The organism is Thiobacillus sp. 65-1402, from assembly GCF_001897685.1.
Taxonomy (GTDB): domain Bacteria; phylum Pseudomonadota; class Gammaproteobacteria; order Burkholderiales; family Thiobacillaceae; genus Thiobacillus.
Map to the genome: position 1 here is coordinate 1 of NZ_MKUG01000024.1, position 46,613 is coordinate 46,613.

Here is a 46,613-nt window from a genome sequence, read left to right on the forward strand (position 1 = left end):
GGCCCGCTCGCCGGTGCTGCAGCGCCTGGCCGCCGCCGGTGCGCTGCCGTCCGCCGTCACCCACGAAATGCAGCGCTCGGTCGACATGTTCGGCGCGCTGTTCGACACCATGCACGCCGAGAAATCGGTCAGCGAGGGCATGCGTCCGTTCTTCCAGCAACTGGAAACCAGCCTCATCAAGCTGGCGATGTCCGACCCGCAATTCCTGAATTCGCCTGCCCACCCGGCGCACAAGGTATTGAACACGCTCGACCGCATCAGCATGGTGGCCGGCGACGACGGCAAGATCACCGACCAGCGCCTGCTGCGGCTGATGAGCCGCTGGACCGACCGCATCAACGCCGAGGCCGACAAGAATCCCGGCGTGTTCGAGGAGGCGCGCACCCAGCTCGAACGCGTGGTCAAGCCGCTGCTGAACGAGCGTGCCGCGCGCGTGTTCCGCCTGCAGGAAATGTGCGAAGGCCGCCAGCGCGCCGAAGTCGTCAAGCAGCGCATCCTGCGCGAACTGCTGGCGCGGCTGGGCGAACGCCAGATACCCAATGCTGTGATCGAACTCCTCAATGGCGGCTGGCGCAATGTTCTGCTGATGGCCGAGGTACGCCACGGCGCCGATAGCGACGAGGCGCGCGAAGCCTGGCAGGTGCTGCAGCAGCTGTGCGCCTGGCTCGACCCCGAGCTGTCCGACCCGCCGGCTGCGGCGGACATCCAGACCCTGCTGCAGCGCATCGACCAGGCGCTCACCCGGGTGTGCGCCGACAAGTTCGCGCAGGACTGCATCGTCGACCAGCTTGCGGCCGCGCTGTTCGACGAGGACAAGTCGCTGCATCAGCACACCCCGGTCGCCGCCCGCCTCAACGACGCTGCCGGCGAGCCGCTCTCCGAGGTGCAGGACAACCTGGCCGAACGCCTGCGAGTGGGGGACTGGCTGCAGTTCAATTCGCTCGACACCCCGCTCAACCTGATCTGGATCGGCGACCAGCCGCCGGTGTACGTATTCGCCAACTACCGCGGCCTCAAGAAACTCGACCTCAAGCGTCAGGACCTGCTGCAGTCGCTGGAAAACGGAACGGCGCAATGGACCGAGGACCTGGAACTGCCGCTGATGGACCGCTCCTACAGCGCGATGATCCAGAAAATGCAGCGCGACCTCTTGTGGCAATCCTCGCACGACGCCGCCACCGGGTTTGCCAACCGCAAGACCTTCTTCCGCGCCATCCGCCGCAACTGGCTGCGCAGCGAAACGGCGGACGGCGGCTACGTCGTCGGCGTGATCCAGCTCGACATCAGCAAGCCTGCGGGCGAGGCCGCAGGGGTCGAAATCCGCACCCCCGTCCTGCGCGAATTCGCCCGGCTGCTACCCGCAGCCCTGCCGGCCGACGCACTGTTTGCGCGTGCCGGCGAATCCGGCATTGCGTTCTGGGCGGAGGCCGCCGACAGCGCAGCCGCCGTGGCGCAGGCCGCTGCCCTGCTGCAGGCCATTTCCGACCATCCGCAGGAAATCGACGGCACCCGCTGCCGCGTGCAGGCCGCGGCCGGCCTGATGTGGGCACGCGACTGCCTCAGCCCGGAAGCGTATTACGACAATGCCAACGCTGCCTGCGCCCGCGCCCGCGAATCCGGCGCGCCCATCGTGCAGTACGGCAGCGAGGCCGGCGACAGCGGCGTGCTGGCGCTGGCGCAATGGGCCCACGAGCTGACCGCCATTCTCGCGCACAACCGGCTCAGCCTGAATTGCCAGCCTGTCGCCGCCGCTGTCGATCCCGCAGGTACTCCGCTGTACTACGAGGTGCTGCTGCACCCCACGACCCATGCCGAACGCAGCATCGCCACGCGCGATCTGATCGCCGTCGCCGAGCGCCTGCAGCGCATCACCGAGATCGACCGCTGGGTGGTGAAAAGCGTCCTGCAATGGATGCGCGACCATGCTGAACAAGCCGCCCAGCTTGGCGGCCTCTCGATCAACCTGTCCGGCCAGTCGGTCACCAATCCGCTGTTCCTGAAACTGCTGCTGGCCGAACTGGCGCGCGGTGACGTGCCCGGCGACAAGCTCATCTTCGAAATCAGCGAAGCCGACGCCGTCGAAGGCCATGCCCAGACCCAGCTCTTCATGCGCCAGTTGCAGCGCCACGGCTGCCGCTTCATCCTCGACGATTTTGGCGTCGGCACCAGTTCCTACACCCGGCTGAAGGGTATGAAGCTGGATTACCTGAAGATCGACCGCGCCCTGGTGCGCGAGATCGGCACCAGCATGATCGGCGAGGCGCTGGTGCGCTCGATCCTGGAAACGGGCAGCTTCCTCGGGATCAAGACGGTAGCGGGGTTTGTCGAGGATGCGGACACGCTCACCAAGCTGGCGGAGATGGGGGTGGATTGCGTGCAGGGGTATCTGATCGGGGAGCCGAAGCCGCTGGAGAGTCTGGCTTAACGCAGCCTCTCAATACCGTTCGTGCTGAGCTTGTCGAAGCACTGTCGACAGTAGATGGGATATTCGCAGGACCACCGCCCGTTGGCCGGGGGTAGCCCGGCAGCTAGTCACTTTTCTTGTCTCGCCAAGAAAAGTGACCCAAAGAAGGCGACCCCGACATCCCCGAAACCCCGAAAACCGAGCCCGCCGGACGGGCGGTGAAGGACTCGCCCCGCCTTGCTGTTTTTGATTTGGTTTTTTGTGGGCGGGGCTCAAACACCTTCGCCGCTGATCCGCCCGGCAGGCTCGATTTCCGGCGGGGCTGTAAGGGAAGGAAAGTCAAAACCAGGGCGGTAATGACCGAGTGGTTTGCGCACTCGGTCATCGGCGCCTTTCCCGCGCAATACCCTTCGGTTGTTACGCCCAACCCGAGCTCTTTACTCAAGCTTCAATGCTACGCTATGTTTTCTGGATAGCGCTTCGAGCGCGTCCAGTCCTGCCATAACCAGACTCTCATCCTTCCGCACCGCCTCAAGTACGTTTTGAAGTCTGATTTCTGTACGCGTCAAGCGATCCCGGATGGTGAACAACCGTACTCGGTGTTCTGCAATCTCATTCTTAGGTAACGCCAATATCGACTCGACCTCCGCGAGATCTTCCTTGGCCGAAACGTGCAGCGACTTGAGTTCCTGCCCACTTGAACCGATTCGATTCATGGAATCAACAACTTCCCTGTGCAGCGTCTCGACTTCCCTTGTGCGGGGCTGCAGTTCTGAAAGCTTGCTGGCGACCAATCTGAATTCTTCCGAAGTCCTGGCGTATCTCCGATCGATATCCTCGGTATCGACCTTGCCTCCGCCACTGGCATTCAGCAGCCCCGATATCTTATTTAGCCTGGCGCGCTCGCCCTCATAGGCCTTTGCCAGTGCCTGCAAGTCCTTCTGAATGTCCTCGTCAATCACAAGACCATCAGCCAACTCTTCTGGGCTGAATGGCGGATCGACGTACGGACGCGTAGGATTGATCCAACCATCGGGGACCCTAAAGAACAGCGCCTCAAGCACGTTCTGCTCCCTCTTTACGCAACGCCAGGTCTTGGCGCTTATCAAGAAGTCATTGCGGGTCAACTTGGATCTATCAACATCTTGCAGCATCCCGTAGCGGGCCCCGCACGTGGAGACCTTACTCGCCAAGGAGTATGTTGTGTACATACTCGCCCCTTGGTATGCGGCGAAAGCTATTACGCTGTAGATAACGAGCTTCTTTATCATTTCAGCGAGCAACTGGTCTGCTGCACATACTTGGCGAGCCGAATCCGGGTCAAGCCGTCCCGCCCACCGTCAACCCATCGATCCTCAGCGTCGGCTGCCCCACCCCAACCGGCACGCTCTGCCCTTCCTTGCCGCAGGTGCCGACACCGCTGTCCATCTCCATGTCGTTGCCGATCATCGAGACGCGCGTCAGCACTTCGGGGCCGTTGCCGATGAGCGTCGCGCCCTTCACGGGATAGGTGATCTTGCCGTCCTCGATCATGTAGGCCTCGGCGGCGGAGAAGACGAACTTGCCGCTGGTGATGTCGACCTGGCCGCCGCCGAAGTTGACGGCGTAGAGGCCGTTCTTCAACGAGGCGATGATCTCCTGCGGGTTCTTGTCGCCGCCGAGCATGAGGGTGTTGGTCATGCGCGGCATGGTCAGATGCGCAAACGATTCGCGCCGGGCGTTGCCGGTGGGCTGCATGCCCATCAGGCGGGCGTTCATCATGTCCTGCATGTAGCCGGTGAGGATGCCGTCTTCAATCAGGGTGGTGCGCTGGGTGGGGTTGCCTTCGTCGTCGACGTTCAAGGAGCCGCGCCTGAGCGGAATGGTGCCGTCGTCGACCACGGTGACGCCGGGCGCGGCGACGCGCTCGCCGATGCGGCCGGAGAAGGCCGAGCTGCCCTTGCGGTTGAAGTCGCCTTCGAGGCCGTGGCCGATCGCTTCGTGCAGGAGGATGCCGGGCCAGCCGGAGCCGAGCACGACGGTCATGCTGCCGGCCGGCGCGGGGCGCGCGTCGAGGTTGACCATGGCCTGGTGCACGGCCTGGCGCGCATATTTTTCCAGGATCTCGTCGCTGAAGTAGCTGTAGTCGAAGCGGCCGCCGCCGCCGCCGGAACCCTGTTCGCGGCGGCCGTCCTGCTCGGCGATGACCTGCAGCGACAGCCGCACCAGCGGGCGCACGTCGGCAGCGAGATGGCCGTCGGAGCGGGCGACGAAGATGACTTCGTATTCGGAGGCGAGGCTCGCCATCACCTGGATGACGCGCGGATCCATGGCGCGCGCCTTCTTCTCCAGCCGCTCCAAGAGCGCGACCTTGTCAGCATCCTGCAAGCTCACGAGGGGATCGACCGCGTTGTACAGCAGGCGGCCTTCGCCGCGCCGCACCACGCCGAAGCTGCGGTTCTGTCCGGCGCGCGCGATGGCGCGGGTGGCGTCGGCGGCAGCGCCAAGCGCGTCGAGGCTGATGTCGTCGGAATAGGCGAAGGCGGTCTTTTCGCCCGAAATCGCGCGCACGCCGACGCCCTGGTCGATGTTGAAGCTGCCGGACTTGACCTGGCCTTCTTCCAGGCTCCAGCCTTCGGAGCGCGAATACTGGAAATACAGGTCGGCGTAGTCGACGTCGTGCGTCAACAGCCGCCCGAACACCGGCGCCAGCTTGTCGGCGCCCAGTCCATTCGGGGTCAGCAGCGTGGCTTCGGCGGCATGAAACAGCTGTTCGGCAGTTTGGATGGGAACGAAGGCGTCACTTGGGTTCATGGCGATAATATCCTGAATTACTTGGTGGAAGGCTCGCGCTTGGCCGGCACCCGGCGCTCGACCACGTCGACTTCGATCTGCTGGCACTGGATGTGGCGGTGCTTGAGCGCGGGCAGGCTCTTGCGCAAGCTGGCCTGATAGGCCGGGTTGATGTTGGCGATGACCACGCCGGAGCCGCGCGGCAGGCGGTCGAGCACCACGCCCCAGGGATCGACGATCATGCTGTCGCCATGGGTTTCGCGGCCCGACAGATGGTAGCCGCCCTGCGCCGGGGCGATCACATAGGCGAGGTTTTCGATGGCGCGCGCGCGAATCAGGGTTTCGAAATGCGCGCGCCCGGTGGTGGCGGTGAACGCCGCCGGCACCACGATGATGTCGACGTCGGGCATGGCGCGGTACAGCTCGGGGAAGCGCAGGTCGTAGCAGACCGACAGGCCGATGCGGCCGAACGGGCTGTTGAGGACGACCACCTTGTCGCCCGGCTCGATCAGCTTGGCTTCCTGGTAATGCTCGTTGCCGAGATCGAGACCGAACAGGTGAATCTTGTCGTAGCGCGCCACCAGCTTGCCGCGTTCGTCGTACACCAGGCAGCTGTTGCGCACCTTGTTCGCGGTGCTGGCCTCCAGCGGCACCGAGCCGCCTACCAGCCAGACGTGATGCTTCTTCGCCATGCGCGACAGAAAGGACTGGATCGGGCCATGGCCCTCCGCCTCGCGCGCCTTCACCACGTCGGCGTCTTTCATGGCCATGATGCAGAAGAACTCCGGCAGCACGACCAGGCGTGCGCCGCCTTCGACCGCCAGTTCGATGAGCCGCTCGGCTTCAGCCAGGTTGGCCGGCACATTGGGGCCGGACGCCATCTGGATGGCCGCCACGCGCACCGTGCCTGCCTGCGGCGCGGATTTTTTGACTTGCGCACCCTTGGAGGGAGCCACGGTGGTTTTTGCGGTTTTTTTTGTCGTCATGTACGGGTTCCACGATCAGGGTTCGGACACTTGGGGTTCAGCTTTGGCCTTGGGCAGTCGCTTGACATCGGGTGCCTGCCACGCCCCGGTCACCATATATTCCTGGCTGATGACCTCTTCGAACGGGTCGCGCAGCAGTTTCTGCGCGGCCAGCGCACCCACGCCTGCCAGCGGCCCGCCGAGCAGGGCGCCTGCCACGGCCACGCCTTCGGACAGCTTCGGAATCACCTTGACCCTGAGCTGCACGGTCTCCTGGTTGAGGTCGGCCAGCCCCGACATGTTGACCTTGGCGGCCGGCCCGCGCATCTTGAAGTCATCGCTGTAGACCACGCCGCGCGCAATGCGCAGGGTGGCGCCGATGTCGTCGAAGGCATAGCCTTCATTGAAGATATCACGGAAATCGAAGTTCAGCCGGCGCGGCAGCGATTGCAGGCTCAACACGCCGAGCAGCTTGCCGACGCCCGGATCGAGCTTGAGGAACTGCCCGCTTCTGGCCTTGAAATCGAGCTGTCCCGCCAGCGTGCCGAACGCGAAATCGGCGGGCGAGCCTTCCCACGCGGCATTGCCCTGGACCTCGGCGCTGCCGCGTTTGAGCGCATCGGGGTAGCCAAAGCGGGCCAGAAACTTGCCCGCATCGAGCACATTCAGGCTCAGCTCCGCCCGAGTTTCGCCCAGGCCGCTGTCGCGCCACAGGCCGCTCATGCGAAACACGCTGTCGGGATGCGTGAGCTGCAGGGTGTCGATCATCAGGCCCTGCGGCGTGCCGCGCGCCACCGCTTCCAGCCGTCCCAGGGCATGGTCCTGCAGCCGGAAATCCTCCACCGTCAGATCCAGCATCGGAAAATCCGCTGCCTTCATGTTCATTTCATCGGCCGTCCCGCTCGCCGGCATTCTGGCGGGGATGATCAGCTGCCTGAACTGCGCCGACACGCGAGCGGGCTGCTCCCGCAAGGATTCCGGCCCGCCGCGGGCTGAAGCCCCGGTGGAATCGTAGGCGCCGGCCGGACGATAGGTCAGCACGCCGTTCATTTCGCGCCCGCTCACCTGGGTGCGCAACAGGCCGCTGCGGGTACGCCCCAGCAGGCGCACATCCTGATAGCGCCGCCCCATCAGGTCGAATGCATCGAAACTGAGATCGATGGACGACAGCGGCACGGTGGCACCGCCCCCGCCCGCGGGCAACAGCGCCATCCAGCCGGAGACGTCCAGGCCGCGCCCACTTCCGGCCAGACGCAGACCGGGTTCGCCCGGCATGACCGCCTGCCCGCCAAAACGGATTTCGCCGCGGCCGAAGCCGCCTGCCGCGGTGCTGCGCCACAGCGCGCTGAGGGTTCGGCCCAGCCGGACTTCGTTCAGCCGGGCATCGCCCTGCGGCTGGCGGATCACCAGCAGCGGCAGCGGCTGGGCGGCCGCCTTGGCCAGCGGCGCCGGCAGGCTGGAGCCCAGCCCGGCCAGATCGGATTCGATGCGGACCCGCTCCCCTTCGGGCTCAAGATCGACCTGGCCACGCCACATGGCTTGTCCTGACAGATGCTTGCTCCATGCCGCATTGAGCCACGGCGCCATGCCCGCCACGCTAGCCCGTCCCTGCGCCAGAATCTGCACCTGGCCGTTGCGGGTGGCGGTATCGATGCGTACCGGCCCGCCCAGAAACTGCGCAGCGATGCTTTTCGCGCTCAGGCTGTCGCCGGTGAATTCGATGTCGCCGCGCACCTGGTTGAACTGCGGCAAGCCGGCCGGCAGCAGGGTATTGCCCAGGAACGACAGGGTGCCGGCCAGCGTGGTGTTGTGGCTGTAGCGCAGCGGCACCTGCAACTTCAGGGCGAGCCGCATCGGCCCGTTGCCGTCCAGCTCGTCGGTGAAACCGCGCAGGCGCTCGCCCACCGGGCTGAAGTTGGCGAAACGGATGAAGTCCCGGACCGGGCCATTGGCCTGGCCTTCGATGTTCAACTGCTCTTCCTGATGCAACAGATCCGGGATGACGGCTTTCACCGGCGACAGCGCCACACCGTAAATCCGTGCCTGGCTGGAGGTCACTTCCATGATCTTGCCGTGGAACAACAGGCGCGCCTGGATACCCTCGATGCGCGGCCAGCCCGGCACATAGTCGATCACCGCATCCTTGACCTGCGCATCGACGCGGAACACGCCATTGCCCTGGTCGAACGGAAACCCGGCCAGGTCGCCTTTCAAGGTCAGCCGCACATCGTCGGAGTCGCCGGCCACGACACCCTGCTTCACCCAGTCGACGGTGTGATCGCCGATCGTTTTCGGCAGGTAGCGGTACACCGCGGTGCCGTCGGCGCGGCTCAGATGCGCGCTCAGATCGATCACGCCGCGCTGCCCCGGGATCAACTCGTAGTGCCCCTTGGCCGTGCCTGCCATGTCCTTGTTGGAGAAAGCCATGTCGTCCAGCGTCAGGCGCCGGCCGCGCGGCGTTTTTTGCCAGTTGCCGCGCGCGCGCAGGCTGGCGAACTCAAAAACGGGTTCGCGGAACAGGCCGGACAAACCGAGTTCCAGGCGATCCGAGTCGATCTCGAACACGCCTTCGCGTGCATCGCCCTCGATGCGCCCGGAAAGATTGGCCAGTCCGGGCTGATTGCCGGCTGCCGTCACCCCCAGGCCGGTAAAACGGGCGGCAATGCTGAAATTGTCCAGTCCCGGCTGCGCTCCGCTCCAGCGGAAGCGCAAGGTGTCGAAGCGCCCTTGCGGCTGCAGGGTTTGCAGGCGCGCACGCAGTTCGGGATCCATCGGCAGGCTCGGCAACAGCGACTGCCAGCCGCCCAGGCTGAGGGCTTGCGCAGTGATCTCGTGCGAGGTGGCATTCCAGGCCAGTCCGGCGTTGAACGGCGCGCCCAAGGCCGCACCCGGCCGCGCCACGCGCAGATTTTCAAACGTCACCTGCTGGCCGTCACCGCTGCGCTGCCACCTGGCCTGCCCGCGCAGCTGCGCCAGCCGCAGCGCGGGCAGGCCGTCGCCAAGCACGGCATCGATCGCGCGCAGATCCAGTCCGGCGGCCACCCCGGCGAGCGTGCCGTGCGCCACGTCGAGCTGCAGGCTCAGCGCGCCCCAGCCCTGTTGCGGCTGATATGGCAAGGCCAGCCAGGCGGCGAGACGCGGGAACGACACCCCGGCGACCGTAGCGCCGACGATGCCGTTCCAGGTTTTGAGGTCGTTCGCATTGCGTGCACTCAGCTTCGCCTCGACCGTCAACGGCCGCGCCAGGCTGGCCGGCGGGGTGGCGCGCAATTGCAGGCGATGGGTGCGGCGCACGTTGGTCAGCGTGAAGTCGACCGCGGTCAGGATCAGCGGCGGCGCATTGCGCACTTCGTCCAGCCAGGTGAGCGTGGCCTTGCCCACATGCACCCGCCCCTGCCGCAGCAGCCAGTCGGAAAAACCGCTGTCGGGCGCAGCCGGGTTGATCGGAATGCCGCCGACATAAAAGTGCCCGTCGCGCGCACGCCGCACCCCCAGCGCCAATCCCTGCAGCTCGATCCGGCTGAAGCGCGGTTCCAGAAACAGCAGCGAACGCCAGGCAAAGGCGGCCTCGAGCTCGGGCAAATAAAGGACCGGGTGGCCCTGCTGATCGTGCAGGCGCACGCCTTGCAGCCGGAACTCGGGGCGTGCCTGCTGCCACGTCCCGGATACGGCTTCGAGCGTCACGCGCTGTCCCAGCGCGCGCGACATCAGATTCGCCACCGTGTCGCGATGCTCGGCGATATTGGGCAGCACCCAGAAAAACATCAGCGCCGCGGCGGTCGCGAAGCCGAGCGCGGCAAGCGCAGCCAGGGCCGCCAGCCAGCGCGCGGCACGGCGCAGGAACAACGACAAGGCGGGGGAAACGGTCATAACGTGCGGCTCTCGGAACCACCGATTCTATGCGTTTGCCCGCGTATTGCGTGAAAAGGGCGGTGGTAGATTCTTGCGCTTCATTCGCCGGTGAAACGATGGATCTGGCGCCGGTCGCGCTTGGTGGGGCGCCCCTTGATCGCCGCTGCCGGGCTGGCTGCCAGCTTGCGGTCGAGCGCCTGCTGCTGGCGGCGCGCACGACTGTCCGGATCTTCCTCGTACAAGGCCTGCGCCAGCGGCGCCGGGCCGCGCTGCTTCGCCAGCGCACGCACCGTCAGCGTCCAGATGGATTCGCCGGCAAGGATGTCCAGCCGGTCGCCCGGCCTGACTTCGCGCGCAGGCTTGACGCGCTCGCCGGCGAGCTTCACGCGGCCATGCTCAATCGCCTGGGTCGCAAGGCTGCGCGTCTTGAAAAAGCGCGCCGCCCACAGCCACTTATCCAGCCGCATCTTGTCGGACGGCGCTTGCTCAGGCGGCACCGGGCTCTCCTGCAAACCTGTCGGGCGCCCGCCCGGCCTCGCCACCGCGCCAGGCCGGACGCCGGATTTCGCGCGGCTTGCCGTCGATGGCGGCGGAAATGGCCGGGGCGTCCGGGAGCAGGGGCATGTTCGGGTCACGTTGAATGAAGCGGTCCAATTGTGCCGGTTTTGCCCGCGGGAAACCACGCCTATAGTCAGCCCATCGCCTGGATGCAGGCCAACCTGCAGGAGACATCATGCTGACCGTGCGCAAATCATCCGAACGCGGCCACGCCAACCATGGCTGGCTCGACAGCTTCCATACCTTTTCGTTTGCCGGCTACCGCGATCCCGCGTGGATGGGATTCGGCCCGCTGCGCGTCATCAACGAAGACCGCATCGCACCGGGTGCGGGCTTCCCCACCCACCGCCATCAGGATATGGAAATCGTCACCTGGGTGCTCGCCGGCGCGCTGGAACACAAGGACTCGCTCGGCAACAGCGGCGTGATCCGCCCCGGCGAGGTGCAGCGCATGCGCGCCGGACATGGCATCGCCCATAGCGAGTACAACGCATCGGCGACCGAACCGGTGCATCTGCTGCAAATCTGGATCGAGCCGGACGCCTATGGACTGGAACCGGGCTACGAGCAGATCGCTTTCCCAGCCGAGAGCCTGCAGGGCCGGCTGCGGCTGATCGCCTCCAGCGATGGCCGCGAAGGTTCGGTGACGATCCATCAGGATGCGGCGATTCATGCGGGCCGGCTGGCGGCCGGCGAACGCGTCAGTCTGGCGCAGGCACCGGGACGGCGAACCTGGCTGCAGGTGGCGGGCGGACGCATCAAGCTGAAGGGTCTCCCGTTGGAAGCCGGCGATACGGTGGCGATCCGTTTCGAATCCGGCATCGAAATCGAGGCCTTGGAGGCCAGCGAACTGGTCGTGTTCGATCTTCCCTGAAGGCCCGATACAATCGTCCGTTTTTCAAACGCAAGGACACTCATGCCCAAGATTCTCGCTTTTTCCGGCAGCATTCGCCGCGACGCCTGGAACCGCAAGCTCATCCATGCGGCGGTGGGGGCCGCCCGTGCCGCGGGCGGCGACGTCACGCTGATCGACCTGGCAGACTATCCGTTGCCGCTGTACAACGGCGACCTGGAAGACAGGGACGGCCTGCCCGACAACGCGCTGCGCCTGAAAGCGCTGTTCAAGGGTCACGACGCCTTTCTGATCGCCAGTCCGGAATACAACAGCTCGATTCCGCCGCTGCTGAAAAACACGATCGACTGGGTATCGCGCGAATGGCAGGGCGAATCGGGACTGGCGCCATACCAGAACAAGGTCGCCGCCATCATGGCCGCTTCGCCGGGCACGTTTGGCGGAATGCGCATGCTGCCGCACCTGCGGCAGATCCTGAATACCCTGGGCGTGCTGGTGCTGCCCGGCCAGTTCTCGCTGCCCCACGCCGACCAGGCGTTCGACGAGGAGAACGGCGCGCTGAAATCGCCGGCGCGGCTGCATACCCTGGTGGTGGAACTGGTGCGCTCGACAAACCTGTTGGCGGCCGGCAAATGACCGGGCGCATGCAAAAAACAGGTCAACCCGCCCCCGGCCCTTCCCGCACGTCATCCAGCAAAAACGCCGGCTGACCGGCGTTTTTGCTGCAATGGGCGACTGCGATCTCAAGCCGCCTTGCGGCGGCTCTCCCCAACCCGGCGGGCCAGCCCGCGTCCAACCGGAGCAGACTGGCGGGTTCGGGGATACCTACAGGTGTGCCTGGACGGGTGCGGCGGCGACGGGCATTGCGGCCGGCTTGTCCCCCCGAACGCCAGTGGCAGCGTGACTGAGGCCTGCATAGCCGGACAAGGCAGCCACCAGAGCCAGGCACAGAGTAAATCCCGGCGCGCTTCCTGCGCGGTAACAGCAGCGGCTGTCGATTGAGCGGACGGGAAATGGACATTGTTTCGACATCACGCCTCCCAGGGTCAAGAACGTCCTGAATCAGGACACCCGTCACTCACTCAGGCCGACTTGCGGCGACGCGCCAAACCAAAGCCGACCAGACCCGCGCCCATCAGCAGCAGGCTGGCAGGTTCGGGAATGTTTCCGCCGCCACCACCGCCGCCGCCGTCACCCTCATAGTTGCCAAACAGAAAACCGCTGTCGGAACAATTCGTCGAATTGCCGCAATTTCCCGCAGTCGTCAGGGACTGCAAATGTGCGCCCAACTGGCCGGAGCCTGCATCGTTTGACAGTGCGGTAGGCGCATCCAAAAACACTGCCTCAGTAAGCAAACTGGACGCCGTCATCGTAAAGGTGAGGTTTACGGTATTTGTCACATCAGCCGCATTGGGCGGGCCGGCGGGATCCAGCGCTTCAAACATAAAGGCTGCCCCTCCTGCCCCCTGCACAGTCGCGGGCGCACTGATGGCCCAGTCAACGGGGCTGAAGTTGGAGAAAACGTAATCGGAAGCCAACCCAGTCAGGTTGAAGTAAAACTCGTCAAGCTTAGCGTTTGGATGGAGCGGTGAGTTGATGTCGACGGTCCAAAGAGCCACGTTTGATGTGGTATCTCCCGTGATGGTGACATTGATAAACAGATTGTCGGGACTATCCGGACGAATATCACCGCTCAATTGGGAGGTAATGGTAAACGGGATCGCATGCGCGCCTTGCGACATTAAAGCCAGGGCAAGCGCGGAGGCGGAAAAAAATGCTGATGTGGAAATGCGGCCGGTTTTCAAGGTCTTCTCCTTCACGAGATATCGATACGTACTTATTCAGCAAGCATTTTTTGTTCCAAAAAAACAACGATATCCCAACACATTGAATGAAAAGACTTTTATTGGATTTTAAAAACTTTATTTCCGGTCCGCCTTATTTTCCGTAAAAAAATCCGACAAAAAAAGCGCCTCGACGGGCGCTTTCTTCACTGCAGGCTGGCCTACTTGTAAACCGTCACCGTCCTACTCGTCGGGTTGCCCGAGTTGTCGGTAGCGCGCACGGTGACACTATGCGCGCCTTTGGCCAGCTTGCGGGTGTTCCAGCTGTAGCTGAGCGCGCCGCCGTAGGCGAGAGCCACTTCCTTGCCGTCGATGACCAGCGAGATTTTGGCAATGCCCTGATTGTCGGTAGCGCTCGCACTGACCGTCTGCTTGCTGGGCGAAATCGTCATGCCGTCGGTCAGGTTGAAGCTGGCGATGGTGGGCGCGATGCTGTCGTTGCCGACCGTAACCGCAACCGACGGTGAGGTGCCGCGATTGCCCGCCGCGTCATAGGCCTGCACGCTGAGGGTGTAACTGCCGTCCGCCTTGCCGGCGGTGTCCCAGGCGAAAGCAAAAGGCGCCAGGCTGTCGCTGGCAGCCAGCTGGCCGTTGACGTAGAAATCGGCCCGGGTTACGCCGACGTTGTCGGAATAATTGACATCGACCGGCACCACACCGGATACGCGCCCGCCGGTGGGCGAGGCAATGCTGACCGAGGGCGCCTGGGTATCGGCGGCGATGGTCTGGTTGGCGCTCTGCACCGCCGCCGCGGCATCGACCCGGCCGGAGCCATAGTACTGGTCATAGCCGGCCGCGCCGAGATCGAGCGAAGTCGTTTTCAGGATGCGGTCGACGTCGGCCGGGGTCAGCTTGCCGTTGGCGGACAGCATCAGCGCCGCGGTGGCGGCAACCACGGGGCTGGAAAACGAGGTGCCAGAGGCGTTGGAATAGCCGCCGCCGACGGTGGTGGTGTACACGCTCACCCCCGGCGCCGCCAGGTCGACATAGGCGCCATAGCTCGAGAAGCTGGCGCGCGCGTCGTTCTGGTCGGTGGCGGCGACGCTCAGTAGAGCGTCGCTGGCCGCAATGCTCTCGAGCCCGCCGCTGTTGCCGGCGGCCACCACCACCACGCCGCCCTTGCTGCGCAGGTATTGCGCTGCCGACTGCACGGTGGCGCTCCCGGACACGCCGTTGTAGCTGACGTTCACCACCTTGGCGCCATGGTCGGCTGCCCAGTAGATCCCCTGCGCAACCGTGCTCCAGTAGGCATAGGCGTTGGCGTCGGCAATGCGTACCGGCATGATCTTCGCGCCCCAGGCCACCCCTGCGCTGCCCTTGGCGTTGTTCGCCGCCATCGCCGCCACGCCGGCCACCCAGGTGCCGTGGCCGTTGACATCGGCGGTATTCGAGTTGTTGTCGTAGACGTTCCAGCCCGGCACCAAGTTGGGCGCGAGATCGGGATGGGCGCTGTCGATGCCGGTATCCAGAATGGCGATGGTCACGCCGCTGCCGTTGGCGTTGTCCCAGGCGGCGGGAGCCTGGATCTTGGGCAGCGCCCAGCTGTTGCCATAGGCGGGATCGGACACGGTGGCGGCAGGTGCGACCGCCATATCGAGCTCGACGTATTTCAGCTTGCGGTTCTTGCGCAACTCGCGCATCGCCGCGGCTTCATCGGCCCCCACGGACAATTCGACCACGTGCGTATTCAACTGCCGGATATAGCCCTTCGAGCGTCCGTTCACGGATTTCAGCGCCTGCTCGAACTGGCCCGCGGACAAGCCGGCACGCGGCGCAACCAGCAGCCGCCCACGCGCCCAGCCGACATACGGCGCGGCTTTTTCGACCACCGCCGGGGGCTTGTTGCCCTGCGCCGATGCCGACGCCGGAGCTGCTTCGGCGAAGCCGGCATACCCTGCCAACAGGGCAAGCAGCAACAGGCTCAACGAAAAACCCGATGCACTGCCGCTGCGGTAGCAACGGCGATGGTCGGAAAGCTGGACAGGGAACGGGCTATGGTGCGGCATGGTGGGTCCTCGATCGAAAAAACTGCCTGAATCAGGGCGCACAACGCAGCGGCCGCCAAACGGCCTCACACCACGGCGGCCCCGCTGCCTTTCTCACAGGCCGGAAGCTTTGCGTCCCCGCTTCGCAACGGGTTTGCCCTTGTACAGGTTATCAACAATAACGACGATTTTTCGCCACACTTGAGCGCTTGGAAAAAAAATGATCCCCATATTTATCAATGGGTTACAAAAATTCCCGCCGCCTCCGCGCAAAAAACCAAAGCCCCCATTCGGGGGCTTTGGTTTTCCATTCCCGCTGCGTAATGAACGCAAGGCTTCATCGCCGGGGTTCAAGCAATGGTCGCGGGAATGGATGGGTTTGATCGGTCCCGGGGACCGGCGGGGGCCGGCGATCAGGGGCGATCAGGATTGCCATGGCGCCGTCCGGCGCTCCACGGTTTCGCGCCAGGACGGCCGCTCTTCGGGCGGCCGGCTGCCACGCCTATCTCACCGCTTCCTTCAGCTGCTCCAGGATGGCCGGGTTTTCCAGGGTGGAAATGTCCTGGGTGATTTCCTCCCCCTTGGCGATCGCGCGCAGCAGGCGGCGCATGATCTTGCCGGAGCGGGTCTTCGGCAGGTTGTCGCCGAAGCGGATTTCGTCGGGCTTGGCGATCGGACCGATTTCCTTGCCCACCCATTCGCGCAGTTCGAGTGCGATCTTGCGGGCTTCCTCGCCTACGGGGCGCGCGCCCTTGAGCACCACATAGGCCACCACCGCCTCGCCCTTGATGTCGTGCGGACGGCCCACCACGGCAGCCTCGGCCACACGCAGGTTGGACACCAGCGCGGATTCGATTTCCATGGTGCCGAGGCGGTGGCCGGACACGTTCAGCACGTCGTCGATGCGCCCCATGATCCAGAAATAGCCATCGCTGTCGCGGTGCGCCGAATCGCCGGCGAGATAGGTCTTGCCGCCGAGCTCTTCGGGGAAATAGGTCTTCCTGAAGCGGTCGGGGTCGTTCCACAGGGTGCGCAGCTGCGAGGGGAACGGCCGCTTGATCACCAGGTAGCCGCCGTGGCCCTTTTCGACCGGCTGGCCGTGCTCGTCGGTGATCGCCGCCATGATGCCGGGCAGCGGCAGGGTGCAGGATCCCGGCTTGGTCGGCACCGCGCCGGGCAGCGGCGAGATCATGTTGGAACCGGTCTCGGTCTGCCACCAGGTGTCGACGATGGGACAGCGGCCGCTGCCGATGACCTGGTGATACCACATCCAGGCTTCCGGGTTGATCGGCTCGCCCACCGTCCCCAGCAGGCGCAGCGACGACAGGTCGTGCTGCGCCGGCAGATCGGAACCGAGCTTGATCAGGCTGCGGATCGCGGTCGGCGCGGTGTAGAAGGTGGTGACCTTGTGCTTGGCGACGGTTTCCCAGAAGCGCCCGGCATGCGGATAGGTGGGGACGCCCTCGAAGATGATCTCGGTCATGCCGAGCGCCAGCGGGCCGTAGGCGACGTAGGTGTGGCCGGTGATCCAGCCGACGTCGGCGGTGCACCAGTAGACGTCGGAATCGGGCTTGGCGTCGAACACCCACTGCATGGACAGGATGGCACCGAGCAGATAGCCGCCGCTGGAATGCTGCACGCCCTTGGGCTTGCCGGTCGAGCCCGAGGTGTAGAGGATGAACAGCGGATGCTCGGCGGAAACCCACACCGGCTCGCAGGCCTCGGCCTGGGTCTGCGTGAGTTCGTGCCACCACAGGTCGCGCGAAGTCCAGTCGGTCGCGCCGCCGGTGCGGCGATACACCACCACGCGCTCGACGCACGAGGTGTCGCCCATCGCCAGCGCCTCGTCCACCGCACGCTTCAGCGGCACCGCCTTGCCGCCGCGCAGCGATTCGTCGGCGGTGACGACCACCTTGGCCTGCGCGTCCTCGATGCGCTCGAACAGGCTCTTGGCGGAGAAGCCGCCGAACACGACCGAATGGATGGCGCCGATGCGCGCGCACGCCTGCATCGCCACCACCGCCTCGATGCTCATCGGCATGTAGACGACGACGCGGTCGCCTTTCGCCACGCCGAGCGACTTCAGGCCATTGGCGAACTGGCAGACGCGGGCGTGCAGCTCCTTGTAGGTGACTTTCGTCACCGCGCCGTCGTCGGCCTCGAAAATCAGCGCGGTCTTGTCGCCCTTGGTCGCCAGGTGGCGGTCCAGGCAGTTGTACGAAACATTGAGTTCGCCGTCGTCGAACCACTTGTAGAACGGCGCGTTCGATTCGTCGAGGGTGCGGGTGAACGGCGTTTTCCAGTCCATCGTCCGGCGCGCGAGATTGGCCCAGAAGCCCTCGTAATCGGTTGCGGCCTGATTGCACAGCACCTGGTACGCGTCCATGCCGGACACATTGGCCTGCTTGACGAAGGCGTCCGCAGGCGGGAATACACGGGTTTCGGTCAGAATCGACTCGATGGATGCCATATGCTCTCCCCACTGATAGAGTGTTTGATAACCGTCTGATTCTAATTCAAAGCGCCTGATTCAAAGCGCCCCGATCCAAGCCATGAGCAACCCCGCACTCGACCGTGTCGCCCGCTGTTCCCGCTACGGCCGCCGCCTGCAGGCGGCGCAGCCGCAGCTGGCCGATGCTGTGGCCGGGCAACTCGGCCATCCCTTCACCCGCGCGGCGATGCAGGCATTTCTTGCCGAGCCGCCGTGCGCCGACGAAGCCGCGCTGCATCAACGTTTAAGGCAGCTGCGCCAGCGGGTGTGGCTGGCCGTCACTGCGCGCGACCTCGCCGGCAGCGCCGACCTCGCTGAAGTCGTCGCCGCCTGGAGTACGCTGGCCGAGGTGTGCATCGCCGCCGCAGTGGATTTCCACCACGCCATGCTCGCTGCGCGCCACGGCGAGCCGCGCGACGAGCACGGCCGCCCGCAGCGGATGGTCGTCGTTGCCATGGGCAAGCTCGGCGGCGGCGAACTCAACGTATCGTCCGACATCGACCTCGTCTACCTCTACCCCGAGGAGGGCGATACCGCGGCCGACGATCCCGCCGCCGCGACGATGTCCCGCAGGGATGGTATCCAGACGGGCAAATCGATCAGCAGCCACGAATTCTTCGTCCGCCTCGGCCGCAAGCTGACCGCCGCACTGGGGGAGAACACCGCCGACGGCTACGTGTTCCGCGTCGACCTGCGGCTGCGCCCGTGGGGCGACTCGGGCCCGTTCGCGATGGGCTTCGCCATGCTGGAGGACTATCTGGTGGCGCAGGGACGGCCGTGGGAACGCTACGCCTGGATCAAGGCGCGGCCGCTCACCGGCGCCCGCCACGACGAACTGGCCAGCATCGTGCGGCCCTTCGTGTTCCGCAAATATCTCGACTTCGGCGCCTTCGCGGCGATCCGCGACCTGCACGTGCAGATCCGCCGCGAGGTCGCGCGCCGCGAGATGGCACACGATATCAAGCTGGGGCCGGGCGGCATCCGCGAAATCGAGTTCACCGCGCAGGTGTTCCAGCTCATCCGCGGCGGCCAGATCGCCGCCCTGCAGCAGCGGCCGACGCTGACGGTGCTCGCCGAACTGGTGAAGAACGGACTGATGACGGCGGACGCGCAGCAGGAACTCGCCGCCGCCTACGACTTCCTGCGCCGGCTGGAGCACCGCATCCAGTACCTCGACGACGCGCAGACCCAGCTGCTGCCGGACGACGCCGAATCGCAGGCGATGCTCGCCGAGGCGATGGGCTTCCCCGACCATGCGGCGCTGGTTGCCGCGCTCGACCGCCACCGCAACAAGGTCACGCGCCATTTCGAGCAGGTGTTCGCCGCGCCGCAGACCGACCAGAACAGCCATCCGCTCACCGTCGTCTGCAGCGGCACGGCGGACGCCGCCGCCACCCACGCGCTGCTGGAAAATGCCGGCTACGGCGATCCATCGCAGGTGCTGGCGATACTCGACGCGCTGCGCCAGCACAGCGCGCGGCTGGCCGAGTCGACGCAGCTAAGGCTCAACGCGCTGCTGCCGCCTGCGCTCGAAATCATCGGCCGCCAGCCCGACCCGGCGGCCACGCTGGAGCGCTTTGCCGCGCTGGTGCAGGCGATTGCGCGGCGCTCCACCTATCTGGCGCTGCTGACCGAATACCCGGCGGCGCTGCGCCAGCTAGTGCGCCTCTTGGCGGCGAGCCCGTGGGCGGCGCAGATGATCACGCAGCAGCCGCAGCTGCTCGACGAACTGATCGCCCCGCAATCCCTGCTGAGCGTGCCCGACTGGGCACAGCTGGCCGAGCAGCTGCGTGCGGAACTCGACGCCCACCCCGGCGACACCGAAGCGCAGATGGACGCGATGCGCCGCTTCAAGCAGGTGCAGACGCTGCGCCTGCTGGCGCAGGACGTGGCGGGCCGGCTGACGCTGGAGTCGCTGTCGGATCACCTGTCGTATCTGGCCGACACGCTGCTCGCCGAAACCCTGGCGCGCTGCTGGGCCGGGCTGAAGACGCGCCACCGCGACACCCCGCGATTCGCCGTCATCGGTTACGGCAAGCTCGGCGGCAAGGAATTGGGCTATGCCTCCGACCTCGATCTGGTATTCCTCTACGACGACGCCGACGAACGCGCCCAGCAAATCTACGTGCGCCTCGCCCAGCGCATCAACACCTGGCTCGGCACCCCCACTCCGGCCGGCATCCTCTACGAGACCGACCTGCGCCTGCGGCCGGACGGCGCATCGGGCCTGCTGGTCAGTTCGACCGCAGCCTTCCGCGACTACCAGCTGCACCACGCCTGGGTATGGGAACACCAGGCGCTGACGCGTGCGCGCTTCGTCTGCGGCGACCTCGCTATTGGCGCATTTTTCGAGGCGCTGCGCCGCGATGTGCTGGGGCTGCCGCGCGACGCCGGAACGCTGCGCGAAGCGGTGCTGGCGATGCGCGAAAAAATGCACGCCGGCCACGTCAACCACAGCGATCTATTCGACCTCAAGCATGACAGCGGCGGCATCGTCGACGTCGAATTCTGCGTGCAGTACCTGGTGCTGAGGCATTGCCATGCGCATCCCGAACTGGCCGACAACTTCGGCAACATCGCGCTGCTCGGGCGCGCAGGCGCGGCCGGGCTGATCCCCGCCGACATCGCGCAAGCCGCTGCCGACGCTTACCGTGAGCTGCGCCGCCAGCAGCACGCGATCAAGCTCTCCGGCGCGGACTATGCCCGGGTGCCGCCGGCCGCCGTGGAAAGCGTGCGCGACGCGGTCGGAGCCCTGTGGACGCGGGTCTTCGACGCGCGCAGCTAGACGCTGCGGTAGATCATGCCGCGCCGCACCAGCGCCTTCTCCAGTTCCACGCCGATGAACACCACCGAGGACAGCGCCAGGCACGCGGCCAGTTCGCCCAGGCTGAGCGGCGCGGTGCGGAAGACGGGGTTGAGCCAAGGCACGTAGAGCACCACCATCTGCAGCGCGAAGGTCAGCAGCAGCGCGCCGATCAGCAGCCGGTTCGACAAGACGCCCTGGCTGAACAGCGATTCGCGTTCGGAGCGGATCGCCAGCACGTGGCCGAGCTGCGACAGCGTGAGCACGGTGAACACCATGCTCTGCCAGTGCGCCGAGCCGCTGTGGATGGCCCATGCCTGCGTCAGCAGCGACACCCCGCCCATCAGCAGCCCGACCCACAGGATGTGCTGCCACATGCCGCGGGCGAAGATGCTTTCCGTGGGCGGCCGCGGCGGCCTCTGCATGACGTTGCGCTCGGCGCGCTCGCCGGCGAGCGCGAGCCCGGGCAGGCCGTCGGTGACGAGGTTGATCCACAGGATGTGGATCGGCAGCAGCGGGATCGGCAGCCCCATGAAGGGGGCGAGAAAAATGGTCCAGATCTCGCCCGAATTGCTCGTCATGGTGTATTTGACGAACTTGCGGATGTTGTCGTAGATGCGCCGCCCTTCGCGCACCGCATGGACGATGCTGGCGAAGTTGTCGTCCAGCAGCGTCATGTGGGCGGCCTCGCGCGCCACGTCGGTGCCGCCACGGCCCATCGCCACGCCGATATCGGCCATTTTCAATGCGGGCGCGTCGTTCACGCCGTCGCCGGTCATGGCGACGAACTCGCCCTTGTCCTGCAGCGCCTGCACGATCTTGATCTTCTGCTCCGGGTTGATGCGCGCGTACACCCGCACCGATTCCGCCTCGCACTCGAACTCCGCCAGGCTCAGCTGCGCCAGTTCGCTGCCGGTGAGCACCCTGCCGCCGTCCTCGATGATGCCGAGCCGGCTTGCGATGGCGCGCGCGGTGGCGGGATGGTCGCCGGTGATCATCACCGGGATGATGCCTGCAGCCTTGCAGGCGGCAACCGATTCGGCCGCCTCGGGCCGCGGCGGATCGATCAGGCCGGCCAGGCCGACGAAGGTCAGGCCGCTTTCCAGCGTGGCGGCATCGAGCGCGTCCGGCAGGCGCGGCAGCCGCTTCAGCGCGAAACCCAGCACACGCAGGCCCTGCGCAGCCAGCTGCCCGGCTTCGTCCTGCAGCGCCGCCCGGTCGACGGGCACCGTGCCGGCGGCGGCGAGCCGGTCGACGCACAGCGACAGCACCCCTTCAGGCGCGCCCTTCACCAGCATCAGCACCGCCTCGCCGTCGCGATGCAGCGTGCTCATGCGCGCCCGCTCGGAATCGAAAGGAAGCTCGGCCAGACGCGGCAGGGCTGCCTGCCATTCAGGCCGGCTGAAGCCGGCGGCCTGCGCGGCTTCGAGCAACGCCGTCTCGGTGGGGTCGCCGCTCAGTTTTCCGTCAGCGTCGGCCGCGGCGTCGTTGCACAGCAGCATCGCCACGCCCAGTTCGCGCCAGGGCGTGTTTTTCGCCTCCGGCAGCCGCGGCCGGGTCTCGCCCGCGGCCTGCACACAGTCGACCTGCATCCGGTTCAAGGTGAGCGTGCCGGTCTTGTCGGAGCAGATATAGGTAACCGAACCGAGCGTTTCCACTGCGGGCAGACGGCGGATCAGCACATTCTGCCGGACCATGCGCGCCGCCCCCAGGGCAAGCGAGATGGTGACCACCGCCGGCAGCGCTTCGGGAATCGCGGCGACCGCCAGGCTGATCGCGGTGAGCAGCAGCGGCAACGGCGGTTCGCCGCGCAACCAGCCGGCCACGAAGAAGATCGCGCAAAGCGCCAGCACCGCCAGCGCCAGATGCTTGCCGAAGCGCGCCAGCCGCTTCTGCAGCGGCGTCCTGCCGGCTTCGCCGGACAGCAGCGCGGCAATGTTCCCCAGTTCGGTCTGCATGCCGGTGGCCACCACCAGGCCGCGCGCGCGGCCGTAGCCGACGACCGTTCCCTTGTAGGCCATGTTGAGGCGGTCGCCCAGCGGCAGGGCGGCTTCTTCCAGCTGCGCCAGCCGTTTCTCGACCGCCTGCGATTCGCCGGTCAGCGCGGATTCATCCACCTTGAGCGCCGACAATTCCAGCAGGCGCAGATCGGCCGGCACCACGTCACCGGCTTCGAGCAGGACGATATCGCCCGGCACCAGCTCGACCGCCGGGATTTTCCGGATCGCGCCCTCGCGGATCGCGGTGGCCGCTGGCGCGGCCATCCGTTTCAGTGCCGCCATGGCACGCTCGGCGCGATACTCCTGGACGAATCCCAGGATGCCGTTGAGCAGCACGATGACCACGATGGCGACGCTATCCTGCGGCTCGCCGACAAAGCCGGCGATGACGGCGGCGGCGATCAGCACCAGGATCATGAAATCGGTGAATTGCGCCGCCAGCATGGCAAGCGGATGGCGCCTGCCGGCCTCCTGCATGGCGTTGGGACCATAGTGCGACAGCCTGGCAGCAGTGGCCTCCACCGACATGCCCTGCTGCAGGTCGCTGCCCAGGCGGGCGACGGCATCTTCGCAGCTCAGACGGTGCCACTGCGGCCGGGAATCGCGGGAGCTATGCGTCATGATGCGAATATGGAAACGCGGCCTGCGGCGAAGGCAGGGCGCCTGCAGCACCGATCGCGCCGAAGCAGGCAGGATGGGGCAATGACGCAGTCTTGCATGATGAGTCCCGCCGCCTCCCGTCCGATCCGTGGATACTCAAGAATACGCCACATCGGAACCCTGGCCACGCGGAGGGCGTCTCTTGCATTTTGCGGACGCCCCGGCGCCCGGTGTTTCATCCGGCATGATCGTGTAGGCTGTAGCGGGAATGAAAAAGACATTTATCCTGTTGCCCGGCACGGCAGCCCGCATCCGGCCTACCGTACCGCATCCCGTCGCCGGCGTGTCCTCCGCTGAACCGTTCCCCGCCCAGGAGCCGTCATGACCCCATCCAGAAAAATCCTCGCCGCCACCGATTTTTCGGCGCCCGCCCGGCATGCGCTGGAACGCGCGGCGCTGCTTGCGCAGGCGCACCCGGACACCCAGCTGATCCTGGCGCATGTCGTCAGCAGCTCCGCGCTCGACAGCCTGCGGCGCCTGATCGGCCAGGACGCCGCCGAGCAGGAGGCCCGCCTGCTCGAACAGACGGAGCGCGCACTGGCCGAACAGGCGGAACGCCTGGCAGCCCGCCACCCCGTCGCGATCGACACCGTGCTGACGCAAGGTTCGGCGCAGGCCGCCCTGGTCGGACTCGCCGAAGAACGGCACGCCGATTTGCTGGTAATGGGTGCGCGCGGCATGCATTTCGTGCGCGAACATCTGCTCGGATCGACCATCGAACGCGTACTGCGCACATCGCGCCGTCCATTGCTCGCGGTCAAGCAACGCCCCCACTCCCCGTACCGGCGCATCCTCGCGCCGGTCGATTTTTCCGATCATGCCGCCGCCGCCATCAACGCCGCCCATGCCTGGCTGCCCGATGCCGACTTTGTGCTGCTGCATGCATTCGAAGTGGAGATGGAAAGCACTTTCCGCCTCGCCGGCATGGATGACAACCAGATTCATCAATACCGGATTCAGGCGCGCAACGCGGCGCAGACCGAAATGGAAGCCTTCATCGGCAAGCTGGACGTGCCGGCCAGCCAGCTGTCGCGCCAGTTCGTTCACGGTGCGGCCACGCTGCGGATTCTCGAACAGGAGCAGACGCTCGACGCCGACTTGATCGTCATCGGCAAGCACGGCCGCTCGGTCATGGAGGAACTGCTGCTCGGCAGCGTCACCAAGCACGTGCTGGCGCATTCCAGCAGCGACGTCCTCATTGCCGGCCGGCCCGCCTGATCACCTGCTACGATAGGCCTCGGCATTAACGATGACGAAGGAGACCGCCATGACCATTCGCTCTCTGCCAGCCTTGCTCGGCTTGCTCGCCGCATTTTCGCTGCACGCCGCAGAACCGGCTGCGGCGGCCAAGATGGGCACCTACTACGGCGCCAGGACGACCGAGTATCCCGCCTGGTTCAAGAACAGCTTCCTGCACCTGAAGGAGGACATCGACGAGGCGCGCGCCAACGGCAAGCGCGTCATCCTGATGTTCACCCAGGACGGCTGCCCGTATTGCTCGGCGCTGGTGGAGCGCAACCTGTCGCAGCGCGAGATCGAGGCCACGATGAAGGAAAAGTTCGACGTGATCGCGGTCAACATCTGGGGCGACCGCGAAGTCGTGGGACTGGACGGCAAGCGCTACACGGAAAAGACCTACAGCGCGGCGCAGAAAATCCAGTTCACCCCCAGCCTGCTGTTTTTCGACGAGACCGGCAAAACCGTCCTGCGCCTCAACGGCTACGTGCCGCCGGCGCGCCTGCAGGCCGCGCTCGACTGGGTCGGCGGGCGCCATGAAAACAAGACCGCCTTCCGCGACTTCGTCGCCGCGCGCGAGGTGCCGAAGCAGGCCTCCGGCGAAATGATCCAGCAGGACTTCTTCCTGAAAAACGCCACTGACCTGCGGCGCCGCGGCAAGTCCGCCAAGCCGCTCGCGGTGTTCTTCGAGCAGAAGGACTGCCCCGACTGCGAGGTGCTGCACCGCCGCGTGCTGGCCGACCCGGAAACCCGCGCCGCGATCGCGAAGTTCGACAACGTGCAGCTCGACATGTGGTCGCGCGAGCCCATCACCACGCCGCAAGGCAAGCGCATGGCGGTACGCGACTGGGTGCGCCAGCTCGGCGTCAACTACGCGCCCGGCATCGTCCTGTTCGACTCCGCCGGGCAGGAGGTCATCCGCTGGGAATCGTCCTTCCGCGTGTTCCATACCCTGGGCATGTTCGACTACCTGACCTCCGGCACCTACCGCAAGGAGCCCAGCTTCCAGCGCTTTCTTGCCGCCAAGACCGAGCATATCCGCGAAGCCGGACTGGACGTGAACATCTGGCGCTACGCCGACGAGCCGGTCGCGACGAGCGCCCCCTAGGCAGCGCCGCCGCGGCGGGCGTACCGAAGCCCCAACGCCCCACCCGGCCGCTGTCCGCGTACCGGCCAGCGCCGCACCCAGGCCGATTTGCCGGGAAACGCTGCCACCGGCAGCGAAACCTGCCGACAACCGGCTGCAATGTTCTACACTTTACACGTCGCAAACAAATCCTGCGGGCAGCTGATGTTTCACGGTCGCCCCGCGGCAAGAGCCGCTGCCGGGCGCATGGGGCGGCAGGCATCACGCACATCGGGCGGGCGCTTTGCAAGCCTGGGAGGAGACACTGAATGGTTTCGGTTGACCGGGACGTCGTGGCGCTGGTGGACGACGCATTGCACGGCAAGCTCCTGGGCTGCCTGCGGGGAAGGGGCTGGAAACTGCACCGGGCGGCGAATATGGACGAATTGGCCGCGCTCTTCGAACGGCAGGATTTCCATGCAGGGCTGCTGCAGTTGCAGCGCGCCGGCAGCAGCAGGCTGTATGACCTGGTGGGACGGCAGCAATCCCTGCAATGGATTGCGCTGATGGACCATGCGTTTTGGCGGCCCACCCCGCAGCACCGCAATTTTCTGGCGGGGGTGTACGATTTTCATACCCTGCCGGTCGATCAGGACAGGCTGTCCGTCTCCCTGGGACATGCCTGGGGCAAGGGTCGGCTGCTCAAGCAGCCGCCGCCGCGCCCCGACACCCTGGAGCAGCATGGCATCGTGGGCAGCAGCCCGGCGATGCTGGCTTTCTGCCAGGCATTGCGCAAAGCCAGCAAGGCCGACGCGCCCGTGCTGATCGGCGGAGAGAGCGGCACCGGCAAGGAACTGGCCGCCCACGCCATCCACAACATGTCCGCCCGCGGCACGAAAGCCTTCGTGGCGGTCAATTGCGGGGCCTTGCCGCCCCATCTCATCCAAAGCGAATTGTTCGGCCATGAGAAAGGCGCGTTCACCGGGGCGCACCAACGCAAAATCGGGCGCCTGGAAGCGGCCCAGGGCGGCACCCTCTTTCTGGACGAAATTGCCGATCTGCCGCTCAACCTCCAGGCCACCCTGCTGCGCGTCCTGCAAGACAAGATGATCGAACGCCTGGGCTCCAGCCAGCCGATACAGCTGGATATCCGGATCATCGCCGCATCCCATATCAATCTTCAGGAAGCCGTTGCCAAAGGCCATTTCAGGGAAGACCTTTACTACCGCCTCAACGTCATCAACCTGACGGCGCCGCCGCTGCGCGACCGGCAGGGGGATGTGGAACTGTTGGCGCAGGCTTTGCTGGAGCGCTTTTCCCGCGAAACCAGCGGCAAGGTCAAGGGCTTCAACCAGCAGGCATTGCGTGCGATGAGCCAGTATTCCTGGCCCGGCAATGTGCGGGAATTGAGCAACCGCATCCGCCAGGGCGTGGTCATGGCCGAGCGCCCCTATCTCACTCCGGACGATCTGGGGATGGAACGGCGCGCATCGTGCGCCGGACACCCGACGCTCGACGGGGCGCGTGCCAAAGCCGAACTCGATGCGATCCGCTCGGCATTGCGCCGCTGCCAGCACAACGTTTCCGAAGCGGCCCGGGAACTGGGCGTTTCACGCGCCACCTTGTATCGCCTGCTGGAGCGCCACGCGCTGTGCGGCCCGCACAAGGAAAAAGCCGCCCGGGAGCCGGCGTGATCGCCGCCACGCCGATGGCGATGAAACAACGCCTCGACGCGGCCCGATCCTGCCGGTGCGCGCCTGGATGCAACTGCAGCGGATTCCCGGGGGGAACCTCCGCGAAAAAACCATCGCTTGAGCCGCCATCGGGGTGAGGCTTTTCCGGATCGCCGGCACGCGTCGTTGAATCCGAGCCATCGCAGGCTTGCCAGGCTCGAAGCATCGCATCCAGTCACAACGGGGAGGGGAGCATGAAAATGCCGAAGAAGAGCGCCTGGTTTCGCGCCAGCCTGGCGATGGTGTTGAGCGCGCAAGTCGCCTACGCCGAAACCTTGCGCCAGACGGGCCAGGATGCGCCGGCCGACGCCGATTACCAGACCCTGCGCCAGCAGCTGGCCGAACAGGCGAAGAGCCTGGCCGAGCAGCAGCAACGGCTGGCGCAGGAGATGGACAAGCTGGCAGAAGCCCAGCGCCGCATCCAGGCGATGCAGGGGCAGCTGGGCATGCCCGCGGAGATCAACCCGCAGCGCCTGGCCCAGGCTGACGAGTCGACGTTCCGCGGCCGCGGCGACGAGGCCGGGCGGCTGGACAGCACCACCCTGGATGTGGCGACCGTGTTTTCCCAGCCCAGCATCCTGACGCCAAAGGGCACCTTCGTTTTCGATCCCTCGCTGCAGTATTCCTTCAGTTCGTCGGACCGCGTGACGGTGGTCGGTTTCAGCGTGCTGAACGCGGTGCTGATCGGGGCCATCGACGTGCGCAGCGTCAACCGCAACAACCTGATTGCGACCCTGGGCGGGCGCTACGGGCTGACCAACCGGCTGGAGGTCGAAGCCCGGGTGCCGTATATCTATCGCCGCGACGATTCGCTGTCGCGGCGAATTTCCGGCAGTGCGATAGATGAGTCATTCAATTCGGACGGCAGCGGCATCGGCGACATCGAGCTGGCCGCGCGCTACCAGCTCAACGTGCCCACGGGCGACGCCCCCTTCTATGTTGCGGGCCTGCGCCTCAAGACCCGCACCGGCAAGGACCAGTACGAGGTCGCCTACGATACCGACTTCAACCTGCCGAAGGAGCTGCCGACCGGCTCCGGCTTCTACAGCCTGCAGCCCAGCCTGAGCATGGTGCTGCCCGCCGATCCGGTGGTGTTTTTCGGCGGCATCAATTACACGTGGAACATCAAGCGCGACGTCAATGCCTCGATCCCCTTCACCAACTCCCTGGGCACGGTCACAACCCGGTCCATAGGCGAAGTCGATCCCGGCGACTCGCTCGGCCTCAACGTCGGCATGGGGCTGGGGCTGAACGAGCGCAGCTCGTTCAGCCTGAGCTACGAGCACACCTGGATCGACAAGACCAGGCTCGATGGCCAAGTGGCGGATGGATCGATGTGGGTTCAGCTGGCCACCCTGCAGGCGGGGTTTTCCTATCGCCTGAACAAGCGCATCAACTTTAATCTGTCGATCGGCGCCGGGCTGACCGACGATACCCCGGACACCACCGTCACCTTGCGCCTCCCGATCAGATTCTGAGCATTGATCGCTGCACAGCGAAAAGCCGGGCTGGGATGCCCGGCTTTTTGTTGCGCTGATTGCGCGTAGCGCGCCTTAACGCAGGCCATGCTGGTCGAGGATGGCGTTGAGCCGCGCCTGGGCCGCCAGCATCTGGGCATCGATGGTGATGTTCAGGGTCGTGATATTGCGGATGACCTGGTCGTTCACCGAGTTTTGTATGATCGTGGCCAGCGAATCGAGCGCAGCGCCCGACGGCACCACAAACGCGTTGGCCGCACCATTCTGGATGACGATCAACGCGCCTTGCGTGGTCACCTGCGCGGCCGCCGTGCCGGGGCTGGCGGATGCCGGCGATGCCGTATCGAGGTTGCCGGAGGATTGCGCGGCCTGCGTCGCGGGCGGCGAAGCTGGCGGGCTCGCAGGCGATCCGCCTGCGGCCTGTTCGAGCGGCGCCGGACCTGCCGCCACGCTTGCGCCCGAGCCGGCATTCGCGTCCGCGGATGCCGCCGGCAAACCCGCCGGCACGGCGCCGCCGAGTGCGGGCAAGGCTGGCGCATTCACGCCGATCTGGCCATTCTGCGAGAAGGGAACGAGCGCCTGCGGGTTGACCTTGGGCGCCACCAGTTCGCCGTTGACGAAGACCTGGCCATTGATCTGGGTCAGGCGTTCGATGCCGTCGATGGAAAACGGCAGCAGGAACTCCTGGCCGTTCCAGTTGACGACAAATCCGCCGCGCATGCGGTCGAGTTCCTCGTCGCTGGCGCGCGGCGCATCGTCGAAGGGATGCGATGCGTGAGCGACCCCGCCCGACAAGAGGGCAAGCAGTAAAAAGACCAAACGCAGGCTGGGCATCGCCGCCTCCTCAGAAATCACCTGCCGGCCGGCGCATCAGCGTGACGTTGGCCAGATCGTTGGGGCCTGAGGCCATGCCGACGGGGGCTTTTTCGCGGACTTTCCAGTCCTTCGGATCGTTGAATACCGCCTCGGCATTGCGTCCGTTGATGACGAACAGGATACGGTTGATCATCATGCGCTCGAATGGCGCCTGATCCATGACACGCGCACCCTGCGCGGGATCGCCGAAAGCGATTTTGCCGTCGCGAACCCCCTTGACGACGACGAAATGGTTGTAGGCGCCATCGCGAATCAACACGATGGCGGGGATGCCCGCCTTGCCCAGCTTTTCCAGGCTGGCGTTGTAGCCGTCGGCCGCATAGCCGCGCGATTCGAGGAAACGCTTCATGTCGAGCATGGAAAAGCCTTCCTTGCGGATTTTGGCCTGGTCGCCCTTTTCCCACATGGTGGTGTAGACCGCCTCTTCCTTGACCGGGTCGCCGTAGTGATGGGTGAGCAGGGTGGAAAGCGCGGCGGAGCCGCAACTGAAATCGTACTGTTGGCGTTCGGTGTAGCGGAACTGCCGCTCCTTCATGCTCATGGTCTTGACGCTGAAGGAGCCGGAGCCGGCGCCCGGGATCTCGACCATGCCCGCCCGCGCGGCAGGCATCGCAACCAGCACGGCCATCAGAAACAGCGCGGCATTGCGCATGGGAACCCCTTATTGCATCTGGATATTCAGGATCACTGCGTTCTGGATCAACACGTTGTTGCCCGAATTCTGGATGACGGTATTGAAGCCGGAGTTGTTGACCAGCGAGCCGTCGCTCACCAGGTTGTAGCCGGTGACCAGATCGTTCGCGCTGTTTGCGTACACGGCGCCATCCAGGTCGTTGGTGTTGGTAATCAGCGCCATGCCGCGCTGGCCGTCGAGCATGTCGTCGGCAATCGCCGCGTCGAACACTTCGTTGCCTGGAATGGTTTCGTCAGGCGCGGCCCAGGCCAGCTGGACGGCCAGCGCGCAAGCCAGAAACGAAAATGGTTTTAGTAATGCGAGAAAGTCCTTCATGACGTCTTCCTTCCGGAACCCCCCGGAACCGCCGCACGGCGGTTCCGGGGTGGCGGTTCACTGAACCGTCAGGTTGGCCTGCACCGTCACGCCGATCTGGGTCAGCGCATTGATGCCGGTGTTTTGCGACGCGGAGATGATGCCGGCGCCATTGGTCAGGCTGCCGGACATATTGTTGGAGACGTTGAAGTCTCCGGCATTTCCGCCGTACGAGTGTCCCCCGTTGCCGCCCGCGCCGCCATAGCCGGTGGTGGCGGAAGCCATGGCTTCGCTGCTTGCGCTGCCGCCATTGCCGCCCAGCCCGCCGGCACCGCCATTGCCGTTTGCCGTGGCCGTCCCGCCGGCGCCGCCGGCACCGCCTTCACCGCCGGCACCGCCGCTTGCGCCGTTGCCCGCCAGTCCGCCCTGGCCGGTGCCGCCGGTGCCCGTGGCGCCGACCGCGCCATTGCCGCCGGTGCTGGTGCCCGTCGCGCCGACCGCGCCGGCACCGCCTGCACCGCCATTGCCGACTGCGCCGACCGCGCCATTGCCGCCGGCGCTGGTGCCGGCCGCGCCGGTACCGGTGGCGCCGCTGCCGGTCGCGCCGGCAGCCCCCGCACCCGCGGTATTGGTGCCGGCCGCGCCGGTGCCGGCGGCGCCGGTACCGTTGCCGCTGGATGCGCCGTTGCCCGCGGTGTTGCTGCCTGCCGCACCGCTGCCTGCCGCGCCGGTGCCGGCCGCGCCTGCGGCACCCGAGCCGCCGGCGCCGCCATTGCCCGCTGCGGCCGTGCTGCTGCCGTTGGCCGCGCCGCTGGCGCCACCGCTGCCAGCGCCGCCGGCGCTGGCGCCGGCGGTGCTGCCGCTGGCGCCACCGCTGCCGCTGCCGCCTGCGGCCGTGCCGTCGGCGGCGCCGCCGGTGGCCGCGCCGCCGCTGGCCGCAGCGGAACCGGCGTTGCCGGTGCTGGAACTGTTGCCTGGGTTGGCCGTATTGCCGGCGCTGGCGGACGAGTCGTTGCTGTCGATCGGATTGTTGTTTGCGTTGGCATCGGCGTTCGAGGTGTAAGGCTGCTGCCTGACCAATCCGCTGCTGGCGCCGGAAATGCCGCCTATTCCGCTGGCGTTGCCGCCGCCCGAAGTGTTGCTGGCGTCGCCGCCCGCGCCCTTGCCGCCGTCGCCGGTGCTCGAGGCTGCAGCGCTGTCGCCGCCGTAGCCTCTGCCGCCGGAACCGCTGAAGGCCTTGGCAAAGCTGTCGCCGCCGACGCCGGTGCCGCCGTGGGCGCCGTCGCCGCCGTCGCCGCCGACACCGATGCCGCCGCTGCCGCTGCCGCCGCTGGCATTGCCGTTGCTGCCGCCATCGCCGCCGGAACCGGCATAGCCTTTGCCGCCGCTGCCGGAACCGCCATAGGCGTCTCCGGTGCTGCCGCCGCTGCCGCCGTCGCCGCCGGAGCCGCTGCCGCCGAAGCCGGAGCCGCCTTTGGCCATGCCGGAATAGCCGCCGCTGCCGCCGTCGCCGCCGGCGCCGGTGCCGCCGTTCCCGCCATTGCCGCCATTGCCGCCATAGGCGCTGCCGCCGTCGCCGCCGGAGCCGCCGGAGCCGCCGGAGCCCATGCCGCCGATCCCGCCGACGGCATTGCCGCCGTCGCCGCCATGGCCGCCCCGGGCGCCGTCACCGGCGTAGGTGTCGCCGCCGATCGCCTTGGCCGAGCCATTGCCGCCGTCGCCGGCCGAGCCGCCGTTGGCGCCCCAGGCCTTGCTCGCCGTATCCTGCCAGGTATCGCCGCCGTTCCCGCCTCTGGCGCCGTCGCCGGCTTTGCTGCCGCCTTCGGCGTAATTGCCGATGTCATGAACCTGGTTGTCGAAGACCTTGCCCTCGAGCACGGTTTTGGCCGACACCTCGTTGTTGAAGGAGCCGTAGTTCTGCGACTGGTTATTGAACGAGTCGTGGTTGTTGGAGGAGGCCTCGTTGTACGAACCGTTGTACTGGCTCGCCTCCGATTCGTCATTGGCCGCCGCGCCGGTGTTGCCGTCCTGGGCAGCGGTGCGGTTTTTCACATTCTGGTTGGCGGTCGAGAACTCGTTGGCTGCCGCGCCCGTCTGGTCGGCCTGATCGTTGGTCGCCGTTGCCGTCTGATCGGCATTGCCATTGTTGTCGAATGTGCCGGTGGTGTTGGTCGGATTGGCCCAGGCCTGGGCCGACATGCCCAGCGCCAGGGCGATGGCTGTGGATAGCAAACTCTTGTTCATTTCACTCTCCTGAATAGGGGGTCAACGCTGCGCTTGTTTCAGGCCCCCCGGAACCGCTCATCGCCGTTCCGGGGCAGTCCCTGGTTCACTGAACCGTCAGGTTGGCCTGTACCGTCACGCCGATCTGGGTCAGGGCATTCGCTCCCGTGTTCTGCGACAGGGAGATGATGCCGGCGCCATTGGTCACGCTGCCGGACATGTTGTTGGAGGCATTGAAGGTGCCCGCGTTGCCGCCCAGCGAATCGCCACCGTTGCCGCCCACCCCGCCATAGCCGGTGGTGGCCGACGCGATGGCGCTGCTGCTGGCAGCGCCGCCGAGACCGCCGTTGCCGCCATTGCCGCCAGGCCCGTTCGCCGTGGCCGACCCGCCCGTTCCGCCGGCACCGCCGTTGCCGCCGGCGGCACCGACTCCTCCGGCGCCCGCGACGCCGCCTTCGCCGGTCCCGCCGGTGCCGGTCGCGCCCGCTGCGCCGGCGCCGCCGGTGCTGCTGCCGGCCGCGCCGACGGCGCCGGCGCCGCCTGCGCCGCCATTGCCGACGGCGCCAACCGCGCCCGCGCCGCCCAGGCTGTTGCCGGTCGCGCCATTTCCGGCTGCGCCGGTACCCGTCGCGCCCGCGGCACCGTTGCCGGCGGTGTTGGTGCCGGCAGCGCCGGTACCCGCAGCGCCGGTGCCGTTGCCGCTGGCAGCGCCGTTACCGGCGGTGTTGGTGCCCGCGGCACCGCTGCCGGCAGCGCCGGTTCCGGCAGCGCCGACGGCACCCGAGCCGCCCGCGCCGCCCGTGCCCGCGCCTGCCGTGCTGGTTCCGCTGGCGGTCCCGCTGCCGCCGCCGGTGCCGGCGCCGCCGCCGCTGACGTCATTGGTGCTGCCGCTGGCTCCGCCCGCGGCATTGCCAGCGGTCGACGTCCCGGTTGCCGCGCCCGCCGTGGCGGTGCCGCCGGTTCCGGCGCCCGACGTGGCCGCACCGGTTGTGCTGGAGTTGGAGGGGCTGGCCGTGTTGCCGGCGTGGGCCGCGGAGTCGTCGCTGCCTTCGGAGGGCGTATTGGTCGCGCCGGCCTGGCCATTTGTGGTGTCGGGATTCTGGCTCACCAGGCCGCTGTTGCCGACCGAAATGCCGCCCACCTCAAAAGCGTTGCCGCCGCTGGCGCCATTGCTGCTGTCGCCGGCATAGCCTTTGCCGCCGTTGCCGGTCGCCGACAAGGCCGCGCTGTCGCCGCCGGAGCCTTTGCCGCCGGAGCCTGTCGCGGTCAGGGCGCCGCTGTCGCCGCCGTAGCCCTTGCCGCCGCTGGCACCGGCGCCGCCGTCGCCGCCGATGCCTTTGCCACCGTAGCCGCTGCCGCCGATGGCGTCGCCATTGCTGCCGCCATCGCCGCCGGAGCCGGCATAGCCTTTGCCGCCATAGCCGCTGCCGCCGATGGCGTCGGCCGTGCTGCCGCCGTCGCCGCCGGAACCGCCATAGCCCTTGCCGCCAAAGCCGGAACCGCCGATGGCCGAGCCGGAACCGCCGCCGGAGCCGCCGTCGCCGCCATAGCCCTTGCCGCCGTCGCCGCCGGAACCGCCGGAACCGCCGGAGGCGCTGCCGCCATTGCCGCCGGAACCGCCGTCGCCGCCATAGCCCTTGCCGCCGATGCCGCCCCAGGCCATGCCGCCGTCGCCGCCGGAGCCGCCTTTGGCGCCGTCGCCCGCCTTGGAATCGCCGCCAACGGCAAAGGCATGGCCGTCGCCGCCGGAGCCCGCATCGCCGCCGTCGGCGCCGATGGACATGCTGAAGGTGTGCTGGCTGGAATCCCCACCGTTGCCGCCTTGGGCGCCATCGCCCGCGCGGCTGCCGCCTTCGGCGTAATTGCCGATGTCATGAACGTGATTGTCGAAAACCTTGCCCTCGAGCACGGTTGTGGCCGAAACGTCGGTATTGAAGGAATGCTTGTTCTGGGACTGGGTGTTGAAGGAATCGTCGTTGTAGGAAGAGGTGTCGTTGTAGGAGTCGTTGTACTGGTAGGCGCTGGAATCGTCGTTGGCCGTCGCGCCCGTGTTGGCGGACTGGGTGGCGCTGCGGTTCTTCGCGTTCTGGCTGGTGCTTGAGTACTCGTTGGCCGCGGCACCGGACTGGCCGGACTGGTTGGACTCCGCCGTGGCCGTCTGCGTGGCGTCGCCGTTGTTGTCGAATGTATCGGCGGTATTGGTGGGATTGGCCCAGGCCTGGGCCGACACGCCGAAAGCCAGGGCTAGAGCCGTAGAAATGAGACTTTTGTTCATGAGAACCTCCACTAGGCAGTTGAGAAATCAAAACGGCGAAGCCACGGAACACCGACTTCGACAGCCCAACAGCAAGGGGCGTACCAGCACATCTATCCGATTGAATGAAATGGTTTTTTTCTGAAAAAAGCCGGGCGGGGAGGCGGACATCCGCATGAAAGCTGTCCCAACTTCCGGACAGCCCGGGCGAGAGACAATGCAGCCTTGAAACATAAGCATTCAAAATCAGTCGGTTACATTCAAGCGCTTGCGAAACGTCCGCCTGTCTCATGTGCGAGAAATCCCACGGAGCCGATTCCACGAGCTAGCGACAGGATTGCCGCAGGCGCGGGTTGACATGGACTTGCCGGGGCGTCGGCGTTGCCTGCCCCCGCTTCGGGGCTGCCCGCGATGCCCGCGAACAATGGCCGGCGGCGCATGGCGCATGGCCTCCGCAGGTTCTGCGCGTCTCCGACTCACGTTAGAATGGCCGCGTCTTCCGGCCACAGGCCGGCCATCCCGATTCCCTATCGATGACGCTGTTCTTCGCTGTCCTGACTCCATTCGTGGGCGCAGCCCTGGTTGCGCTGGCATCCCGCCGCGGACGTTCGCATGCCGCCTGGGCGGCGGGCGCGGTTACGCTGGCCGCGCTGCTGTGGCTGGCGCCCGCTTTCCCCCTGCCGTTCGCCGGCAGCACGCTGATCCAGCAGCACGACTGGATGCCGGCGCTCGGCCTCAACCTCGCCTTCCGCCTCGACGGCCTGGCGCTGCTGTTCGCCGGGCTGATTCTTGGCATCGGCCTCTTGATCGTGCTGTACGCGCGCTACTACCTGTCCGAGCGCGACAGCATGGGGCGCTTCTACAGCTACCTGATGCTGTTCATGGGCTCGATGCTCGGCATCGTGCTGTCGGAAAACCTGATCCAGCTGCTGATTTTCTGGGAACTCACCAGCCTGTCGTCCTTCCTCTTGATCAGCTACTGGCAGCACCGCGAGGAAGCGCGCCAGGGCGCGCGCATGGCGCTGGCGGTCACCGGCCTGGGCGGCTTCGCGATGCTGGGCGGTTTCCTGCTGCTCGGTCACATCGTCGGCAGCTACGCGCTGGCCGACGTGTTCGCCGCCGGCGACCTGATCCGCGGCCATCCACTCTACGTGCCGACGCTGGTGCTGATCCTGCTCGGCGCGTTCACCAAGTCGGCGCAGTTCCCCTTCCATTTCTGGCTGCCGCACGCGATGGCGGCACCCACCCCGGTGTCGGCCTACCTGCATTCGGCGACCATGGTGAAGGCCGGAGTATTCCTGCTGGCGCGCCTCTACCCGGCGCTCTCCGGCACCCCGGAATGGTTCTGGCTGGTCTCCGGCGCCGGCCTCGCCACGCTGCTGCTCGGCGCCTATGCCGCCTTGTTCAAGCACGACCTCAAGGGCCTGCTGGCCTACTCGACCATCAGCCATCTCGGCCTGATCACCCTGCTGTTCGGGCTGTCGACCCCGCTGGCGGCAGTGGCGGGCGTGTTCCACATCATCAACCACGCCACCTTCAAGGCCTCGCTGTTCATGGCCGCCGGCATCATCGACCACGAGGCCGGCACCCGCGACATGCGGCGCTTGCACGGCCTGTGGAAGTTCATGCCCTACACCGCGACGCTGGCGATGGTGGCGGCGGCGGCGATGGCCGGGGTGCCGCTGCTGAACGGTTTTCTCTCCAAGGAAATGTTCTTTGCCGAGGCGGCGCAGATTTCCGCAAGCCTCGTCGGCGGCTGGCTGCTGCCCGCACTGGTGACGCTGGCCGGCGCGCTGGCGGTGGCCTACTCGATCCGCTTCATTCACGACGTATTCTTCAACGGCGAACCGGTGGACCTGCCGCGCACGCCGCACGAGCCGCCACGCTGGATGAAGCTGCCGGTGGAAATCCTGGTGGTGCTGTGCCTGGTGGTCGGCATCGCGCCGGCGCTCACCGTCGCGCCGCTGCTGGCGGTGGCGGCGGCGGATGCGCTGCAGGCGCCGCCGCCGGAATACCGTCTGGCGCTGTGGCACGGCTTCAACCAGGCGCTGGCGATGAGCCTCGTCGCGCTGGCCGGCGGCGCGGCGATCTACGCGCTGCGCCGCCCGCTGTTCGCGCTGCATGAACGCGGCCTCGGCCGTCTCGACGCGCGGGCGGCCTACGACGCGCTGCTCGACGCGCTGTTCGTCGTGTCGGGCTGGCTCACCCGCCGCATCGACAGCGGCTCGCTGCAGCGGCAGGTATTGCTGTTTCTGGCGGCCGCGCTGGCGCTCGGCGTCGCGCCGTGGCTCGGCAGCGACACGCCGCTCGCCGGCAGCCGCGCCGGCCTGCCGCTCGACCCGGTCAGCCTGCTGGCCGGCGCCACCCTGATCGTCGCCTCGCTCGCCACCGTGTGGCTGCATCGCCAGCGTCTGGCCGCGCTGATCACCATCGGCGTGGTCGGCCTGATCGTGTCGCTCGCCTTCGTCAGGTTCTCCGCCCCCGACCTCGCACTGACCCAGCTGTCGGTGGAGGTCGTCACCATCGTGCTGCTGCTGCTGGCGCTGCATTTCCTGCCGCAGCATGCCGCGCGCGAACGCGACCGCGGCCGCGTCTGGCGCGACGGCGCGATCGCGCTGGCCGCCGGCGGCGGCACCGCGCTGCTGGCGTGGGCAGTGCTGACGCGGCCCTACGACACCATCGCCGGCTATTTCCTGGAGAACAGCGTGCCGGGCGGCGGCGGCAAGAACGTCGTCAACGTCATCCTGGTCGACTTCCGCGGCTACGACACCCTGGGCGAGATCACCGTGCTGGCGCTCGCCGGACTCGGCATCTACGCCCTGCTGGAGAACCTGCGCCTCGACGCGCCCGATGCCGACGCCGCCGGGCGCGCCTGGAACCGCGATCCCCATCCCGTGATCATGGCCACGCTGACCCAGCTGCTGCTGCCGCTGGCGCTGCTGGTCGCCGTGTTCATCCTGCTGCGCGGCCACAACCAGCCGGGCGGCGGCTTCATCGCCGGCCTGGTGACGGCGGTGGCGCTGATCGTGCAGTATCTCGCCCACGGCAGCGCCTGGATGCGCGAGCGGCTGTCCGGCGCGACCCAGCCGGTGATCGCCGCAGGGCTCGGGCTCGCCACCTTCACCGGCCTGGCCAGCTGGGCGTTCGGCCATCCCTTCCTCACCTCGACTTTCGGCCACCTGCGCTGGCCGCTGGTCGGCGAATTCGAACTCGCCTCGGCGATGGCGTTCGACCTCGGCGTCTTCCTCGTCGTCGTCGGCGCCACGCTCTTGATCCTGGTCAATCTCGGCGCGCTGCACGACAGCCGCAGCCAGCGCAAGGCGGCGCCCTGATGGAAGCGCTCATCGCCCTCGCCATCGGCGTGCTCACTGCCTGCGGCGTGTTCCTCACCTTGCGCGGCCAGACCTTCCCGGTGGTGCTCGGCCTCACCTTCCTGTCCTACGCGGTCAACCTGTTCCTGTTCGTCATGGGCCGGCTCGCCATCGGCGCGCCGCCGGTGATCGCCGACGCCGCCGCCTACACCGACCCGCTGCCGCAGGCGCTGGTGCTCACCGCCATCGTCATCAGCTTCGGCATGACCGCGTTCGTCATCGTGCTCGCGCTGAAGGCGCGTGCCGAACTCGGCAACGACCACGTCGACGGCCTGCATAGCGACGAGGACGCGCCGCGATGAACGGCCTCGCGACGCATCTGCCCATCCTGCCGGTGCTGCTGCCGCTGCTCGCCGGCATCGTGCTGCTGGCGCTGCGCAACGCGCCGCTCGCGCTGCAGCGCGGCCTCAGCCTCGCCGCGACGGCGGCGCTGGTGCCGCTGGCGTTCGCGCTGTTGGCGGGCGCCGCCGACGGCACCCAGCTCGTCTACAAGCTCGGCAACTGGGACGCGCCCTTCGGCATCGTGCTGGTGGCCGACCGCCTCGCCGCGTGGATGCTGATGGCCACCGCGCTGGTGGCGCTGTTCGCGCTGCTGCATGCGCTGCGCGGCAGCGACACGCAAGGCCGCCATTTCCACGTGCTGTACCAGTTGCAGCTGTTCGGCCTCAACGGCGCCTTCCTCACCGGCGATCTGTTCAACCTGTTCGTGTTCTTCGAGATCCTGCTGCTCGCCTCCTACGGCCTGCTGCTGCACGGCGGCGGGCGGCTGCGGGTCAAGGCCGGGCTGCATTTCGTGGTGATCAACCTGGCCGGCTCGACCCTGTTCCTGTTCGCCGTCGGCACGCTGTACGGCGTCGCCGGCACGCTCAACATGGCCGACCTCGCGGTCAAGCTGGCGCGCACGCCGCCCGGTAATCTGGCGCTGGTCGAGACGGCCGGCCTGCTGCTGTTCGGCGTGTTCGCGCTGAAGGCGGCGCTGCTGCCGCTGCACCTGTGGCTGCCTGCCGCCTACGCGCACACCAGCGCACCGGTGGCGGCGCTGTTCGCGATCATGACCAAGGTCGGCGCCTACAGCATCCTGCGAGTAACCAGCCTGATGTTCGGCGCCGACGCCGGCGCGCTCGCCAACCTGCTCGCCGGCTGGCTGATGCCGCTCGCGCTCGCCACCCTCGTCGCCGGCATGCTCGGCGCGCTCGCCAGCACCGCGCTGCGCCAGCAGATCGCCTACCTGACGATCGCCTCGGTCGGCACCCTGCTCGCCGCCTTCGCCCTCGGCAGCGTCGACGGCATCGCAGCCGGCCTCTACTACCTGCCGCACACCACGTTCGCCACCGCCGCCCTGTTCCTCCTCGCCGAACCGATTGCCCGCGCGCGCGGCGCATGCGCCGACCGTTTCGAGCCCGGCCCGGCCATGCCCGGCGCCGCCGTCCTCGGCGGCCTGTTCTTCGTCGCGGCGATGGCAATGGCCGGGCTGCCGCCGCTGTCGGGCTTTCTCGGCAAGTTCATGCTGCTGCGCGCCGCCCTGGAGTCGCCATGGCTGACCTGGATGTGGGGCGCGGTGCTCGCCGGCGGCCTGGCCGGCGTGATCGCGCTGGCGCGCAGCGGCAGCCTGCTGTTCTACCGCACCCAGTCGAGCACCGAAGTGCTGCCGGTGCCGCGCGCGGCCGACTGGCTGCCGGCAGGCGCACTGCTGTTGCTGCTCGCCGACATGGTCGTGTGGGCCGACCCGCTGGCCCGCTATGCGACGGCCACCGCCGCGCAGCTGCTCGCACCGCAGGCCTATATCGATGCCGTGCTGGGAGCGCGTCCATGACGCGCATGCTGCCGCATCCGCTGCTGACGCTGACGCTCGCCATCCTGTGGCTGCTGCTGGTCAACACGGTCTCCGCCGGCCACGTCGCGCTGGGCCTGCTGCTGGGCTGGCTGATACCGTTCGCCACTGCCTCGCTTTGGCCGCAATCAGTGTGCATCCGCAACGTGCCGATGCTGCTGCGCTATCTCGCCGTGGTCATGTACGACATCGTGGTCGGCAGCTTCCGCGTGGCGCGGCTGATTCTCGGCCGGCCGTCGCGCCTGCGCCCGGCCTTCATCGTCGTGCCGCTGGATCTGACGAGCGATCTCGCGATCAGCCTGCTGGCCAACACCATCTCGCTCACCCCCGGCACCGTCTCGGCGCTGCTGAGCGAAGACCGCCGCAGCCTCACCGTCCACAGCCTCGACACCGAGGATGCGGCGGCGGCGGTGGCCGAGATCAAGCACCGCTACGAGGCGCCGCTGAAGGCGATTTTCGAATCATGCTGAATACCGTCATCCCGATCGCCTACGCGCTGGTCGCGTTCGCCTTCCTGTTCAGTTTCTGGCGGCTGGTCGTCGGCCCCGACGCGCCCGACCGCATCCTCGGCCTCGACACGCTGTACGTGAACACCGTCGCGCTGCTGGTGCTGCTCGGCATCGACCTCGGCAGCCCGATCTATTTCGAGGCGGCGCTGCTGATCGCGATGATGGGCTTCGTCGGCACCGTCGCGCTGTGCAAATACCTGCTGCGCGGCGACATCATCGAATAGGGGCGCGCCATGCCGGAGATCCTGCTGTCCATCCTCATCCTCGTCGGCGCCGCCTTCACCTTCGTCGGCTCGCTCGGCCTCGTCCGCTTCAGGGATTTCTACACCCGCCTGCACGGCCCCACCAAGGCCACCACCCTCGGCGTCGGCTGCCTGCTGGCCGCCTCGTCGATCTATTTCAGTTTCGACGGCGACCTGAGCCTGCACGAGATCCTGGTGGCCCTGTTCCTGTTCATGACCGCGCCGGTCTCTGCCCACCTGCTGGCCAAGGCGGCGCTGCACCTCAAGCTGCGCTCGCTCGCCCCCGCCCCCGAAGAGGACGCCGACACGCCATCGCGATGACCGCAGCATGGCTGCATGGAGCCGGCGGACGGGGCTGGTCGGGCGCCTCGCAAGGCCATCCCGATGCCGGCCTGCCCGCCGCGTCAGCCCCCGGCGCCGGGCCAGCCGTAGCGGGCGCGGACCTCCCCCGCCAGCATCCTGCCGCATTCCTCTCCCGGCACCGCGCGGCTGTATAGCCAGCCCTGAAATCCGTTGCAGCCCAAACCGGCCAGCACGGCCCGCTGCGCCTCGGTTTCCACGCCCTCGGCGATGACCCGCAGCTCGAGGCTGTGGGCGAGGCCGACCAGGCCGCGCACGATGGCGACGTCGTCCGCGTCGTGGGTCACGTCCTTGACGAAGGAACGGTCGATCTTGAGCTTGTGAAGCGAGAACATCTTCAGGTAGGCCAGGGAGGAATAGCCCGTGCCGAAATCGTCGATGGCGATGGTGACCCCCAGTTCCTCCAGTTCTTCGAGCGCCTGCGCCGCCGCCATCGGTTCCCCCATCAGCGCGCTTTCCGTCAGTTCGAGTTCCAGCAGGCCCGGCGATGCGCCGCTCTCCGCCAGAGCCGCCTTCACCACGCCCACCAGATTGCCATGGCGGAACTGATGGGCCGACAGGTTGACCGCCACCTTGGTCGGCAGGCCTGCGTCCTGCCAGGCCTTGATCTGGCGGCAGGCGGCATGGATCGCCCAGGTTCCGATCGGGACGATCAGGCCGCTCGCCTCGGCAACCGGAATGAAGCGCGCCGGGCTCACCTCGCCCAGTTCTTCATGGCTCCAGCGCAACAAGGCTTCGACGCCGCAAATCCTGTGGCTGGCCATCTCGATCTGGGGCTGATAGTGCAGCTGGAACTGCCCCTCCTCCACGGCGCGGCGAAGACAGGTCTGCAGCAGCAGGTTTTCACGGATGAGCGTATTCAGGTCCTGGGTGTACAGCCGCATGCAGCCGCGCCCCTCCGCCTTGGCCCGGTTCATGGCCACGCCGGCATTGCGCAGCAGGGTGGTGACGTCCCCGCCATCCACCGGAAACACCGTGACGCCCAGGCTGGCACTGGCGAACACCTCGTTGTCGCCGACGCGAAACGGCCGCGAAAACGCCTGCAGCACCTTGTCCGCCACCTGCCCCACGTCCTCGACGTGGCCGAGGTCGTTCAGCAGCAGCGCGAATTCGTCCCCGCCCAGGCGGGCCACGGTGTCGTCCGGGCGCAGCACCGCCGTCAGGCGATGGGCCGCCTCGGTCAGCAGCAGGTCGCCGTAGTGGTGCCCCAGCCCGTCGTTGATGACCTTGAAATTGTCCAGCCCCAGCATGATGAGCGCCATCAGCCGGTCATGGCGGCGGGCCTGGATCATGGTCTGGACCAGGCGATCCTGAAACAGCGTGCGATTGGGCAGGCCGGTCAGGGCATCGTGCGTGGCCTGATGGAGGAAATCCGCCTCCATGCGCCGGCGCTCGCTCATGTCGCGGATGAATGCCGTGACCTGGATGCCGGCATCGGATTGAAACGTGCTGAGGGCGATGTCCACCGGCACCTCGCTGCCGTTCTTATGGCGCCCGACCAGATCGAGCTTGCTGGTCATGGCGCGAACGCTTGGCGCCTGGATGAAATTCTGCCGATGGACATGATGCTGCGCGCGATGCCGGTCCGGCACCAGCATCTCCATTTTCTGCCCCAGCAGCTCCGTGCGGGCATAGCCAAACATCTGCTCCAGGCGCCCGTTCACCATCTGGATATGTCCTTGCGCATCCACCACCATGATGGCGTCGGGCGCGGTTTCCAGCAGTTCGCGGTGGCGCCGTTCGATTTCGGCCATCTCTGCGCGCGCCCGCCGGAAGCGCTCGATCGGCGCCAGGACGCTGTTGTGGAAAATGGCGCGGTAGAGGAACAGGTAGGCCAGCGCCTTGTAGACATGGCTCAGCGCATTGGCCATGCTGGCGGCCTGCGGATGCAGCATGAAGAAAGCCTCGCTCGCCAGCAGGAATGCCACCGCATAGATCAAGGCATGGTGGCAGAGGCGGTTGAATTCGTGCCGGCGCCAGAGCAGAAGGCCCAGCGTAACGAGGTTCGCCGCCGCCGCCCCGGCCTCCAGAGCGGCAGTGAAAGGCGCGCCGCGGACGCTGTCCGTCAGCCAGTCCGCGTGCCACATCCCCACGTACCCCGCCAGCAGAACGTACAGCAGGCTCGCGGCCAGCCAGCCGCGCCGGGGGGCGTCGCCCATGCGCCGGTAGGGCATCAGGACGAAGGCCAGCAACGCGAACGCGGCGGCGTATTGCGCCGCCAGCCAGAAGACCGTGGCCTTGCCGGGCGTGTTGCGGGTGATGAAATCCGCCATGCCGGGGTAGGACATGGCATGCAGGAAGTCCAGCACCGCCACGGCCAGGAATGCGCAGGCCAGCACCATCGAAGCGGCCGGACGTTTCTTGTCGTGGATATGCCAGCCGGTAATGAACACCATCGCAGCCACCACAGCGGCGAACATCTCCACCACGATGTGGAACGGCAGAAAGAAGGCCGTGTCGAGGGCGAACCGTCCCGCCGGCACGGCCTGCCAGATCAGCAGGGCCGCGGCCAGGACCAGGAACGCCACGCCGGCGACGTGCATGTCCCCCGCCGGCGCCGCGCGCTTTCCCGCTTCATGGCCAGACATGGCGCATCCCCCGCTCAATCGCGACACTCAAGAACAAACCGTAATCGTTGCCGGCATCTTCCCGTCCGCCTTTCCGTCATGCCGCGCGCGCCTGCTCCGGCACGCGGGTGCCGATGTCCGATCCCCGGATCTCCCAGGCCGTCTCGCCCAGGCCTCGGCCGGCACCCTCGCCTGGGTGCTGGCATCCTCGCCGCGGGAAGAAGAGCCTCTGCCGGAAGCGGGCGAAATCGTTGTCGCAGCGCTTGGCATCGGGCATGGCGGCCTCATGCAGCTTTCTTCGATTGCGGCCGCGGTGCCTGCAGGCCGGACCCCACCTCGAGCTCCGCGAACCAGTTGATGAAGCGCATCACGTCCGCCCCCTGGTAGATCGAGCCGTGCTGGGGACAGAGCAGGTCGATATCCATGGCGGCGGCGCGTTCGCACCAGTCCAGCACGGCCGCCCTGGAGCCCATGAAGCGGCGGTGGAAGCCCTGCGCATGGCGGATGTGGCGGTCGAAATCGGTGACGAACAACTCGTCCTCCTCCGGCGGCGTCAAGGCCGCCCCGACGTCGCCGCTGAACAGTATCCGCGCCCGGGCATCGTACAGATGCAGGTTGCCCGACGAATGCAGGTAATGCGCCGGCACCGCATCCAGCTCGATGCCGCCGAGGGGAATCTTCCCGCCTTCGTCGGGCAGGCCGATGAAGGTGCTTGCGTCGCCGCCGTAATGCGGCAGGAAACTGCCCCAGATGCGGCTGGCATAGCAGCGCAGCGCCGGGTTGAACTCCAGCCACAGGCTCAGGCTGCTGACCACGTCGGGGTCCTGGTGGGACGCGAATATCCATTTCACCCGGCCCGGGTCGAAGCCGGCCGCCAGGGCGGAAAACACCACCGGAAAAATCTCCATGCCGCCGGGGTCGGTGAGCATGGCCTCGTCGCCGTGGGCCACCAGGTATTCGTTGGTATCGATCAGCGCGCTGGCGCGCTGCGGGTCGCGCGCGATCACCCGCCATTGATGCGGGCCGTCCGAAAACAGGATTTCCAGCCTTTTCATGCGCCCGCCTCCTCCACTTCGGCGCGCACGCCACCCAGCGTTCTCGCCACGGCATGGATGGACTGGGCCAGTTGCTCGGCCACCTGCCTCAAGGCAGGCGCCGATTCGCCGCCGTACGCGGCCTCGATCAGGGCGCTGCGGGACAGGCTCAGCCCGAGGTCGCACAGGCGCAGCGCCCGGGTTGCCATCAGGTGCAGTTCGCGCCGCCGGAGGCCGAGCGACAGGTTCAGGCGGACCATCTCCGCTTCCTGCGCGCCGAGGATTTCCGACAGCCGGCCGGCGGCGTGCGCCTGTTTGTCCCGCGCCCGCTGGAAACAGGCCTGGTTGCGCTGCCTGCGCTGGCGCTGGGCCACTTCGCCGACCATGCCGGACACCAGCGCGGTCAAGCCATGCATGGCCTCCGCGATGCGGGAGGAAACCCCGCGCAGTTCCGCCGATGCCACCCGGAAGCCCACCGCGCTGTCGCCGCCGCGGCGGGAAGACAGCATGGCATTCAAGGCCGCCAGATTCACCTCACGGGCGGCATCCTCCACCTCCCTGATGCCGTTGCCGATGCGCACGATGGCATGCAGGTCTGTCGATCGAGCCGCCGGCTCATTGCTGTGATACGCCATGCTGGCTGCTCCTTTCGGTCGGCCGGAACGCATCCCGGCCGGGTTGTGAATCGGGCCGCGTTCGTGCGGACGGCCCGGCTGTGATGGAGGCTCAGGACGCCGCCTCCTGCCCGTCGGCGGCGGCCTTTCCGAGGATCGCCAGATCCTCGGTGGAGAGCACGTTGTTGACGTTGAGAATGATGACGAAACGTTCCTGCACCTTGCCCATGCCATGGATGAAATCGGTGCGGATCCGGGTGCCGAACGAGGGCGGCGGCTCGATGTCGGCAGCGGCGATCTCCAGCACTTCGTTGACCGCATCCACCACCACGCCGATCACCTGATCGCCCGCCTCGGGTTCCAGTTCCAGAATGACGATGCAGCTGCGTCGCGTGATCTGGCTGGGCTTGCCGCCGAAGCGGCTGGCCAGGTCCACCACCGGCACCACCGCGCCGCGCAGGTTGATCACGCCGCGGATGAACTCCGGCATCATGGGCACGGCGGTAAGCTGGCCGTACTCGATGATCTCCTTGATGTGCAGGATGCCGATGGCGAACACCTCGCCCCCCAGCATGAAGGTGAGGTATTGCCGGGGCTCATGGGCGGCCGCGGACGGCGGCGCCGCCCGGCTGTCAAGCTTGACCAGTGCGTTCATGGCCACCCCCTCAGAAACGCACGAACTCGGCTTCGCCCACCGGTTCGGTGACGGATTGCACGGTCTTGGCCAACTGCCTCATGGGCGCGGCGGATTTCACGGCGGCCTGGCGCATCGTCGCGGCAGCCGCGTTGCCGGCCTTGAAGAACGCCATCAGCTGTTGCAGCTGCTCGGCCTGACCGCTCATTTCCTCGGCGGTGGCGGCCAGCTCTTCCGAGGCGCTGGCGTTCTGCTGGGTGGCCTGGTTGAGCTGGTTCATGGCGACGTTCACCTGCCCCACCCCGCTGGCCTGCTCTTCCGAGGCGGCGGTGATTTCCTGCACCAGGTCGGAGGTCTTGTTGATGGAGGGCACGATCTCGTCGAGCAGCTTGCCGGCCCGCTCCGCCAGG

General features: G+C 66.9%; 34 protein-coding genes, 1 pseudogene and 1 riboswitch. Of the genes and pseudogenes, 14 read left to right on the forward strand and 21 right to left on the reverse strand.

Annotated features, from left to right (window positions below):
- On the forward strand, positions 1 to 2,425 hold a 2,425-nt coding region (locus tag BGO62_RS02120), incomplete at its 5' end, for a DUF1631 family protein (RefSeq protein ID WP_296638929.1).
- 416 nt (positions 2,426 to 2,841) lie between these two features.
- Here the strand turns inward: BGO62_RS02120 and BGO62_RS02125 are convergent.
- The 6 genes from BGO62_RS02125 to BGO62_RS02150 all read right to left on the reverse strand — a co-directional run bounded on the left by BGO62_RS02125 (position 2,842) and on the right by BGO62_RS02150 (position 10,617).
- Complete coding sequence (locus tag BGO62_RS02125) at positions 2,842 to 3,468, reverse strand: hypothetical protein (protein WP_296638930.1); 627 nt, start codon at positions 3,466 to 3,468, stop codon at positions 2,842 to 2,844.
- A 256-nt stretch (positions 3,469 to 3,724) separates the two neighbouring features.
- On the reverse strand, positions 3,725 to 5,197 hold the full coding sequence (tldD, locus tag BGO62_RS02130) for a metalloprotease TldD (RefSeq protein WP_296638931.1): 1,473 nt from the start codon (positions 5,195 to 5,197) through the stop codon (positions 3,725 to 3,727).
- Between the two features lie 17 nt (positions 5,198 to 5,214).
- Positions 5,215 to 6,162: a carbon-nitrogen hydrolase family protein gene (locus BGO62_RS02135; RefSeq protein WP_296638932.1), complete on the reverse strand. Its 948-nt coding sequence runs from the start codon at positions 6,160 to 6,162 to the stop codon at positions 5,215 to 5,217.
- A gap of 15 nt (positions 6,163 to 6,177) precedes the next feature.
- Positions 6,178 to 10,011, reverse strand: a complete 3,834-nt coding sequence (locus BGO62_RS02140) for a YhdP family protein (protein WP_296638933.1) — start codon at positions 10,009 to 10,011, stop codon at positions 6,178 to 6,180.
- An 80-nt stretch (positions 10,012 to 10,091) separates the two neighbouring features.
- On the reverse strand, positions 10,092 to 10,490 hold the full coding sequence (locus BGO62_RS02145) for an RNA-binding S4 domain-containing protein (RefSeq protein WP_296638934.1): 399 nt from the start codon (positions 10,488 to 10,490) through the stop codon (positions 10,092 to 10,094).
- Entirely contained in the window at positions 10,480 to 10,617 is a 138-nt protein-coding gene (locus BGO62_RS02150; RefSeq protein ID WP_296638935.1) for a hypothetical protein, read from the reverse strand. Before BGO62_RS02150 ends, BGO62_RS02145 begins: the two co-directional genes overlap by 11 nt.
- 109 nt (positions 10,618 to 10,726) lie before the next feature.
- Between BGO62_RS02150 and BGO62_RS02155 the strand changes: the two genes are divergently transcribed.
- Positions 10,727 to 11,425: a pirin family protein gene (locus BGO62_RS02155; protein ID WP_296638936.1), complete on the forward strand. Its 699-nt coding sequence runs from the start codon at positions 10,727 to 10,729 to the stop codon at positions 11,423 to 11,425.
- A gap of 42 nt (positions 11,426 to 11,467) precedes the next feature.
- Positions 11,468 to 12,040, forward strand: a complete 573-nt coding sequence (locus tag BGO62_RS02160) for an NAD(P)H-dependent oxidoreductase (protein WP_296638937.1) — start codon at positions 11,468 to 11,470, stop codon at positions 12,038 to 12,040.
- Positions 12,041 to 12,486: 446 nt separating this feature from the next.
- Here the strand turns inward: BGO62_RS02160 and BGO62_RS02165 are convergent, their stop codons facing one another.
- The 3 genes from BGO62_RS02165 to acs form a co-directional block, all read right to left on the reverse strand.
- The gene (locus BGO62_RS02165; protein WP_296638938.1) at positions 12,487 to 13,209 is read right to left on the reverse strand and encodes a PEP-CTERM sorting domain-containing protein; all 723 of its coding nucleotides are present in this window, start codon (positions 13,207 to 13,209) and stop codon (positions 12,487 to 12,489) included.
- Positions 13,210 to 13,409: 200 nt separating this feature from the next.
- The gene (locus BGO62_RS02170) at positions 13,410 to 15,254 is read right to left on the reverse strand and encodes a S8 family serine peptidase (RefSeq protein WP_296638939.1); all 1,845 of its coding nucleotides are present in this window, start codon (positions 15,252 to 15,254) and stop codon (positions 13,410 to 13,412) included.
- Between the two features lie 71 nt (positions 15,255 to 15,325).
- Positions 15,326 to 15,402: riboswitch (cyclic di-GMP riboswitch) on the reverse strand.
- Between the two features lie 333 nt (positions 15,403 to 15,735).
- Complete coding sequence (gene acs / locus BGO62_RS02175; protein WP_296638940.1) at positions 15,736 to 17,703, reverse strand: acetate--CoA ligase; 1,968 nt, start codon at positions 17,701 to 17,703, stop codon at positions 15,736 to 15,738.
- Positions 17,704 to 17,785: 82 nt separating this feature from the next.
- Between acs and glnE the strand changes: the two genes are divergently transcribed.
- Positions 17,786 to 20,509, forward strand: coding sequence for a bifunctional [glutamate--ammonia ligase]-adenylyl-L-tyrosine phosphorylase/[glutamate--ammonia-ligase] adenylyltransferase (gene glnE / locus BGO62_RS02180; protein ID WP_296638941.1), 2,724 nt, complete (start codon positions 17,786 to 17,788; stop codon positions 20,507 to 20,509).
- Here glnE and BGO62_RS02185 read toward each other — a convergent pair.
- Positions 20,506 to 23,148, reverse strand: coding sequence for a cation-translocating P-type ATPase (locus BGO62_RS02185; RefSeq protein WP_296638942.1), 2,643 nt, complete (start codon positions 23,146 to 23,148; stop codon positions 20,506 to 20,508). The genes glnE and BGO62_RS02185 overlap by 4 nt on opposite strands.
- A 360-nt stretch (positions 23,149 to 23,508) precedes the next feature.
- On the opposite strand from BGO62_RS02185, the gene BGO62_RS02190 reads away from it, so the two are divergent.
- The 4 genes from BGO62_RS02190 (at position 23,509) to BGO62_RS02205 (ending at position 28,700) form a co-directional block, all read left to right on the forward strand.
- A complete protein-coding gene (locus BGO62_RS02190; RefSeq protein WP_296638943.1) occupies positions 23,509 to 24,405 on the forward strand; it encodes a universal stress protein in 897 nt (298 codons plus the stop codon).
- 49 nt (positions 24,406 to 24,454) lie between these two features.
- Positions 24,455 to 25,531: a thioredoxin fold domain-containing protein gene (locus BGO62_RS02195; RefSeq protein WP_296638944.1), complete on the forward strand. Its 1,077-nt coding sequence runs from the start codon at positions 24,455 to 24,457 to the stop codon at positions 25,529 to 25,531.
- Positions 25,532 to 25,818: 287 nt separating this feature from the next.
- Entirely contained in the window at positions 25,819 to 27,183 is a 1,365-nt protein-coding gene (locus tag BGO62_RS02200) for a sigma-54 dependent transcriptional regulator (protein WP_296638945.1), read from the forward strand.
- Between the two features lie 233 nt (positions 27,184 to 27,416).
- A complete protein-coding gene (locus BGO62_RS02205; protein WP_296638946.1) occupies positions 27,417 to 28,700 on the forward strand; it encodes a transporter in 1,284 nt (427 codons plus the stop codon).
- A gap of 75 nt (positions 28,701 to 28,775) precedes the next feature.
- On the opposite strand, the gene BGO62_RS02210 is transcribed toward BGO62_RS02205, so the two are convergent.
- From BGO62_RS02210 to BGO62_RS02230, 5 genes are all read right to left on the reverse strand, one after another.
- Positions 28,776 to 29,534 carry a hypothetical protein gene (locus BGO62_RS02210; protein ID WP_296638947.1) on the reverse strand — a complete coding sequence of 253 codons (759 nt, stop codon included), beginning with the start codon at positions 29,532 to 29,534 and terminating at the stop codon, positions 28,776 to 28,778.
- A 10-nt stretch (positions 29,535 to 29,544) separates the two neighbouring features.
- On the reverse strand, positions 29,545 to 30,228 hold the full coding sequence (locus BGO62_RS02215) for a C39 family peptidase (RefSeq protein WP_296638948.1): 684 nt from the start codon (positions 30,226 to 30,228) through the stop codon (positions 29,545 to 29,547).
- 9 nt (positions 30,229 to 30,237) lie between these two features.
- Complete coding sequence (locus BGO62_RS02220; protein WP_296638949.1) at positions 30,238 to 30,585, reverse strand: hypothetical protein; 348 nt, start codon at positions 30,583 to 30,585, stop codon at positions 30,238 to 30,240.
- Between the two features lie 57 nt (positions 30,586 to 30,642).
- Positions 30,643 to 32,808 (reverse strand): hypothetical protein, encoded by a 2,166-nt coding sequence (locus BGO62_RS02225; protein WP_296638950.1) that lies wholly within the window; start codon positions 32,806 to 32,808, stop codon positions 30,643 to 30,645.
- A gap of 85 nt (positions 32,809 to 32,893) precedes the next feature.
- The gene (locus BGO62_RS02230; RefSeq protein ID WP_296638951.1) at positions 32,894 to 35,062 is read right to left on the reverse strand and encodes a hypothetical protein; all 2,169 of its coding nucleotides are present in this window, start codon (positions 35,060 to 35,062) and stop codon (positions 32,894 to 32,896) included.
- A 512-nt stretch (positions 35,063 to 35,574) separates the two neighbouring features.
- Between BGO62_RS02230 and BGO62_RS02235 the strand changes: the two genes are divergently transcribed.
- Genes BGO62_RS02235 through BGO62_RS02260 form a run of 6 tightly spaced genes read left to right on the forward strand, consistent with a single transcriptional unit; the run spans position 35,575 to position 41,315 of the window.
- Complete coding sequence (locus BGO62_RS02235) at positions 35,575 to 38,373, forward strand: monovalent cation/H+ antiporter subunit A (protein WP_296638952.1); 2,799 nt, start codon at positions 35,575 to 35,577, stop codon at positions 38,371 to 38,373.
- Positions 38,373 to 38,714: a Na+/H+ antiporter subunit C gene (locus BGO62_RS02240; protein ID WP_296638953.1), complete on the forward strand. Its 342-nt coding sequence runs from the start codon at positions 38,373 to 38,375 to the stop codon at positions 38,712 to 38,714. The genes BGO62_RS02235 and BGO62_RS02240 overlap by 1 nt, the downstream gene beginning before the upstream one ends.
- The gene (locus BGO62_RS02245) at positions 38,711 to 40,225 is read left to right on the forward strand and encodes a monovalent cation/H+ antiporter subunit D (protein ID WP_296638954.1); all 1,515 of its coding nucleotides are present in this window, start codon (positions 38,711 to 38,713) and stop codon (positions 40,223 to 40,225) included. The genes BGO62_RS02240 and BGO62_RS02245 overlap by 4 nt, the downstream gene beginning before the upstream one ends.
- Positions 40,222 to 40,713 (forward strand): Na+/H+ antiporter subunit E, encoded by a 492-nt coding sequence (locus BGO62_RS02250; RefSeq protein WP_296638955.1) that lies wholly within the window; start codon positions 40,222 to 40,224, stop codon positions 40,711 to 40,713. Before BGO62_RS02245 ends, BGO62_RS02250 begins: the two co-directional genes overlap by 4 nt.
- A complete protein-coding gene (locus BGO62_RS02255; RefSeq protein WP_296638956.1) occupies positions 40,707 to 40,976 on the forward strand; it encodes a K+/H+ antiporter subunit F in 270 nt (89 codons plus the stop codon). Before BGO62_RS02250 ends, BGO62_RS02255 begins: the two co-directional genes overlap by 7 nt.
- 9 nt (positions 40,977 to 40,985) lie before the next feature.
- Positions 40,986 to 41,315 carry a Na+/H+ antiporter subunit G gene (locus tag BGO62_RS02260; protein ID WP_296638957.1) on the forward strand — a complete coding sequence of 110 codons (330 nt, stop codon included), beginning with the start codon at positions 40,986 to 40,988 and terminating at the stop codon, positions 41,313 to 41,315.
- An 83-nt stretch (positions 41,316 to 41,398) separates the two neighbouring features.
- Here the strand turns inward: BGO62_RS02260 and BGO62_RS02265 are convergent, their stop codons facing one another.
- From BGO62_RS02265 to BGO62_RS02290, 6 genes and pseudogenes are all read right to left on the reverse strand, one after another.
- A complete protein-coding gene (locus tag BGO62_RS02265) occupies positions 41,399 to 43,942 on the reverse strand; it encodes an EAL domain-containing protein (protein ID WP_296638958.1) in 2,544 nt (847 codons plus the stop codon).
- A gap of 76 nt (positions 43,943 to 44,018) precedes the next feature.
- A complete protein-coding gene (locus BGO62_RS02270; protein WP_296638959.1) occupies positions 44,019 to 44,198 on the reverse strand; it encodes a hypothetical protein in 180 nt (59 codons plus the stop codon).
- Positions 44,199 to 44,205: 7 nt separating this feature from the next.
- Positions 44,206 to 44,976, reverse strand: coding sequence for an MBL fold metallo-hydrolase (locus BGO62_RS02275; RefSeq protein ID WP_296638960.1), 771 nt, complete (start codon positions 44,974 to 44,976; stop codon positions 44,206 to 44,208).
- Complete coding sequence (locus tag BGO62_RS02280; RefSeq protein ID WP_296638961.1) at positions 44,973 to 45,590, reverse strand: hypothetical protein; 618 nt, start codon at positions 45,588 to 45,590, stop codon at positions 44,973 to 44,975. Before BGO62_RS02280 ends, BGO62_RS02275 begins: the two co-directional genes overlap by 4 nt.
- A gap of 91 nt (positions 45,591 to 45,681) precedes the next feature.
- The gene (locus tag BGO62_RS02285; protein ID WP_296638962.1) at positions 45,682 to 46,224 is read right to left on the reverse strand and encodes a chemotaxis protein CheW; all 543 of its coding nucleotides are present in this window, start codon (positions 46,222 to 46,224) and stop codon (positions 45,682 to 45,684) included.
- Between the two features lie 10 nt (positions 46,225 to 46,234).
- Positions 46,235 to 46,613: pseudogene (locus BGO62_RS02290) on the reverse strand (methyl-accepting chemotaxis protein); the annotation flags it as partial.

Coding starts and splice junctions, on each gene's coding strand:
- tldD (WP_296638931.1), bottom strand. CDS start 5,197: ATGAACCCAAGTGACGCCTTCGTTCCCATCCAAACTGCCGAACAGCTG.
- BGO62_RS02135 (WP_296638932.1), bottom strand. CDS start 6,162: ATGACGACAAAAAAAACCGCAAAAACCACCGTGGCTCCCTCCAAGGGT.
- BGO62_RS02140 (WP_296638933.1), bottom strand. CDS start 10,011: ATGACCGTTTCCCCCGCCTTGTCGTTGTTCCTGCGCCGTGCCGCGCGC.
- BGO62_RS02150 (WP_296638935.1), bottom strand. CDS start 10,617: ATGCCCCTGCTCCCGGACGCCCCGGCCATTTCCGCCGCCATCGACGGC.
- BGO62_RS02155 (WP_296638936.1), top strand. CDS start 10,727: ATGCTGACCGTGCGCAAATCATCCGAACGCGGCCACGCCAACCATGGC.
- BGO62_RS02160 (WP_296638937.1), top strand. CDS start 11,468: ATGCCCAAGATTCTCGCTTTTTCCGGCAGCATTCGCCGCGACGCCTGG.
- BGO62_RS02170 (WP_296638939.1), bottom strand. CDS start 15,254: ATGCCGCACCATAGCCCGTTCCCTGTCCAGCTTTCCGACCATCGCCGT.
- acs (WP_296638940.1), bottom strand. CDS start 17,703: ATGGCATCCATCGAGTCGATTCTGACCGAAACCCGTGTATTCCCGCCT.
- glnE (WP_296638941.1), top strand. CDS start 17,786: ATGAGCAACCCCGCACTCGACCGTGTCGCCCGCTGTTCCCGCTACGGC.
- BGO62_RS02185 (WP_296638942.1), bottom strand. CDS start 23,148: ATGACGCATAGCTCCCGCGATTCCCGGCCGCAGTGGCACCGTCTGAGC.
- BGO62_RS02190 (WP_296638943.1), top strand. CDS start 23,509: ATGACCCCATCCAGAAAAATCCTCGCCGCCACCGATTTTTCGGCGCCC.
- BGO62_RS02195 (WP_296638944.1), top strand. CDS start 24,455: ATGACCATTCGCTCTCTGCCAGCCTTGCTCGGCTTGCTCGCCGCATTT.
- BGO62_RS02200 (WP_296638945.1), top strand. CDS start 25,819: ATGGTTTCGGTTGACCGGGACGTCGTGGCGCTGGTGGACGACGCATTG.
- BGO62_RS02205 (WP_296638946.1), top strand. CDS start 27,417: ATGAAAATGCCGAAGAAGAGCGCCTGGTTTCGCGCCAGCCTGGCGATG.
- BGO62_RS02210 (WP_296638947.1), bottom strand. CDS start 29,534: ATGCCCAGCCTGCGTTTGGTCTTTTTACTGCTTGCCCTCTTGTCGGGC.
- BGO62_RS02215 (WP_296638948.1), bottom strand. CDS start 30,228: ATGCGCAATGCCGCGCTGTTTCTGATGGCCGTGCTGGTTGCGATGCCT.
- BGO62_RS02220 (WP_296638949.1), bottom strand. CDS start 30,585: ATGAAGGACTTTCTCGCATTACTAAAACCATTTTCGTTTCTGGCTTGC.
- BGO62_RS02225 (WP_296638950.1), bottom strand. CDS start 32,808: ATGAACAAGAGTTTGCTATCCACAGCCATCGCCCTGGCGCTGGGCATG.
- BGO62_RS02230 (WP_296638951.1), bottom strand. CDS start 35,062: ATGAACAAAAGTCTCATTTCTACGGCTCTAGCCCTGGCTTTCGGCGTG.
- BGO62_RS02235 (WP_296638952.1), top strand. CDS start 35,575: ATGACGCTGTTCTTCGCTGTCCTGACTCCATTCGTGGGCGCAGCCCTG.
- BGO62_RS02240 (WP_296638953.1), top strand. CDS start 38,373: ATGGAAGCGCTCATCGCCCTCGCCATCGGCGTGCTCACTGCCTGCGGC.
- BGO62_RS02245 (WP_296638954.1), top strand. CDS start 38,711: ATGAACGGCCTCGCGACGCATCTGCCCATCCTGCCGGTGCTGCTGCCG.
- BGO62_RS02250 (WP_296638955.1), top strand. CDS start 40,222: ATGACGCGCATGCTGCCGCATCCGCTGCTGACGCTGACGCTCGCCATC.
- BGO62_RS02255 (WP_296638956.1), top strand. CDS start 40,707: ATGCTGAATACCGTCATCCCGATCGCCTACGCGCTGGTCGCGTTCGCC.
- BGO62_RS02260 (WP_296638957.1), top strand. CDS start 40,986: ATGCCGGAGATCCTGCTGTCCATCCTCATCCTCGTCGGCGCCGCCTTC.
- BGO62_RS02265 (WP_296638958.1), bottom strand. CDS start 43,942: ATGTCTGGCCATGAAGCGGGAAAGCGCGCGGCGCCGGCGGGGGACATG.
- BGO62_RS02270 (WP_296638959.1), bottom strand. CDS start 44,198: ATGCCCGATGCCAAGCGCTGCGACAACGATTTCGCCCGCTTCCGGCAG.
- BGO62_RS02275 (WP_296638960.1), bottom strand. CDS start 44,976: ATGAAAAGGCTGGAAATCCTGTTTTCGGACGGCCCGCATCAATGGCGG.
- BGO62_RS02280 (WP_296638961.1), bottom strand. CDS start 45,590: ATGGCGTATCACAGCAATGAGCCGGCGGCTCGATCGACAGACCTGCAT.
- BGO62_RS02285 (WP_296638962.1), bottom strand. CDS start 46,224: ATGAACGCACTGGTCAAGCTTGACAGCCGGGCGGCGCCGCCGTCCGCG.